At 35.7% G+C, this 57,671-nt stretch carries 56 protein-coding genes (1 of these 56 running past the window's edge); 30 read left to right on the forward strand and 26 right to left on the reverse strand.

Annotation, left to right across the window (positions count from 1 at the left end):
* The first annotated feature begins 190 nt into the window (after positions 1-190).
* The 14 genes from H6W52_RS07650 (at position 191) to H6W52_RS07715 (ending at position 8,902) form a co-directional block, all read left to right on the forward strand.
* A complete protein-coding gene (locus H6W52_RS07650; protein ID WP_076390755.1) occupies positions 191-496 on the forward strand; it encodes a hypothetical protein in 306 nt (101 codons plus the stop codon).
* A 50-nt stretch (positions 497-546) separates the two neighbouring features.
* Positions 547-1,104 (forward strand): hypothetical protein, encoded by a 558-nt coding sequence (locus tag H6W52_RS07655; protein WP_116097594.1) that lies wholly within the window; start codon positions 547-549, stop codon positions 1,102-1,104.
* A 211-nt stretch (positions 1,105-1,315) separates the two neighbouring features.
* Positions 1,316-1,894: a metallophosphoesterase gene (locus tag H6W52_RS07660; protein ID WP_228457550.1), complete on the forward strand. Its 579-nt coding sequence runs from the start codon at positions 1,316-1,318 to the stop codon at positions 1,892-1,894.
* Positions 1,895-1,897: 3 nt separating this feature from the next.
* Positions 1,898-2,161 (forward strand): hypothetical protein, encoded by a 264-nt coding sequence (locus H6W52_RS07665; RefSeq protein WP_116097596.1) that lies wholly within the window; start codon positions 1,898-1,900, stop codon positions 2,159-2,161.
* A gap of 22 nt (positions 2,162-2,183) precedes the next feature.
* Positions 2,184-2,531, forward strand: a complete 348-nt coding sequence (locus H6W52_RS07670; RefSeq protein ID WP_116097598.1) for a hypothetical protein — start codon at positions 2,184-2,186, stop codon at positions 2,529-2,531.
* 16 nt (positions 2,532-2,547) lie between these two features.
* Positions 2,548-2,907, forward strand: a complete 360-nt coding sequence (locus tag H6W52_RS07675) for a hypothetical protein (RefSeq protein ID WP_116097740.1) — start codon at positions 2,548-2,550, stop codon at positions 2,905-2,907.
* Between the two features lie 60 nt (positions 2,908-2,967).
* Positions 2,968-3,519, forward strand: a complete 552-nt coding sequence (locus H6W52_RS07680) for a bifunctional (p)ppGpp synthetase/guanosine-3',5'-bis(diphosphate) 3'-pyrophosphohydrolase (protein ID WP_087707385.1) — start codon at positions 2,968-2,970, stop codon at positions 3,517-3,519.
* A complete protein-coding gene (locus H6W52_RS07685; protein WP_116097600.1) occupies positions 3,516-3,923 on the forward strand; it encodes a hypothetical protein in 408 nt (135 codons plus the stop codon). The genes H6W52_RS07680 and H6W52_RS07685 overlap by 4 nt, the downstream gene beginning before the upstream one ends.
* A gap of 32 nt (positions 3,924-3,955) precedes the next feature.
* Positions 3,956-4,483: a hypothetical protein gene (locus H6W52_RS07690; protein WP_116097602.1), complete on the forward strand. Its 528-nt coding sequence runs from the start codon at positions 3,956-3,958 to the stop codon at positions 4,481-4,483.
* A 36-nt stretch (positions 4,484-4,519) separates the two neighbouring features.
* Positions 4,520-5,185 (forward strand): hypothetical protein, encoded by a 666-nt coding sequence (locus tag H6W52_RS07695; protein ID WP_116097604.1) that lies wholly within the window; start codon positions 4,520-4,522, stop codon positions 5,183-5,185.
* A 16-nt stretch (positions 5,186-5,201) separates the two neighbouring features.
* Positions 5,202-6,122, forward strand: a complete 921-nt coding sequence (locus H6W52_RS07700) for a DUF6892 domain-containing protein (RefSeq protein ID WP_116097606.1) — start codon at positions 5,202-5,204, stop codon at positions 6,120-6,122.
* Between the two features lie 247 nt (positions 6,123-6,369).
* Positions 6,370-7,047, forward strand: coding sequence for a hypothetical protein (locus H6W52_RS07705; RefSeq protein WP_116097608.1), 678 nt, complete (start codon positions 6,370-6,372; stop codon positions 7,045-7,047).
* Between the two features lie 7 nt (positions 7,048-7,054).
* Entirely contained in the window at positions 7,055-8,074 is a 1,020-nt protein-coding gene (locus H6W52_RS07710; protein ID WP_194304382.1) for an RNA ligase family protein, read from the forward strand.
* A 51-nt stretch (positions 8,075-8,125) separates the two neighbouring features.
* A complete protein-coding gene (locus H6W52_RS07715) occupies positions 8,126-8,902 on the forward strand; it encodes a hypothetical protein (protein WP_116097612.1) in 777 nt (258 codons plus the stop codon).
* Positions 8,903-9,179: 277 nt separating this feature from the next.
* Here the strand turns inward: H6W52_RS07715 and H6W52_RS07720 are convergent, their stop codons facing one another.
* The 3 genes from H6W52_RS07720 to H6W52_RS07730 all read right to left on the reverse strand — a co-directional run bounded on the left by H6W52_RS07720 (position 9,180) and on the right by H6W52_RS07730 (position 11,132).
* Positions 9,180-10,292 (reverse strand): hypothetical protein, encoded by a 1,113-nt coding sequence (locus H6W52_RS07720; protein WP_116097614.1) that lies wholly within the window; start codon positions 10,290-10,292, stop codon positions 9,180-9,182.
* A gap of 82 nt (positions 10,293-10,374) precedes the next feature.
* Complete coding sequence (locus H6W52_RS07725) at positions 10,375-10,731, reverse strand: helix-turn-helix domain-containing protein (protein WP_116097616.1); 357 nt, start codon at positions 10,729-10,731, stop codon at positions 10,375-10,377.
* Positions 10,695-11,132 (reverse strand): transposase, encoded by a 438-nt coding sequence (locus H6W52_RS07730; RefSeq protein WP_116097618.1) that lies wholly within the window; start codon positions 11,130-11,132, stop codon positions 10,695-10,697. Before H6W52_RS07730 ends, H6W52_RS07725 begins: the two co-directional genes overlap by 37 nt.
* A gap of 345 nt (positions 11,133-11,477) precedes the next feature.
* Between H6W52_RS07730 and H6W52_RS07735 the strand changes: the two genes are divergently transcribed.
* The 3 genes from H6W52_RS07735 (at position 11,478) to H6W52_RS07745 (ending at position 15,133) form a co-directional block, all read left to right on the forward strand.
* Positions 11,478-12,485 carry a helix-turn-helix domain-containing protein gene (locus tag H6W52_RS07735; RefSeq protein ID WP_116097620.1) on the forward strand — a complete coding sequence of 336 codons (1,008 nt, stop codon included), beginning with the start codon at positions 11,478-11,480 and terminating at the stop codon, positions 12,483-12,485.
* 150 nt (positions 12,486-12,635) lie between these two features.
* Complete coding sequence (locus H6W52_RS07740; RefSeq protein ID WP_116097622.1) at positions 12,636-13,637, forward strand: T9SS type A sorting domain-containing protein; 1,002 nt, start codon at positions 12,636-12,638, stop codon at positions 13,635-13,637.
* 434 nt (positions 13,638-14,071) lie between these two features.
* Complete coding sequence (locus H6W52_RS07745) at positions 14,072-15,133, forward strand: 3-oxoacyl-ACP synthase III family protein (RefSeq protein ID WP_087707410.1); 1,062 nt, start codon at positions 14,072-14,074, stop codon at positions 15,131-15,133.
* Positions 15,134-15,147: 14 nt separating this feature from the next.
* On the opposite strand, the gene H6W52_RS07750 is transcribed toward H6W52_RS07745, so the two are convergent.
* On the reverse strand, positions 15,148-16,095 hold the full coding sequence (locus H6W52_RS07750; protein WP_116097624.1) for a beta-1,6-N-acetylglucosaminyltransferase: 948 nt from the start codon (positions 16,093-16,095) through the stop codon (positions 15,148-15,150).
* A gap of 289 nt (positions 16,096-16,384) precedes the next feature.
* Between H6W52_RS07750 and H6W52_RS07755 the strand changes: the two genes are divergently transcribed.
* From H6W52_RS07755 to H6W52_RS07770, 4 genes are all read left to right on the forward strand, one after another.
* Complete coding sequence (locus H6W52_RS07755; RefSeq protein ID WP_116097626.1) at positions 16,385-16,579, forward strand: cold-shock protein; 195 nt, start codon at positions 16,385-16,387, stop codon at positions 16,577-16,579.
* A gap of 365 nt (positions 16,580-16,944) precedes the next feature.
* Positions 16,945-17,739, forward strand: a complete 795-nt coding sequence (locus H6W52_RS07760) for a DUF3575 domain-containing protein (protein WP_116097628.1) — start codon at positions 16,945-16,947, stop codon at positions 17,737-17,739.
* A 75-nt stretch (positions 17,740-17,814) separates the two neighbouring features.
* The gene (locus H6W52_RS07765) at positions 17,815-18,477 is read left to right on the forward strand and encodes a hypothetical protein (RefSeq protein WP_116097630.1); all 663 of its coding nucleotides are present in this window, start codon (positions 17,815-17,817) and stop codon (positions 18,475-18,477) included.
* Between the two features lie 51 nt (positions 18,478-18,528).
* The gene (locus tag H6W52_RS07770) at positions 18,529-19,707 is read left to right on the forward strand and encodes an MFS transporter (protein WP_228457549.1); all 1,179 of its coding nucleotides are present in this window, start codon (positions 18,529-18,531) and stop codon (positions 19,705-19,707) included.
* Positions 19,708-19,870: 163 nt separating this feature from the next.
* Here H6W52_RS07770 and H6W52_RS07775 read toward each other — a convergent pair whose 3' ends face one another.
* Positions 19,871-20,083 carry a hypothetical protein gene (locus H6W52_RS07775; protein WP_029295611.1) on the reverse strand — a complete coding sequence of 71 codons (213 nt, stop codon included), beginning with the start codon at positions 20,081-20,083 and terminating at the stop codon, positions 19,871-19,873.
* A 464-nt stretch (positions 20,084-20,547) separates the two neighbouring features.
* On the opposite strand from H6W52_RS07775, the gene H6W52_RS07780 reads away from it, so the two are divergent.
* On the forward strand, positions 20,548-21,420 hold the full coding sequence (locus tag H6W52_RS07780) for a CPBP family intramembrane glutamic endopeptidase (RefSeq protein ID WP_123891951.1): 873 nt from the start codon (positions 20,548-20,550) through the stop codon (positions 21,418-21,420).
* Positions 21,421-21,467: 47 nt separating this feature from the next.
* Here the strand turns inward: H6W52_RS07780 and H6W52_RS07785 are convergent, their stop codons facing one another.
* Positions 21,468-23,225, reverse strand: a complete 1,758-nt coding sequence (locus tag H6W52_RS07785) for an ABC transporter ATP-binding protein (RefSeq protein ID WP_116097636.1) — start codon at positions 23,223-23,225, stop codon at positions 21,468-21,470.
* Positions 23,226-23,365: 140 nt separating this feature from the next.
* Here H6W52_RS07785 and H6W52_RS07790 point away from each other — a divergent pair, with 140 nt between their 5' ends.
* Positions 23,366-23,566: a hypothetical protein gene (locus tag H6W52_RS07790; RefSeq protein ID WP_123891952.1), complete on the forward strand. Its 201-nt coding sequence runs from the start codon at positions 23,366-23,368 to the stop codon at positions 23,564-23,566.
* A gap of 329 nt (positions 23,567-23,895) precedes the next feature.
* Here H6W52_RS07790 and truA read toward each other — a convergent pair whose 3' ends face one another.
* Positions 23,896-24,630: a tRNA pseudouridine(38-40) synthase TruA gene (gene truA / locus H6W52_RS07795; RefSeq protein ID WP_116097638.1), complete on the reverse strand. Its 735-nt coding sequence runs from the start codon at positions 24,628-24,630 to the stop codon at positions 23,896-23,898.
* A 380-nt stretch (positions 24,631-25,010) separates the two neighbouring features.
* Here truA and lpxK point away from each other — a divergent pair, with 380 nt between their 5' ends.
* The 5 genes from lpxK (at position 25,011) to H6W52_RS07820 (ending at position 30,604) form a co-directional block, all read left to right on the forward strand.
* Positions 25,011-26,036, forward strand: coding sequence for a tetraacyldisaccharide 4'-kinase (gene lpxK, locus H6W52_RS07800; protein ID WP_087707434.1), 1,026 nt, complete (start codon positions 25,011-25,013; stop codon positions 26,034-26,036).
* Positions 26,020-26,832 carry a purine-nucleoside phosphorylase gene (locus H6W52_RS07805; protein ID WP_116097640.1) on the forward strand — a complete coding sequence of 271 codons (813 nt, stop codon included), beginning with the start codon at positions 26,020-26,022 and terminating at the stop codon, positions 26,830-26,832. The genes lpxK and H6W52_RS07805 overlap by 17 nt, the downstream gene beginning before the upstream one ends.
* Positions 26,833-27,223: 391 nt before the next feature.
* Positions 27,224-27,739, forward strand: coding sequence for a TlpA family protein disulfide reductase (locus H6W52_RS07810; RefSeq protein WP_116097642.1), 516 nt, complete (start codon positions 27,224-27,226; stop codon positions 27,737-27,739).
* A 250-nt stretch (positions 27,740-27,989) separates the two neighbouring features.
* Positions 27,990-29,084 (forward strand): DNA polymerase IV, encoded by a 1,095-nt coding sequence (gene dinB, locus H6W52_RS07815; protein ID WP_116097644.1) that lies wholly within the window; start codon positions 27,990-27,992, stop codon positions 29,082-29,084.
* 47 nt (positions 29,085-29,131) lie between these two features.
* On the forward strand, positions 29,132-30,604 hold the full coding sequence (locus tag H6W52_RS07820) for an alpha-amylase (RefSeq protein ID WP_116097646.1): 1,473 nt from the start codon (positions 29,132-29,134) through the stop codon (positions 30,602-30,604).
* A 171-nt stretch (positions 30,605-30,775) separates the two neighbouring features.
* Here H6W52_RS07820 and H6W52_RS07825 read toward each other — a convergent pair whose 3' ends face one another.
* Both H6W52_RS07825 and H6W52_RS07830 read right to left on the reverse strand, forming a co-directional pair.
* A complete protein-coding gene (locus H6W52_RS07825) occupies positions 30,776-32,104 on the reverse strand; it encodes a carboxylesterase family protein (protein ID WP_116097648.1) in 1,329 nt (442 codons plus the stop codon).
* A 129-nt stretch (positions 32,105-32,233) separates the two neighbouring features.
* Entirely contained in the window at positions 32,234-33,136 is a 903-nt protein-coding gene (locus H6W52_RS07830) for a helix-turn-helix domain-containing protein (protein WP_116097650.1), read from the reverse strand.
* 197 nt (positions 33,137-33,333) lie between these two features.
* Here H6W52_RS07830 and H6W52_RS07835 point away from each other — a divergent pair, with 197 nt between their 5' ends.
* Positions 33,334-34,389 carry an NAD(P)-dependent alcohol dehydrogenase gene (locus H6W52_RS07835; RefSeq protein ID WP_116097652.1) on the forward strand — a complete coding sequence of 352 codons (1,056 nt, stop codon included), beginning with the start codon at positions 33,334-33,336 and terminating at the stop codon, positions 34,387-34,389.
* Positions 34,390-34,507: 118 nt separating this feature from the next.
* Here H6W52_RS07835 and H6W52_RS07840 read toward each other — a convergent pair whose 3' ends face one another.
* Positions 34,508-34,891 (reverse strand): winged helix-turn-helix transcriptional regulator, encoded by a 384-nt coding sequence (locus H6W52_RS07840; RefSeq protein WP_116097654.1) that lies wholly within the window; start codon positions 34,889-34,891, stop codon positions 34,508-34,510.
* 102 nt (positions 34,892-34,993) lie between these two features.
* On the opposite strand from H6W52_RS07840, the gene H6W52_RS07845 reads away from it, so the two are divergent.
* Positions 34,994-35,878 carry an NAD(P)H-binding protein gene (locus H6W52_RS07845; RefSeq protein WP_185216631.1) on the forward strand — a complete coding sequence of 295 codons (885 nt, stop codon included), beginning with the start codon at positions 34,994-34,996 and terminating at the stop codon, positions 35,876-35,878.
* Positions 35,879-36,367: 489 nt separating this feature from the next.
* On the opposite strand, the gene H6W52_RS07850 is transcribed toward H6W52_RS07845, so the two are convergent.
* The 16 genes from H6W52_RS07850 to rplK all read right to left on the reverse strand — a co-directional run.
* On the reverse strand, positions 36,368-37,651 hold the full coding sequence (locus tag H6W52_RS07850) for an ectonucleotide pyrophosphatase/phosphodiesterase (protein WP_185216633.1): 1,284 nt from the start codon (positions 37,649-37,651) through the stop codon (positions 36,368-36,370).
* A 555-nt stretch (positions 37,652-38,206) separates the two neighbouring features.
* Positions 38,207-38,950 (reverse strand): T9SS type A sorting domain-containing protein, encoded by a 744-nt coding sequence (locus H6W52_RS07855; RefSeq protein WP_087707463.1) that lies wholly within the window; start codon positions 38,948-38,950, stop codon positions 38,207-38,209.
* A 3-nt stretch (positions 38,951-38,953) separates the two neighbouring features.
* Positions 38,954-39,481, reverse strand: a complete 528-nt coding sequence (locus tag H6W52_RS07860) for an ankyrin repeat domain-containing protein (protein WP_116097658.1) — start codon at positions 39,479-39,481, stop codon at positions 38,954-38,956.
* Complete coding sequence (locus H6W52_RS07865; RefSeq protein ID WP_116097660.1) at positions 39,478-40,023, reverse strand: YceI family protein; 546 nt, start codon at positions 40,021-40,023, stop codon at positions 39,478-39,480. The genes H6W52_RS07860 and H6W52_RS07865 overlap by 4 nt, the downstream gene beginning before the upstream one ends.
* An 8-nt stretch (positions 40,024-40,031) precedes the next feature.
* The gene (locus H6W52_RS07870; protein WP_087707472.1) at positions 40,032-40,370 is read right to left on the reverse strand and encodes a c-type cytochrome; all 339 of its coding nucleotides are present in this window, start codon (positions 40,368-40,370) and stop codon (positions 40,032-40,034) included.
* Between the two features lie 3 nt (positions 40,371-40,373).
* Entirely contained in the window at positions 40,374-41,219 is an 846-nt protein-coding gene (locus H6W52_RS07875; RefSeq protein ID WP_116097662.1) for a DUF5777 family beta-barrel protein, read from the reverse strand.
* 121 nt (positions 41,220-41,340) lie between these two features.
* Positions 41,341-41,991: a Crp/Fnr family transcriptional regulator gene (locus tag H6W52_RS07880; RefSeq protein WP_116097664.1), complete on the reverse strand. Its 651-nt coding sequence runs from the start codon at positions 41,989-41,991 to the stop codon at positions 41,341-41,343.
* A gap of 139 nt (positions 41,992-42,130) precedes the next feature.
* A complete protein-coding gene (locus H6W52_RS07885) occupies positions 42,131-42,436 on the reverse strand; it encodes a DUF3467 domain-containing protein (protein ID WP_029295596.1) in 306 nt (101 codons plus the stop codon).
* A gap of 85 nt (positions 42,437-42,521) precedes the next feature.
* On the reverse strand, positions 42,522-46,787 hold the full coding sequence (rpoC, locus tag H6W52_RS07890) for a DNA-directed RNA polymerase subunit beta' (RefSeq protein ID WP_116097666.1): 4,266 nt from the start codon (positions 46,785-46,787) through the stop codon (positions 42,522-42,524).
* Between the two features lie 84 nt (positions 46,788-46,871).
* Entirely contained in the window at positions 46,872-50,693 is a 3,822-nt protein-coding gene (gene rpoB / locus H6W52_RS07895; protein ID WP_116097668.1) for a DNA-directed RNA polymerase subunit beta, read from the reverse strand.
* Positions 50,694-51,621: 928 nt separating this feature from the next.
* Positions 51,622-54,207: a T9SS type A sorting domain-containing protein gene (locus H6W52_RS07900; RefSeq protein WP_116097670.1), complete on the reverse strand. Its 2,586-nt coding sequence runs from the start codon at positions 54,205-54,207 to the stop codon at positions 51,622-51,624.
* A 29-nt stretch (positions 54,208-54,236) separates the two neighbouring features.
* Positions 54,237-55,430 carry a hypothetical protein gene (locus tag H6W52_RS07905; protein ID WP_116097672.1) on the reverse strand — a complete coding sequence of 398 codons (1,194 nt, stop codon included), beginning with the start codon at positions 55,428-55,430 and terminating at the stop codon, positions 54,237-54,239.
* A gap of 499 nt (positions 55,431-55,929) precedes the next feature.
* Positions 55,930-56,295 (reverse strand): 50S ribosomal protein L7/L12, encoded by a 366-nt coding sequence (gene rplL, locus H6W52_RS07910; RefSeq protein WP_087707490.1) that lies wholly within the window; start codon positions 56,293-56,295, stop codon positions 55,930-55,932.
* Positions 56,296-56,340: 45 nt separating this feature from the next.
* Positions 56,341-56,928 carry a 50S ribosomal protein L10 gene (gene rplJ, locus H6W52_RS07915; RefSeq protein WP_116097674.1) on the reverse strand — a complete coding sequence of 196 codons (588 nt, stop codon included), beginning with the start codon at positions 56,926-56,928 and terminating at the stop codon, positions 56,341-56,343.
* A 17-nt stretch (positions 56,929-56,945) separates the two neighbouring features.
* Positions 56,946-57,638: a 50S ribosomal protein L1 gene (gene rplA / locus H6W52_RS07920; protein WP_029295585.1), complete on the reverse strand. Its 693-nt coding sequence runs from the start codon at positions 57,636-57,638 to the stop codon at positions 56,946-56,948.
* Positions 57,639-57,649: 11 nt separating this feature from the next.
* On the reverse strand, positions 57,650-57,671 hold the final stretch of the coding sequence (gene rplK, locus H6W52_RS07925; RefSeq protein ID WP_076390708.1) for a 50S ribosomal protein L11. 425 nt of this gene lie beyond the right edge of the window; the window shows 22 of its 447 coding nt (coding positions 426-447); the start codon falls outside the window, past its right edge — the gene reads right to left on this strand; it ends in the stop codon at positions 57,650-57,652.

Below are 57,671 nucleotides of genomic sequence, written 5' to 3' on the forward strand. Positions count from 1 at the left end.
GTTTATGCTGGAAAACTCTTTAAAGTTGCTTTTTCTAAAACTAAATAAACAATTATATATTTTAAAATAACAAATACATTATTAAAAACATAGCAAAAGTGTATACAACCTGGGAAAATGGGAAAATTACAAGCATTGTAGTAAAGCCTCATTACAGACAATAAAACAAATATTATTAAAAAAATAGAGTATGAAATTAGGAAGATTATTTGGAATTCTTGCTATTCTGGGCGGAGGTTATGTTACTTACATGGGATACGAAATGATGCAAACCACAGGATCTGTTTTTAAGTTTGTAATAGCAGCACCGGTTTTTGTTTTAATTGGAATTGCCATGTTATTTTTCCCCGGTGGGGACATTACAACAGCCGAAAGCAGGAATAAGACTAAAGATCCAAAAGCATGGATAAATGAAGCTCCGAAAAGTCACAAAATAGTCTGGCTGGTTGCAGGAGTTGTAGGATTTATCATTTCCATGAACCTCTTTAAAATTTAAACAATAAAATTTTTAACAAATTGTTGTTGAAATTCTACAAAACTTATACAATGAAAAAATTTAATTTACTTTTACTGATTTTCGGATTTTCGTTTACGCTGTTTCAGGCACAAACTTCTAAAAAAAGCATCAATGAAAGTCATTTCAAAACATCAGATCTTGTAGATCTTGACTTAAGCAGCAAAGGATATAATGTAATTACAAAAGCTCCAAAAGGAGCCAGAATACTTCAGGATGGAAAAGATATTGCTGTTTATGGAGGGAAATTTTTCAAAATGACTTTTTCTAAACAAGATTTTTCAAACCCATTTAATGAAGATGAAAAATACAGCAGTATTGAAGAGAAAGTAGCAGATATTAAAACATTAGCAAGCGATAAAGAAATGAATCCTGGCTTTGTAAAATTTGAAGCAGAAGATAAAAACGGCTTCCTGAACAGAAGTACAGTAGGCGGTCTATCATTTACTTATGGAGTAAAAGCCGGAGATAATGCCATTATGATCTCTGATGGTATTACTTATGATATATCACCCGATAAATTTACAAAGTATACCGATGAAGATATAAGAGTAATGTATGAAGCTGCAAAAGCAACGGTAGCAAAATAATTATAAAAGTTCTACAAAGAGTATTTTCATCAGCTCTTAGTTCTGTGAAAGTTCCAGAGTAAACAATACAGAATCCCGGACTTCAGATCCGGGATTTTTATTTCTGTATACTTAACGTTTTTCCTTTAATTGTTTTCGATATATTTGTTTTTCAGATTATTTCTAAAAGGCTAAAAGCTGATACCCGAAAATAAAATAACCAAACTCAAATATGAAAATTGCCATTTTCTCAGACATTCACGGTAAAATTCTGTTACCCTTCAAACTCGTTGATCTTTACCAAAAAGAAACAGGCAGCAAAATTGATTTCATCTTACAGTGCGGAGACTTGGGAGCCTATCCAAACATCGAAAACCTTGATAAAGCAACGATAAAACACGCACAATACAACAGAGACGAGCTCGGTTTTCATGATGATTTCACGAAAGAAAACCCCGAGATTCAATCATTTTTGAATGAGTTGAATATTAATATGATCTGCGTCCGCGGAAATCATGAAGACCACGATTTTTTAGACCGTCTGGAAAAAGAAAATCCGGATGAAAGTATTTTTCCTATCGATATCTATGAAAGAGTTTTCGTCTGCAAATCGGGTTTAGAACAAACATTGGAAACGGAAGATGAGGTTTTACATTTTGTAGGAATCGGCAGAATCGGAGACCGGAAAGGCAGAACAGAAAAACGATTTATTCAGGATTACGAAAGAAAGGAAATCAGAAAATTGTTAAAAACTAAAAATACTTTTAATGTCCTGATTACTCACGATAAAGATGACAGTCAAAGCGGTTAAGGTATGACGGAAATCAGAGAGGTTTTGGATAACGTGATTTTTCAATATCACTTTTATGGACATACAGGAGAACCTTTTATAGAAGAAACAGATTTCAACGGCATTACACAATCTATAAAAGTAAGAGAGCTGGAATTCAATGAAAACGGAATGTTGGAAAAAGGCTGCATGATTATTCTCACAAAAGAAAACGGTGAACTGAACATTGAAATTGTCGACGAGAATTTCACGAATAAAATGACAAAATTTAACTGGAAAACTCAGTAACCAGACTAAAATACTATACAAAATGGAAGAAAAGCTTACCCATCTTATCATCAACTGGATTGAGGTAGATCATCACATGATTTTGGTTGGAGCAACCGACAATATACACTGGAACCTGGAAAAAGAATTTGGAGGTTCCGGAGCAGATGCAAAATCTTCTGTCTGGGTAACTTTAGAGGAAAATGGGAAAGGCAGGAGTGTTTCTGAAGAAGCTCATTTTTTCTGTTTTCCCGGAGATCCTGCCCGATCTCTCGCAATGTCTCATGTATTCGATTTGTTTGAAACTGCGTGGAGCATTAAAAATGCAAATATGAATCTCGATGAAGCCAGAGAAAAGTTCTTCGGAAAAATTATTGAGAGAGTTGTTTAAAGAAAACCTTATTAAAATGAAAAACATACAACTAATTGATCTGGATAAACACAGTAATTCTAAATATGAAATAGCTGAAGATAAAATCTATAAAAATACAGAAGAGGACATCTATGTTTTTGCACTAAATTTTGATCTGGAAGAAGAGGAAGATTCTCAATATCCACTTGAAGATGTTTTGGATAAATTCTACCTGCACGTTTCTGATTTTATTGATGAAGATGCTTTTTACAGCTCAAAAAATATCAGTCTTGAATTAGCAGGAGAATTAGCAGATGTTCAGAACGCTATTCAATCAATTATCGGAAAGAGAGTTTATAATTCCGAATATATCGGAGAAGACGGAATTACTTATGTGAAACTGGTGATAGAGTAAAATTTAATTGGAAAAATCAGCTCTATCTAAATAACATCTACATACAAACAATCACAAAAAATGAACAACAATTTTACAATAGACGATTTACAGGACATATGGCAGAAAGTAAGCATTCTGCACAACGGACAAACGTACGGCGGACAAAACAAAAACCAAAAAATAGAGTACATCAACCACATCGGAAGCGTGGTATTTGAAATCATCAATGCTTCTAAAAATACTCCTGATTTTAATTTTGATCTAGCCATCAAATGTGCGTTTTTGCACGATACCATAGAAGATACAGATTACCCAATCGAAGATCTCGAAAAAGAATATGGTAAAGACGTGAAAGAAGGTGTTCTTGCCCTCACAAAAAATACAGAGCTTGAAAAGGAACACCAAATGAAGGATAGCTTACACCGAATAAAGCAACAGCCCAAAGAAATCTGGGCGGTTAAAATGGCAGACAGAATCTGTAATTTATATGCTCCACCCTATTTTTGGAAAGAAGCCAAAAAAGAAAAATACCTTGAAGAAGCAAAAATTATTTACGAGCATTTAAAAGATGGTAATGATTATTTAGCCAAAAGATTATCAGAAAAAATTGAAGCTTATAAAAACAAATGATCAAGATTGAAATACATACTCTCGCAGGACAATTTGATATTGAAATCAAGAAAAACGAAGATTTTTATATCCTTTTAGTTATTTTATCCAAATCGCAATATTTCCAAGAAGATGGCAGAGTTTGGAGTGGAAAAATTGAGGAAACTGAAAAGCTTTTTGAAATCGTAAATCTTATAAAAGAGTGTTACAGAAAACCTTCTGTACCCACAAGAATAACTATTCTTGACGGAAGATCAATAAAAATCAATCTGAAAGATGACGAATCGCAAATTGCATTGCGACTGGTAGATATCGATAAAAATACAAACGAATCTGAACTGATACAAAAAATTAAAGAACTCACAATTGAGATAACAGGCAATGATGCTATTCTACAGGATTATTTAGATATTTTTATGGATTAGCCTGCTTTTATTAAAAATACATTTTATTAAATATGACGTATAATGAATTTTACAATTGCATCAATCGCAACAACAATATAGAAAAAAGAGATTTAGAAACATATCTTCTAGCTTTACTGGAGCTTGTGGAACAGATAAGAAAACAACCTTTGACAGCCGATTTATTATCGAAACTTCTAATGAATGCATTTACTTCGGAGCCGAAAAAATTTGGTACTGAATGGTTAAAGATTATAAAAGCACCTGACGAAAAAACATTCATCAATCCAAAGACAAGTACTTCAACCAGTGGCGAATATGATTATACAATTGCCGTCATAAAGTTTCAGATTGCAGAGCTGCACAAAATGAAAGGAAAACAGTTGGAAGATGAATGGCGTTATTTTGGAATCGATTCTGAAACAGGCAACCGATGGTACAATTTTGATCCGGATTCTATTTTGGAATGTGGTATGAGATGTTACTTAGATCATGGCGATGACGAAAGTAATAATGAAGAGTTTGAAGTAAGTTGGCGAACTTTGGGCGACTTATTAGAAATGGGCAGAATTTACGAGTAATTAAATTGAACAAAAACATAATAACCATCAATATCTATGGGACTTTTCAGCAGAAAAAAAGCATTTAAAATAAGAGATGTAGAATTTTATTCCGACAGAGAATATCATTATTCCAAAGGACTAAAACCATACTTACATAAAGAGATCAAGATCGTAAAACAGGATCTTTCCTTAGAAAATTTGGGACATATCTTACAATATCTTGTAGAATTCATTCAGGATGAAAAACCCGATATTAAAAGTGGAGATAAAGTCACCTGTTTCACCTGGAACATTATGTTTCAGGAAGTTTCTTCAGGCTTTTTTGAGATTTTTGAACTTATTCCTGAAAAACTTGGATTCGAGCCGGGACTGATTCGTACTCTTTTTGTACTTAACCAACAGCTTTTAGTATGTGACCAGCTAAAAGCAGAACCGGATTTCCCGGATATTAATCAGATCGTTTTAGCAGATCCTTTAACCAAAACAGGATTGCCCATCCATTTATTTCGCTGGAAAAGGGAATATCCGGATTCAGGATGGATGGTGATAACGGATGATTTTGATGAAGAAGCAAACGAATTTGAAGAAATGGCACTTGGACAGTTCATGATGTCAAGACCTGAAATTGTGAAGTTTATGGCACTTCCGGCAGGATTCAAAATTATTTGGGATGGTAATGATGCAAAAATAGCATTTGATAATTACCTTGTAGAAAATTAGTCACTCAACACCTTATATGAAGAACGAAAGCAACCAACAATCATTTATTATACATGTTAAAGAAGACGGAATTGAAATTAATGATCAATATCTTCATTTTCCTTTAAATTTTTCAGACCTCAAAAATCAATTTGGAGATCATTATGAATTCTGGAAAGAAACAGATACTAATTTCATTTATATTTGGCATGAACTGGGAATCAAAGTTTTTGCACCTAAAAATGAAGACGACACATTGACTTTGGTTGTCAAAACTGCAGATATTGATAAAGATTTCTTACCCAAAAATAAGTTTAATGGAGATTTGAAAATCAACAATCAAAATTATATCTATTTTTTCGCCATTACAGAAGTCGACCAAAGTTTTAAAGACATGGAAATGGATAACGTGAAATTTTCATCATGGCTTTCAGAGGATGAATTCAAAACCATTGAAGAAGTTTCAATATGGCAAAAAGTTAAAAAGAAAAGAACAATAATAAACTCCGATAAATATAAGGCAGATAAAATATCTGGAGAAAAAATTGAATTTACAGATTTGAATTTTAAGCTTGCCATTATTGAAGAATTAATGTATATCAAAGAACTCATACAACCGAAATTTGATATTTTTGAGTTTGCAGATTCTTACGAAGAAAGAGAAATAGATGTCGAAAAAGAAGGTTACGAACCTATTCCTGAAGCGATTGAATATTTTAAAAACTTAGAAATCGACAGGAAATTGGCAACCGAGATAACAGAAATTTACCAAGACGGCGGAAATGATATTTATATAAACATTACACCTTACTGGGATGGCGAAGATGACTCTTTTAATATTGAAATTTATGATGATATTAAACATTTTCCTAACTTAAAGAAAATGACACTTTTCAGTAATGATTCCAAAGTGTATGAAGATCTTAAATTAAAAGGAATTGATGCTGTACCTTTATAAAATTATTTGTGAAATTGAAGTTTTTAAGTTCAATAGAAACATTTTATAATTGTCCATAATTTGTCATAATTGGAAAAATCTTTGAGTTCTTTGCTGAGTGAAACGCCCTTGCGAACTTAAAAACAGTTAGTATATAAAGAATCTTTGAGAGTTCTTTGCGTTAAAAAGCAATATGATTAATAGCGGATAATCAAAAAACATATAAATAAACAATTAGACACAAATTAAAAATAAAATTTCTTTAAAAATGGGAAATTTATATAATGTTGAACAGCTAAAGCCAAAAGTAATTACGGGCGGTGCTATTTTACAGGTAAAAAAAGAAAAAGAGGAAGAATTTTTAGAAAAATATTCCAATGAATTTACATATATAGGTGAATGGGGAATTTTTAACAATACTTTTGCGGTAATTTCTAGTGACGGAATAGTAGAAAGATGTGCGATATATCATGAAGATAAAATAATCGATTTTAAAACACCTGGAATATATATACAGATACAGGGTCAGAGTAAATCTGGTCTCGGTGGTCATATTTATCTAGATTTTATGACCAATTTATCTTTTTATTTAGAGGATGCTTTATTTTGTGTGTATTATATTGATAATGTTGATCAATACGAAATTAAAGAAGGTGTATTAAATTATCAGGATAAAGGAAAATTTGATTATTTTGAAGACTATCTTCTTTCTAATTATGCCTCTTCACCGGAAATTATTGCCGATTATTATGCAGAAGAAGTTTATGAATTTCAACTCCGCTATGAAGAGCGGACAAGAATGGAAGATGACCCAAAAGAAGGATATGATCCTGAAGATTACGAAGAACTTCTGGAAAAGTTGAATCACTATAAAGATTTTCTGCCAAGAGATAAAGCAGAAGAATGTGTATCTTGGTTAAAGCAACAAATAGCAAGCTATCAATAAAAAAACAATGAGTGAATTTTCGGGGTACGAAAAAATGCCCAACAACTTAAAAAAATTAGGTCTTAGCGAAAGCGATTTTTCCAAGATGGAAAAACTGAAATGGGTGGTTACAGAAAAAGTACACGGCGCTAATTTCAGCTTTGTTTATGAAAACGGCAGTCTTAAATTTGCCAAAAGAAAAGAATACCTCAACTGGAGTGACGATTTTTTCGGCTTTCAGCTCGTGGTCAGTAAACTGGAAAATAATATTCTCCGTCTTTTTGAAAAACTGAGCAGCGACATTGCCGCCGAAAAATACATCATCTACGGAGAGCTTTTCGGAGGAAAATATCCTCATCCTGAAGTAGAACCCGTAAAAGATGTACATGCGATCCAGACCGGAGTTTACTACAATCCCGATATTGAATTCTGCGCTTTTGATATTGCTATCGAAACCTGTGGTTCAGATTCTAAATATTATCTGGATTACGAAAGTTCGGTTGCATACTTCAATGAATTTGAAATATTTCATGCAAAACCTTTACTGATCGGAAAATTCAATGAAGCAACAAACTTCAACATCAGGATCAATTCTGCTGTTCCCAAAGAATTTAATCTTCCCGAACTGAACGATAATTTAATTGAAGGCGTCGTGATAAAGCCTTTTAATCAATTGGATAACAATGATTTTCAAAGACCTATCATCAAATTGAAGAACCCCGAATTCGATGAAGAGGAAAAATTTCATGAAGCTGAAAAATGGTCTTTCATTCCAAACGTTTCTTCCAAAACAGAGGAACTCTCCTTTATTGTAGACGAACTGAGAAACTACGTTACCCAAAACAGGCTGAAAAGTGCCGTTTCTAAAATCGGAACTTTAGATTTAAACAATCAATCCAGAGTTTCCGAAATTAAAAAGGAATTTCTGGAAGATGTGATCACCGATTTCAATGAAAACAATGACGGTCTTTTAAATGATCTGTCTTCCGATGATCAAGCGTGGATTGCGGAGAGAATTAATTCTGAGATTAATAAAATGATTTTGTAGAATATTTTTGATTTTTACCATTCAACTAAAAAAACAAGTCACAGTCTTACAATGAGAAATATAATCTTTTTAATTATACTTTTGGGATGGTTTGCCTGTACAAATAAAAAAGAAAACAACGGAAAAATAACAGCTAAAGAGAATTTTCAAAAAACACTTTCTTTTGAAGATAAAATTGAGAATTTTAAAATCAATAAATCAGGCGACTCTATATTATCAAACGATATTCAATACATTAACGACTCAATTCTTAAAAGAAAATTCAAATTGGATATTTCTCAATATAATTCTAAAGATATTCAAAAAAAATGTCTGCCGAATATAATTTTGAAAAACTCTTTTTATGAATCTCCTGTTGAAGGAGATGTCAGTTTCACCAAAAATTTTAAAAATCTGGGCGATCTGGATGGCGATAAAAAAAATGACTCCGTTTTCATTTTGCCCAGTCTGAACTTGTGCGAAGAAGGACAATCTTATTATTTTACCAATAATAAAATTCCAAGGATAAAAACTGAATCAAACTGTTGTCATACAGAGAGTATTTTCAGCATTGGAGATATAGACGAAGATGGCGGAAACGAAATTGCAGAATATTATTCATCATGCGCCAGTAATTTTAAGTCAATCCGAATCTGGACTTTGAAAAACAGCCAGTGGAAATCTGTCGGGGTATTTACTTTTTACTATAACAACGGTAAATTTAAAGCCTTTGAGGATTTTCATAAACTATATAAAAAAATTTCTAAAAATAAATTTCAGTTTCTCGAAATCTCAGACAAAAAAGGAGATGGAAGTTTAGTAATGAAATGGCACACGATAAAGATGTAACAGAAACCTGAATCATTAGTTTTAAATAAAATTAGATGTAATTAATTTTACTCAAAATGCATCGTAGTTTCAGACGACAGTAAAGCGAAAGAAAAATTAATTGCCATTTGGAAGGAAATTGGTTTCGGATACAAAATATTATCAGACAATGAATTATTGCTGTTTCGTTTAAAATCTCCCACTCAGTATTAAATATAAAATACAGTTTGTGATAACTGCTAATATAAAAAGATGGCTGTCATTACAACAGCCTCTTTCATTATAATAAACATCTGTGTTATACAACAACAACCTGCAGACAAATCCAGCGTATACCGTCGCTTATTATCTTCCACTGAGAATAATTTTGTCCGGTTCCTATTTCATAATTCATTAAAGAACTTCTTGAATTGAAACTGTTGGCATCCGATAATGCAGAATGCATGGCATAATTGGTATAAACATTTTCTGCTGTTGTCACTCCTACTTTGTCGCTGTCATTAATAAAGTGTAAAACTCTTCCGGGACACGTTGTAGGATCGGGAAGCTGCAGATTTGCTGTACTGTTAATATAGGGACTTACAGTACTTACATTCGCAGAAGCATTTCCGCCTGTAGAAGCTGTGCTGTATCTTAAAATCAAAATATAATCGTCTGGTTGTATAACGTAAGGAGTTGTAGGAGAATATGTTCCTGTAATAATTTTAAAACCTTCCACCACTCCGGAAGATGAATTTCGGATATTATACCATTTGCTGGTAGGAGCATCATAAAAATAAAGCCCCACAGAAGTAACGTTAGACACTTTGTTTATGGCAGATCCGTCCAGAGTTGTTACAAAAACAAGAGTCCCGTTCTGATTGTTTCCGTAAGACGCATCTTTCGCAGAAAGCTGTGCTCTCGTTAATCTCGGAGGCGTAAATCCGTCAGGAACCCCGGAAGAAGCAGCCTGTCCTTCAATCTGTACTGTAACTTTCGGGTCATTTGTTCCTATCCCTACTCTCCCTTCATCAGTTGCAACAAAATCTGTATTGCTGCTTCTTGCAGAACCGTCAGATTTGGCACCAAGTTTTATCATCGTTCCTGCAGCATCATTTGTCCATGCATCGTTAGTAGCATCCAGAGCTGTCCATGCAGTTCCGTTCCAATAGTGAAATCCCTTTAAAAAACCACCTGCATCAGCAGTAAGATAAACCAATTGACCGTTTACAGATCCGTTTACCGAGAGCGAGATAACTCTGGGTACTAAAATTCCGTCTCCCGATGTAACAGCTCCCGGAGAAGATCCCGAATGGTTTTTTGCACGGATATCAAGACTTGATTCCGGAGAAGCCGTGTTGATACCAACTTGACCATATAAAGCTGAGGTAAACAGGGAAGCTATAAAAAAAGCTGTAAATAATTTTTTCATTTTGTTTATTATTAAATATTGTTTTTTGAAATTAATTGAGAATAAATCTGTAAGAATACGATCGAAAATTTTAACTGTAAATTCAGATTTCCGGAAACATTTTTTTCCACTTTGCTAAAGAATTTCTGCTTATTTTAAAATGATTTGAAATCTCGGTATTACTCATTTTATTCATTTTCTGATAGTTCAGAATCTGCAAAATAGATTCACTATCATATGCCCGGAATTTTCCGTTCTCTTTATCATTCTGAAGATCATTAGCATCAAAAATTATTTTTTCGATTTCAAAAATATCCATCACCGTGAGCCTTGGTTTATTAAGTACCGCTTCACATTTTCCTTTTTTATGAAGGTATTTCATTTCAATCATATCGGTATAAATCTTACGGTAATCCGGAGCATTTATTCTGAATTCCGACTGTTGTATTTTGCTATCCATTTGTAAAGTGTTGTCTTAGGAATTTTATATTCTTCTATAATCTCAGCTCTTGTTTTCTGTTCTTTATTTAAAAGTTCCAGAACAAAATCTATGATTTCTTTTGTATAGACATTCTTTCTGTAAGAAGGCAGTTTCTGGTTTTCCTGAATCTCGCTGCTGCTTTTCTCAGAAGGAGAAAAAAGTATAATGTGTTGCACATAGATTCTGAAAAAATCGTATTTAAGAAGCTTACTCCATCTTAAGAGAATTTCAGTATCAATACTTGGTTTTTCATACATGGAAAAAATTTCTTCCTCACTGCATTTTAAAAATTTCTCTATTCGATAGGAATCGATTCCTTTTTCATTTACCTTCTTATGGATAAGTTTTCCTATGTGGATATTTTTTACGTTGAAAGACATAATTCATAATTTTTTACCTCATATTTATGTTATCAGCAATTGCTTTTTTCAAAAAAAGAATTCCGTATCCCAACTTGTTACAATTCCTATCACAATTTTGGATACTCTAATTGCGTTCTGACATTACAAATATAGATTCTCAAATAAACTGATTTTTGAAAATTTTAAGGTTTTAAGATTTGGCTTAAAAAACACATAAAACTATGATAAACAATATCTTAAATAAGCTAATTTAGAAATTAACTTATGATAAACATGGTATCTTATAAATTATTATCTTAGTACTGAAATTTTCAGACTTTGTAAAGAGTAAAAAACGAATATTTTCACAAACACAATTAACTCATGAAAACTAATTTTTCTCAGATCATAAAACCGGAAAGTAATTCCGAAGAACATCTAATTAAAATGTTCTTTTTTCATTACAATTTAATGTTGATGATTATTTTGTTTATCCATACGCTTCTTTTTTATTTTGAAGGAAATAAAAATATTGCAGCTTTCTTTTTTCCGGTTGTCTTATTTTTAGGTATAGTAGCCACTGTTAACTACCGGTTGGAATACAATATTCTGAAATCTCTTCTTGATTATTATCTCATTGTAAAAATTATCCTGCTCTTTATATTGCTTTTTATATTCTGGAAAACGGCTCCCGAAAACATCTTATTCTTTGCTCTTCTTCCTTTGGGAGTATACAATCTCTATCATTTCAAAACGCTGTTATGGGCGGCATCTGTTATCATCCTGCTTATTGTTATGATGATAACTCTTCCGCTATCCTACTTTCCGGATATGGTAGCATATAAAAATATTCATGCAGGTAAAGTAAAAGTATTATTTACCTTTGTACCGATATCCCTGTTTCTGATATTTTATAATATGAAGATTTCGGAAAAAAGACATCAGTACAAAAATTCGAAAATCACCTTCGAAAACGAAGACACAGCGTCTGAAAAAAACACCATAAAAGAAACGAATGGAGAAAATCTTCAGATGTATTCCGAAATTTATCAACGCATTAAAGAATATCTGGAAACTGAAACTCCATGGAAAAATCCGGATTTTGGCATTCAGGATCTTGCCCATCAATTTGGGATCAATACAACGTATCTCTCCAAAGCAATCAGCCTGAATACTGATACCAATTTTAAAAACCTCATCAATACCTACCGGATTAATTATATCAAGGATGAAATGAAAATAAATTATCCGAAGTATACTTTAATGCACATCTATGTTTCAGCAGGATTCAAGCATCAGTCTACATTCAACAGAGCTTTTAAGCAGATAGAAAACAAAACCCCTTCAGAATATATGAGATCAATTGGGATTGATACTTATACATTTTCTTAGTGATCTTATTTTTAAAAATCTTACTTTTTAACCGGATTCAAAAACATCTAAAAAGTAGCATAAATAGAAAAAATAACAATCAGTAAAATTTTAAAATAAAAAATACTTTCTGAACGTAACTTTTTGATTATCTTTAAGAAAAAATCGAAAATGAAAAAAATTTTACTATTGATGCTGTCATTGTATGGAGTATGCAATGCGCAGACTACCGTTACCAAAGCTTTTAATGATCCTGTTTCCGGAGACAATCCCAATTATCTTCTTGCCACCGGAACGCCCAACAATTCCGGAACAGGAGCAAACATTACGTTTAACAATTCTTCGTTGGTATTAAGCGGTTCCGCACCCGGAAACTACTCTACTCCTTCTGCTTCTGAAATTTCAACATTTCCCGGATCCACTCTCAAGCTCACCGGAAGTTCCAACACCGTATACTACAAACAGTCGGCTTCCAAACTTGAAATTACAGGCCTTGTAACCACCGATGCAACGCTTAATTTATCATCCAACAACGGTACATTCATCTCCTATCCTGCCGCTTACGGATACAGCGAGACAGATCAGGCACAGGGAACATTCACCTCCACTTCTGCAAACGGCCTTTGCAAAGGAACAATAACCCTTACCGCCGATGCGTGGGGAAATCTGCTTTTGGCATCTTCTACATTTACCAATGTTTTAAGGGTAAAATCTGTACAGAATTTCAACCTTTATCTTCCTAACGACACCTCTTTCTTATTTCCGATAGGAACTATTGTAAATACTTCTTACTCCTATTATGGAAGTTCATATAAATTTCCGCTCCTCACTACCAATGAAACTGTGGTAAACATTCCGGTAGCGGGAATTAATAACCAGACAACGAATTCGGCACAGGCTTTAAACACAACAGTTTTAGCAGCCGGAGATTGGTCTGCCCAAAAGCAGAGATTGGAAATTTATCCGAATCCCGTTTACGATTTTATCAATATTAAAGGAAATATCCAAAATTACACTCAGGCAAAAATTTACAGTCTGGATGGTAAACTCGTTAAAACATCAGATCTGGGATCCGGAAAAATACAGGTTTCTGATCTTCCGCCGGCATCTTATTTCATTGAGGTTTCAGGCAAAGAAAATAAACCGGAGACGACAAAATTTATCAAAAAATAAAGAGTTTTCCTGTTAAATAAAATTCAGCCCGATTTTTTCGGGCTGAATTATTTTATTATCAATCCGTTATACAGTAAGCTTTTAGATGATTAAGCTTTACAATTAATCTGTTCTGAGATTTGAATTATCAAAAAAAACTTATCTGTACATTACACGGTTCGCAAAAAATAGTATGATGCAACTCATATAAATTTATAAATAAAGCACATTTAATATAGTATTTTTCATTTTTAATCTGCTACCTTTAGAGTTAGAAATCCGTCTAGAAAATAATAATATTACCGCTTTTAAATAAAAAGTTTTTATTGAGCTGTATTCATTAGAAAAAAACCATCTGTGCTAACAGTAAAATTAATTGTTTTATTCATTTACAATGATAAGAAAGATAAAAAGTATGAAATATTTTGTTTATAGATCCAAAATAAAGTTTTCACATGACTGGTAAAATTATTGGAATCGGCAACTGCATTCCTTCTGAAACAATTGATAATTTATTTTTTAACGATCATATTTTTCTTGATGATCAGGGAATTATCCTGAAAGACGACAATGCCTCGCTTACCGAAAAATTAAAGAAAATTACAGGTATTGAGGAGAGAAGATATGCATCAAGAGATCAGGTAACTTCTGACCTTGGCTTAATTGCTGCAAAAGCAGCCATAGAAGATTCCGGAATAGATCCTGAAACATTAGACTACATTATTTTTGCCCATAATTTTGGCGATGTCCGCTTTGGAACCGTACAATCGGACATGGTTCCAAGTCTTGCCGCACGAGTAAAACATCTTCTGAAAATTGAGAATAACTTTTGTGTTGCGTATGACGTGTTATTCGGATGTCCCGGATGGATTGAAGGAGTTATTCAGGCAAATGCTTTCATTAAAGCCGGTATTGCCAAAAGATGCCTGGTTATAGGAGCAGAAACATTATCAAGAGTTGTTGATATCCACGACAGAGACAGCATGATCTATGCGGACGGAGCAGGAGCAGTTGTGCTCGAATATAACGATCAGGACAATTCCGGTATACAGTCTCATCTTTCGGCGTCTTATACACTTAAGGAAAAAGACTATTTATTCTTTGGTAAATCTTACAACAATGAAGCCTGTCAGGACACAAAATATATAAAAATGGAAGGCAGAAAAATCTATGAATTTGCACTTGTGCATGTTCCGGATGCCATGAAAAAATGTCTTGACGAAAGCAAATACAGCATCGATCAGGTAAATAAAATCATCATCCATCAGGCGAATGAAAAAATGGACGAAGCCATTGTGGAAAGATTTTACAAATTATACGGATTAAAAATGCCCGAAAACATCATGCCTATGGTAATACAGAAACTTGGAAACAGCAGCGTGGCAACCATCCCATCTTTGCTTACGATGATCCTAAAAGGAGAGCTTGAAAATCACGAAATCCAGAAAGGAGATATTGTTTTGTTTGCCTCTGTAGGCGCAGGAATGAACATTAATGCCTTTGTTTATCAATTTTAGATAGAAGAAAATTATTAATTATTCTGACGGTCATGCTTTTTTAATTCTCTTTCAATTTCATTTACTTCTGTGAGTGGAAGAAGATAACTTTCTTCAATATAATCGAGAAGATTCTGGTGAGTCTGCTTATTCATTTTCCTGATGAATAGGTGATTTCCGGACTTTAGAGATTCTATAAAATGATCGGCGTGAAGATCTTTGCCGAAAAAAGGATGATCGATAACGGCTCTTTTGTCATCATTCACAATAATATCCGTAAAATCTGTATTCATTAAGACCGTCTGAAAGAATGATTCAGCCGGAAGAAGCGTATGAAGATAATAATCCTCAAAATCCATAACCTTTTTGTTATTGGTTAAGAAAACGCAGGTTTCTCTTGTAAACATAAACCATTTTCCTCCAATGTAAGGTACAACACCCTTCATAAATTCTCTTCTGTAAACATAAGAAGAAATTTTGTGGGTAAGTTCAGTAAAATGATTCTGTATTCTTTTTAGCGTATCCGGTCTGTAAAACTTCTGGTCGTAATAGAAAATATAGTTCCTGCCTTTATTAACAGTAAGAAACTGGCGGATAATCTGTTGCGATTTTAAAGGAGAATCTTCACCGCTTAGATTAATGAAATAATCCCACTCTATACTTGCATTAAGAAGATATTCCATTGCATTCAGTTCTGTCTGGATCATGCTGAAACCGCCGGAAACGATGTTTACACTTTCCAAAATATAAACATTGGGAAACCGCACGAGATAATTCTGTATTTCTTCCGTTAAATCTGCTTTTGCTTTCCGGTCTATGTGGATAAGATAGAACTGATCTCTTGTATAAATCTTTTCAAACATCTCTTTAAAGACCTCTGGTTTATGATGAAGCATAATAAAATAGGCAATTCTTACCTGCTTTAAAGATCCGGAAGGAGATTTCTGTGGATTTGCCAGAATTGCATCTGAATATTTTTGCATAAGAATTAGATTAAAATCATCGGCATTATGCAAACAATTCTGTTGGGCGTGAAAGGTATGAATAAAATTTTGATAATCAACCTATTAAATTAAACAGTATTCATTTATTTTATCCTATCTTTGCAAAAGCATCAATAAAACAGGTTTCTGCCTTCGTTATTCTGTAATAGTTTAAGATCACAATTTTTCTTTCAGTTTACTTTTTCAGCCACCCGATTATCAGAGCGATTTCAAGTAGAATCTGTGAAGTCGACAGATTTATAATACCATAATTTTAATACCCATTACCATGCAACAAGGCACAGTAAAATTTTTTAACGAAGCAAAAGGCTTCGGATTTATTTCTCCTGCAGACGGAGGAAAAGACATTTTTGTACATTCTTCAGGATTAAGCACAAGAGAAATTCGTGAAAACGATAAAGTGAGTTTTGAAGTACAAAAAAGCGAGAAAGGATTAAACGCTGTTAACGTTAAGTTAGTTTAATTCTCCACATACTCTACAAAAAAATTTTTGAAACATAATCTTTATAGATAATCTGTAAGTTCGTATAATGTTTGACTATATTAAGTAGAAATTACTTTTTATTTTTTTATGTTCATCTGCCTCTTGCTTCCGCAAGAGGTTTTTATTTGTATAATAATCTCAGATTAAAGCACATTAAAAAACAGCATTACTTTATTAAAGAAATTACAATCATATTATTGATGATTTCTTTTAAATTTAAAAAAGCATTTCAAAATAAGACAAACTATTAACATAATTTTAATTTTTCACGCAAAAGTGTATTTTTTATTTTTTTTTGCCCGTTTTTTGCTCTCTGAAAATTATCACCTACTAAATATAAGATCATGAAAAAATACTTCTTCCTTCTTTCCTCTTTTATCTTTTCAGGATTTTCTGCACAGGAAACTATAGCTCCTGAAACTCCGGCTAAAAAGGATGTCATTAAAATGACAGTTCCCGAAACCTCAGATAAAATGAACATTATCAAGACGAATGTTACCGCATATGTTTTCAGAAACATCAATCTATCATACGAAAGAGCTTTTAATAAATGGTTTTCTTTAAATATGGGATTCGGAACCATGCCTGAAGGGAAAGTTCCGTTCATCAATTCTTTTCTGAGTGATGAAGACGAAAAAAGATTTCAGAATCTCGAAGTAAAATCGTTCAACTTTACCATCGAACCGCGATTTTATCTCGGAGCCGGTTACGGAAAAGGATTTTACGTAGCCCCTTATTACAGATATTCCAAAATTACTTCCAACACATTCGATTTTTATTATGATTATACCTTCAGCGGAACGACCTATCAGATTCCTCTGAAAGGAAACGGAAGCGCACACGGAAACAGTGGCGGTATAATGGTGGGCGTTCAGTTTTTCCTTACGCCAAGCAAAAATTTAGTTCTGGATTTCTGGATCGCAGGAGCGCATTACGGAAAAGGACAGGGCGATTTTACCATGACGAGTGATGTGATCCTGACTCCCGATATGCAGGCGCAGCTAAAAAAAGAAATTGAAGATCTGGATATTCCTTATGTAAATTACACCGTAGAAACCAATGCAAACGGCGCTAAAGTAAATGTAGACGGACCATGGCTTGGCTTCAGAAGCGGATTGTCTCTGGGATATCGATTTTAAAAATTTTTACTGCCTACTTAAAACCGTTCTTTCGGAGAGCGGTTTTATTTTTATATTGGTCTGAAATAAACACATATGTATTCATCTCACGTTTCTGTTCACTATGCTATTCAGTTTGTTTTAGGATACAGATATTTTATTAAATATGATAAATTATCTGAAAGTTCTTTAAACTGTAGTGAAACGGAAGATTTTTACAGACAGTTCAAACAAAAAAGGGCATTAAACTTAGCATTGATTCCAGAAAATAAAATAGAAGAAAATTTTATTGTCAGAAAATTTTCCCGCTTCCATCATAAACCATTAATTGAGGTCATCTATTCCGGATATTCGGAATACTTTTATATTTCGCACGAAAGAATTGTCCCGATAAAAAATTACAGAAAACAGTTTATCCTGAAAACAAAAGATCGTCTATACGAGAAAATTTACAACATCATTAAATATTATTATGAGAGTTCTTTAATAGAAATTAATGATCCCATGTATCAGCATTTTTATGCAAGTGCATTCTCTCATCTTACCGGCAAAACTGTGGATGATATACCTGAAATTTATCGACTGATGGATGAAAAAAACTATCATCTGATGATGGCAATGTTTAGCATCAAAGGTGTTGGAAATATGGAAATGCATAATGGATTGCAGGGAATGGAGTTTTTACCCGAAGACGAAAATTTAAGGACATATATACTTCATGAATTGGGAAGTCAATTCCTTTATACGATTTTCAGATAAATTAAATCTAAAATACTTTTCACAATTAAAGAAAAGAAATATCTTTCCTGCATGAATTCATCACAAATTACCACCACCCAAAGAATCAAAGCAATTGTAGGCGGATCGATCGGAAATCTGGTAGAATGGTACGACTGGTATGCTTATGCTGCTTTTGCCATTTATTTTTCAAATTCTTTTTTTCCTAATTCGGATATGACGGCGCAGCTTTTAAACACAGCCGGAATTTTCGCCGTAGGTTTTCTGATGCGTCCTGTCGGAGGATGGCTTTTCGGAAGTATTGCAGACAGAGTCGGAAGAAAAAAAGCAATGACGCTTTCCGTTTTGCTGATGTCTTTCGGATCTTTACTCATTGCTTTAACGCCCACTTATAAAACCATTGGTGTCTTGGCTCCTCTTCTGTTATTAATCGCAAGGTTATTGCAGGGACTGAGTGTGGGCGGAGAATACGGTGTTTCGGCAACCTACCTCAGCGAAATGGCAACTTCAGACCGGAGAGGATTTTATTCCAGCTTTCAGTATGTGACTTTAATTGGCGGACAGTTAATTGCTTTGGGAATTCAGCTCATTTTGCAGAAATTGCTTTTAACGGAAACCCAACTCGAAGATTGGGGATGGAGAATTCCTTTTGTAATTGGAGCCTTACTTTCTGTTATCGCTTTATATTTAAGAGCCAATCTTCATGAAACTGAAGCTTTTGAAAACAAAAAAGACCTGGGTGAGAAGAAAAAAGGGACTTTAAAAGAACTGCTTAAACATCCAAAAGCATTAATTACCGTTGTAGGATTAACATTGGGCGGAACGTTAGCTTTCTACACCTACACAACCTATATGCAGAAATTTCTGGTAAATACCGTTCATCTTACCAAAGAAGAATCCACACTGGTTTCTTTTATCTCTCTCTTTATTTTTGCTTGCTTACAGCCTGTTTTCGGGGCTTTGTCGGATAAGATTGGAAGAAGACCTTTATTATTGGCATTCGGAATTCTGGGAACTGTTTTTACCTACCCTCTTCTGAATGCTTTAAGCCACACTACATCAATGTGGAGTGCATTTTTCCTGATTATGTCGTCTTTAATTATCGTGAGCGGCTATACTTCCATTAATGCGGTTGTAAAAGCTGAACTTTTCCCGTCCGAAGTAAGAGCTTTGGGAGTCGGGTTACCTTATGCTTTAACGGTTGCCGTTTTCGGAGGAACGGCAGAGTATATTGCACTTTGGTTTAAATAGGCAAATGTGGAACATTATTTCTACTGGTACATTACAGCCTGTATTTTCTTTTCCTTCGTGGTATATATCAGAATGAAGGATACCAGAAAAACCTCTACACTGGATAAGGATTAATTGATGATAAAAAAAACGCGGCTCAGGTTCCCTGAGCCGCGTTTTTTATCTAATGATAAGCCTGCTTAAATTTCTCTAAAATATTGTCCAGATTATGCCTCTGAACATAAACGCTCTTCACATCTTCATACCTTGGCGATTTATAAAAAACTTCGTGGAAATCCATACTGCCGTTCCCTACTTTCACCACTTTCTGTACTTCGATATTCAACTTTCTTAATTCGTCTTTAAAAACCTGAAATTCATCTTGTATATTCTTCATCTATATTTTTGGATTTAATTAAAATTACCTCTTTACATCAAACACCCTACCAAAATAAAGGGGTTGTGTTTAAATTCTGAATAAAGTTAACAAAATATTCCTTACAAACATAAGATTTAAACATTATTTTATCACTTTTTTTACTAAAATCAAATTTATTTTAAAATATAGATATAGATTCAGCAGATTTAACGTTTAAATAAATAATTTGAAAAATTCCACAGATTGTGCTTAAAATCGCTTTTTCAGAACTATTTTTATCCCTGTTTAATTTTTTTCCATACAGAGAAACCTGAATTCAAGAACTTCCGATTGTGCTTCAATTCAGTAAAATCTTCAAGATGAAAAAATCCTGATTTTATTATCCAAAAACTTCTGAAAAAAATATGAATGTTGATAAATTTCACAAAAAATGAACTTTCATTAACGTTAAAATTTTAATTTCGTGCTTTAAAAATTACTTCGTGAATTATTTACAAAGATTGAAACGTGATATCAAAGATCTTTTACAGTTTATAAAAAAGCCAGATGACGTTCAGATTGAATTTTCTTCAAAAATAAAATTTTACTTCATCTTCAATCTTCTGATTATTGAGATTATTTTCTTTTTGGTTTTAGTGCTTCCTTTAAACTATCTCACGGAAAAATTTATCACTCTAAAACCATCCGATGCTTTTGAAAATTTAACATGGTTTCAGGCGGTCTTTTTAATGGTAATTTTTGCTCCGCTTTCAGAAGAATTTATTTTCAGATATGCTCTCCGTTACAAAAAACTTTTTTCACACCTTATCAACAGGGAAAAATGGAATAGAATTTTTCCGTTTCTGGTTTATATTTCTTCAATCATTTTCGGATTGGTGCATCTGGATAATTATGTGAATGATTCGTGGACTTTTTATGCATTGTCTCCCTTCATTGTGGCTTCTCAATTGTCGGGTGGACTTATTTTAAGCTACATTCGTGTAAGACTGAATATTTTTTACAGTATGCTTTATCATGCGTTATGGAATCTTCTGTTCGGAATTTCTATTCCTTGCATCATGTTGCTTTTTACGTCTCCTTTTGCTGAAAAAACACAGGATTACGATATAAGAATTGAGCAGAAAGCTTTTATAAATGACAACGAACCTGTATTATCTGAAACGAAAATAGTTGATGACAGAATATACAGCATTGAAACCAGACAATATTCACTTCAGAGTTTATTGGATCATCTTTACAGAAAAGATCAGTTTACTACAGACGAAGGCTTGATGAATATTCATTTCAAATCCGAAAAAGGAATTTCCAAGGATGAATTTTTGAAAATTTTACAGAAAGAATACGAAATCAAATAAAAAAGGTTAAAACCAATCGATTTTAACCTTCTTGTATCTACAACAAATTACTTCTTAGTTTCTTCTTCCAGTTCCACTTCATGTCTCAACTGAGCTTTATAAAGCGTGGAGTAATATCCGTTTTTGTCCAGAAGTTCAAGATGTTTACCTTCTTCAACAATTTTTCCATGCTCCATCACAATAATTTTATCGGCTTTTTCAATGGTAGAAAGTCGGTGTGCAATAATGATCGACGTTCTGTTTTTCGTGATCTTTTCCGTGGCTCTCTGAATTAATTTTTCACTTTCGTGGTCGATGGAAGACGTGGCTTCATCTAAAATCAGAATCTTCGGATCAGACAGATAGGCTCTTAAGAAAGACAGCAATTGTCTCTGTCCCAGAGAAATGGACGAACCTCTCTCGCTTACCACATAATCATATCCTCCCGGAAGCTGTTCAATAAATTCATCAACTTCAATTTCTTTTGCCCCTGCTTTTATTTTATCCAGCGTAATGCTTTCATCCCCAAACGAAAGATTTTCAAAAATACTTCCGTGGAACAGGAAAACATCCTGCAGAACGACTCCGATGTGGCTTCTTAAATTATAAAGCTCATAATCTTTCAGATCCACATCATCAATTAAAATATTTCCGGAATTGATATCATACAATCTTGTAATTAAACTGATGATCGTAGATTTTCCGGCTCCGGTTGCGCCAACGATTGCAACAGTTTCACCCGGATTTACTTTAAAATCGATTCCCTTTAATACTTCCTGCTTTTCATCGTACGCAAAATGTACATTTTTAAACTCTATTTTTCCGTCAAAATGATCTTTCCTTACTTTTCCGTTGTTCGGCATCGCATTGTCTTCATCCATTAATCCTAAAACCCTTTCTGCACCTACAATTCCTCGCTGAATATTGTTGAAACGATCGGCAATCTGTCGTAAAGGACGGATCAGCATCGAAATATACTGGATAAACGCAATCACAACTCCCGCACTGATCGTAATATATCCTCCGTAAAAAAGGATAAACCCGATAAAAAGAGACGAAATTAATTCCACCACAGGAAAAAACAGCGAGAAGATAAAAACCGTTCTCAGCAGCGCACTTTTTAAAGTAATATTGATATCATCAAACTTTTTAAATTCAGCTTCCTGCCTGTTGAAAACCTGAATGATCGGCATTCCCGCCAGTCTTTCCTGAACGAAAGAATTTTGGTTAGAAGTCCAGTTTCTTTCATCTCCGAATGCTTTTTTCAGCCTTTTCTGGAAAAATCTTGTAATGACGACCATTAAAGGTAAAATCGCCAATGTAATATAACTGAGATGAACATTGGTACTGAACATCATTACCAGTACAAAAATAATTCTCAGTACATCTCCGAAAACCATCAAAAAACCATCCGTATACACCGTTGCAATGGTTTCTACATCGCCAACCGCTCTCGTCACCAACTGCCCGATCGGAGTTTTATCGAAGAAAGACGTTTTAAAATAAATCAGCTTATTATACAACCTCTCTCTGATATCTCGGATTACATTCTGCGAAATGAAATTGGAGAAATAAACCAGAAAAAAGTTTAAAATGGTCTCTGTAAAAACCAGACCGATCAAAAGATAAATATGCTTTAGCATCAGCGCTTTATCTTTCAGTTTGGTAATATCATTATCCACCACTTCCATGGTAAGATAAGGACGGTAAGTAGAAACTATTGCCAGAAAAATGGAAATCACTAAAGTAAGGATGAACCAAGAACGGAACTTCATTCCGATAAAGAACAGCCTCTTAACAATTCCCCAGGTATCTTGTTTTTTCATTGTACGAATTGAAGAAAAGAATTATATAAAATTCTATGCAAAAATAAGACTTTCAAATTTGTCAGCCTTTACAACTTCATTAATTCCTGATGAAAAATTCAGATTGATGTTATTTATGGTATAGATGAAAAACAATAAAAATGCTCAATTTAAAACTAAGCAAAGAAAAAAACACGGATCACCGGAGATCTCCGGCGGCAAGATTTTACAGGTTCTTATCGTCGGAAGTTCCGACGGGGCAAACCCATATTCAGGGAAGCAAATGTGAATGTCCGACAGGGCAAACCAACTCTTGGGCGTACAAAAATGAACTTCCGATAGGGCAAACCAATATTCAGTGAAACAAATGTGAATTTCCGACAGGGCAAACCAACTCTTGGGCGTACAAAAATGAACTTCCGACAGCGCAAACCAATATTCAGGGAAGCAAATGTGAATGTCCGACGAGGCAAACTACCAATGACGGCTGAAAATCATACTCCTCAAGTCCCGCGAAATGTTGTAATGCAAAGGCAAGTTTTTCGATTTCGTTCATGATTTTCGTTTTTTTGTTTTCTTTTAAACACAAATTACACTAATATTTTTTCACAAATGACTCAAATCTAATAAAGAAAATCGAAAATTATTTGTGGATATTCGTGGAATTATTTGTGGAATTTGTGTTTAAATATTACTCAAAATCATATCCCACATCCACCAAGTACAACCCATGCGCCGGTGCAGAAGTTCCCGCAGAGTTTCGGTGTTTGTCTTCAATAACTTTTCTTACGTCTTCAGGCTGCAATTTCCCCGAACCTACCTCAACCATTGTTCCCACAATAGCTCTCACCATATTTCTCAGAAAGCGGTTCGCCGAAACCGTAAACTTCAGTTCACTTCCATTCTGTTCCCATTCTGCTTTGTACATTTTGCAGAAGTTGGTTTTATTGTCGGTGTGTAATTTTGCAAAGCTTGTAAAATCCTCATATTCAAATAAAATTTTACAGGCTTCATTCATTTTTTCGACATCCAAAGATTTTCTCCAGTGCTGCCACGCCAATTCTTCCGTAAATGGATTTTTTTCAAGCGAAATATAATATTCATACGTTCGGTAAGTAGCATCAAAACGTGCATGAAAATCATCTTTTACAGGAAAAATTCTTTTAATGGAAATATCCGCCGGAAGAAAACTGTTCAGCCTTCTCACCAGTTCCTGATCCAGAATTTTCTCCGTATCGAAATGGGCAAAAATTTTCTTCGCATGAACACCTGTGTCGGTTCTCCCCGCTCCCGTTGTCTTAATCTCTTCTCTTAAAATCGTGGAAAGTGCTTTCTCCAGTTCTTCCTGCACAGAAATAGCATTCGGCTGAATCTGGTAACCGAAATAATTCTTGCCGTTGTAGGAAAATTCTATAAAATATCTCAAGGTAATAAAATAAATATCTGTTGTTTATTTGTACATATAACTTAATTTGAATCAATATCAATTTGTATTTCTTCCATAAACGAAGTGGCTTTGTTTAACTTAAAAAAAGATTTGTTTTAATAAAACTTTGTTTAACCTTGCGAGAACTTAGACGCAAAGACTACAAAGATTTTTATTTATCTACAATTCCCAACCATTTTAAAGATAAACAAAGGCATTTCACTTATTACAGAAAGACAAGTTAAAATGCACAGCAGATTATAACTCTACAAAAATACTTTAATTTGATGATAATCAATAACAGATTTTTTAAATAAATATCGAAAAGTAGCTCCCATATTCATCCAAATCCCTGCGAAATTTCCTATTTTTGCAAACGTATGAAAAGATGGTACCTCTATCCTTTTTCCCTCGGTTATCACATGGTAACGGGTATCCGAAACACAATGTATGATCTGGGAATTTTTAAATCTGTGAAATTCAAAACGCCGATAATCTGTGTCGGAAACCTTTCTGTGGGCGGAAGCGGAAAATCGCCGATGGTGATGTATCTTGCTCATTTCCTGTCTAAGCATTACAGAACCGGTGTGCTTTCCAGAGGATACGGAAGACTTACGAAAGGATATGCTGTTACGAATTATGAAAGCAACTACAAAACTGTGGGCGATGAAGCCATGCAGTTGTTTGAACGCTTTAAAAACCGTTTCGTAATTGCAGTTTCCGAAGAAAGAGTTCCCGGAGCCAAAAAAGTAATCAGCGATATGGATCTTGATGTTCTGGTTCTGGACGATGCAATGCAGCACAGAGCGATAAAAGCTGGATTCAACATCATGATGACCGATTTTAATGATCCTTATTTTAAAGATCATCTTTTGCCGGCGGGAGATTTAAGAGAATCCAGAGCCGGATCCAAAAGAGCGGATATCATCATGGTGAGCAAATGTCCCGATGAACTTACCGAGGAAACCAAACAGTATTACATTTCCAGAATAAGACCGGACCGTACGCAGAAAGTATTCTTTTCATCCATCGGATACGACGAAAATGTATACGGAAGAGAAAAAATGCTTCCCGACAACAACCTGAATTATTATGATATTCTTTTAATTACAGGAATTGCCAATCCGAAACCTCTCCTCACCCATCTTGCAAAATTTTCGCAAAGGGTAAAACACTTAAAATTCAGAGATCATCATAATTTCACGGAAGCAGACATCAAAAATATTGTCGCGGAATATAAAAAATTAGGGGAATATAAATTGATCTTAACCACTGAAAAAGACTATGTGCGCCTGAAAAGTTTTGATTATCTTAGAGATATTGTGTACTACTGGCCGATCAATGTAATTATTGATAAAAAGGAAGAATTCAATCAAATCATCTTAGATTATGTTAGAAAAAATTAAGCAGACCGCAGATTTCGTTAAAAATATCATTAAAGAAACTCCCGATTTTGCCATTGTTTTAGGCTCCGGCTTAGGCAGACTGCAGGATGAAGTGGAAGCTATTCATACATTAGAATACACTGAAATCCCCAACTTTCCGCAGACTACCGTTGCAGGACACGGCGGAAAACTGATCTACGGAATTCTGGAAGGAAAAAAAGTTCTGATGATGAGCGGTCGTTTTCATTACTACGAAGGGCATTCAATAGAAACGGTGGTCTTTCCGATCCGTGTTTTTTATCTGTTGGGAATTAAAAATCTCATTCTTTCCAATGCTTCAGGCGGAATTAATCCAGACTATAAGATCGGAGATATTGCAATCATCCGGGATCACATCAATATGATGCCTGAACATCCGCTTCGCGGCAGAAACATCGATTCTTTCGGCCCCCGATTTGTGGATATGAGCGAACCGTACAGCAGAAAAATGATCTCCGTTGCACAAAATACTGCTTCTGAACAGAATATTACCGTCCACGAAAGTGTTTATGTAGCTTTACAGGGACCCACTTTCGAAACTCCCGCAGAATACGGAATGATTAAAGCCATTGGCGGAGATCTTGTAGGAATGAGTACCGTTCCGGAAGTGATCGTTGCTAAACATATGGGAATGGATGTTTTTGGTATTTCCGTTGTGACCGATTTAGGCGGTCCCGATATTGCCCACTCCGTTTCTCACGAAGAAGTTCTGAACGCAGCCAATACAGCCATGCCGAATGTAATTGCAGTTGTAAAAGGCTTGGTGAAAGATTATTAGTAAACCTAAGATTATTAACAATAAACTTGTTTAAACTAATTTCAGAATTAACCGCAAAAGGGACAAAAGATAATGTTAAAGCGAATTTTCAGAATAATTAAAGCGCTCAAAAGAATAAAAATCAAAGATTTTTAAAAATTATTGTTTTCTTTTTCATTTATAATAATCAACTTTAAATAAAAAATTTAGTAGATCTTTTGTGACTTTTGCGGTTAAATAAAGTTTAAACAGACTTAATATTTGTCGATGTTTTCAGAACGATAAAATTTGTGAATTTTTTAATTGTAAATTCAATAGAAATCTTCAATCCCATCAATTTTCATTAAGTCATCAAAAAATCAGTACAGATTGGACGGCATTGTCTAGATTTGCATACATAATTTTTTTGAACATGAAAAAACTGTTGTTACTATTAATGATGGGAATTTTCGGATTAGGCTGTTCTCAACAGGCGCCGAAAGTTCTGAAAAAGGGTTTCTCCAAAGAAGCTTTGGCGCAGAAACTGGAAGATGAAGACGGAAAAACGGTTACCATTCAGCAGATTCTCGATCAGCATAAAGGTAAAGTTCTGGTTATTGATTTTTGGGCAGGATGGTGCAGAGACTGTTTAAATGCACTTCCGAAAGCCAGAGAACTGGAAGAAAAAAATAAAAACATAGATTTTGTATTTCTTTCGTTAGACCGTTCCAAAGAAGGCTTTGAAAGAAGTCTGGAAAAATTTGAGATGAAAGACAAAGAAAACTACTGGTTCTCATCCGGCTGGAAAAACGATTTCAATAATTATGTTGATCTGAACTGGATTCCACGTTATATGGTGATTGATCAGAAATCTGCCATTGCAAAATACTACGCTATTACTCCTGAAGATCCGGAAATACAGGCAACAATTGATAAACTTTTGAAGTAAATCTTATTTTTACCGCAAAGCAAAACAAAGCTTTAATTTTTATATTGTCTATTATTTTAAGTTATACAAAGACGCTTCACTTAAATAAAGTAAGACAAGATTTATTCAATTGTATTTCGAAAATAAGTGAAACGGCTTTGTTTTATCTTAAAAATATTTCATTTCTATAAATCTTTGTCTATCCTTGCGATTAGATAAATTCAGGACAAAAGAAAATAATTAAAAATACAGGAATCCATATCTTTGCGGTATGGATTCTTCTTTTCCCATGCGCAAAATAATTCACGTCGATATGGATGCATTCTATGCTTCTGTGGAGCAGCACGACAATCCTGAATTGAAAGGAAAAGCAATTGCAGTCGGAGGCGGACATCGTGGTGTGGTTTCGGCGGCAAGTTACGAAGCCAGAAAATTCGGAGTCCGGTCTGCAATGCCCAGCAAAACGGCAAAAGAAAAATGTCCGCACCTTATTTTTGTTCCTCCGCGTTTTGCGCGTTACAAGGAAATATCAAAAAAGATCCGTGAAATATTTTACGAATATACCGATCTGGTGGAACCGCTTTCTTTGGATGAAGCCTATCTCGACGTTACAGAAAATAAAAAAGGAATGGAATCTGCCAATCAGATCGCCAAAGAGATCCGTCAGAAAATTTTTGCCGAAACCGGACTTACTGCTTCCGCCGGAATTTCTGTGAATAAATTTTTAGCCAAAGTTGCTTCAGATATCAACAAACCGAACGGACAGAAAACCATTCATCCCGACAAAATCGAAGGTTTTCTGGAAGAACTTCCGGTAGAAAAATTTTATGGAGTCGGAAAAGTAACGGCTAATAAAATGTTCAGCTTAGGCATTTACAAAGGGAAAGATTTAAAGAAAAGATCCATTGAAGATTTAATAAGGCTGTTCGGAAAATCCGGAGCTTATTATTACAATGTGGTTCGCGGAATTCATCATTCGGAAGTAAAACCGCACCGCATCCAGAAAAGTGTAGCGGTAGAAAGAACTTTTTTTGAAGATCTTTTTGATGAACAGCAGGTCAATGAAAAACTGGAAAGCCTGAGTGAAGAGCTTCACACACGTTTACAGAAAAATAATATTCTCGGAAGATCTTTAACTTTAAAAATTAAATACAAAGATTTCTCACTCTACACAAGAAGTATCACCAAAGAAGAATATTTTTCCTCTGCCGAACAATATCTGAAAACCGGAAAAAAACTTTGGGAATTAAGACCATTCGATAAACCGGTGAGACTGTTGGGATTATCCCTCTCCCACCTCAACACTGAAGAAAAAAAACAGGTTTCCGTTCAACTAAAAATTCCGTTTAAAGAATTCGAAGACTGATAATCCGGATTTTTTCACTAAATTGTAGTAACCAAATTTTACAATTTATGAATGAAACGATGATTCAGTATTTCCACTGGTATACAGAAGGAGACAGCAAGCTGTGGAAAGAAGCAGAACAAAACGCAAAATATTTAGCCGAACTCGGCATTACCTCAGTCTGGTTTCCGCCCGCTTACAAAGGCGCAACAGGAGGTCACTCTATTGGCTACGACGCTTACGACCTCTATGATCTCGGAGAATTTGATCAGAAAGGAACGATTCCCACCAAATACGGCACGAAAGAAGATTACCTGAAGGCGATAAAGGCGCTTAAAGAAAACAATATTAAAGTAATTGTAGATATTGTACTTGGACATAAAGGCGGCGGAGATGAACTGGAAACCTTTAAAGCATTAAAAGTAGATGAAGAAAACAGAGAAAAAATAATCTCGGATGAAATAGAAATACAGTCTTATACCAAATTTACCTTTCCCGGAAGAAATAAAAAATATTCTGAATTTGAATGGAATTTCACCTGTTTCAGCGGCGTGGATTATGCAGAAGGAATGGATTCGCAGATTTTTAAAATTAAAAACGAATACGGAACCGACTGGGAAGAAATGATCGACGATGAGAAAGGAAATTACGATTATCTGATGTACAATGATGTGGAACACAGAAATCCGTTCGTACGCGAAGAACTGAACAACTGGGCAAAATGGTACTTTGATGAAACCGATTTCGACGGCGTGAGACTGGATGCCTTAAAGCATATTTCATTTGATTTTTATAAAGAATGGCTCACTCTTCTCCGTTCCAATACCGGAAAAAATATTTTTGCGGTCGGCGAATACTGGGCTCCCGGATATCTGAATCTCTTGCAGAAATACATCGATGTTACCGAAGGATGCATGAGCCTGTTCGACAGTTCGTTACAGAATAATTTTCACACCGCTTCCAACGAAGGAAATTCTTACGATTTGCGGAGAATCTTTGACGAAAGCCTTACTCAGGCAGATCCGCTTCACTCGGTAAGTCTTGTGGATAATCATGACACGCAGCCTTTACAGGATCTTGAAGCTCCAGTTGAAGAATGGTTCAAACCTTTGGCGTATGCATTGATTCTGCTGAGAAAAGACGGTTATCCGTGTGTGTTTTATCCGGATCTCTACGGAGCGCATTATGTGGATAAAGATAAGGAAGGCAATGATCAGGAAATATTTTTAAATAAAGTGGATGGCATTGAAGAACTTCTGAAAGCCAGAAAAAACAATGCTTACGGCGAACAGAGAGATTATTTTGAGGATGCCAATTGTCTTGGATGGGTTCGTGAAGGTGATGAGGAACATTCTGGATGTGCGGTAGTTTTAAGCAATAAAGATGCTTACGAAAAGCCTATGGAAATAGGAGAAAGATACATCGGACAAACGTTTTATGATGCATTGGGAAGATTTGAAGATAAAATTACCATCGATGAAAACGGTTGGGGAAATTTCCCGGTTCCGGCGGGAAATGTGAGTGTCTGGCTTGCTGAATAATTTGAACCCGAAGATCACAAAAGGCTTTCACAAATGACATGAATGCTTTTGCAAATAGCACAATTTTAAATGAAGCTATCTAAAATTTATTTGAATTATTCGTGAAAATATTTGTGACACTTGTGTTTAAAAAATGTAGAAAATTCGTGGTATTCGTGTTTAAAAATAAAACTAAACTTTTCGGAGTTCAAGAATTTCCGGTCGTTCTGAATGATCGGAAATTTTTCCTGTCCTTGCAAATTCCGCCCACAATGCGCGAAGCTTTTTTCCGTTTTCCTGAATGTGTTTCCACGGAACATCTTTTAAAAGTTCTGCCGATTTCCATGCTTCCTGATTTTCGAAAATCAAAGGAAGATCTACACAGTGGGAAGCTCCGATATAATTATTTTTCAGAACAGAATTAATTTTAAACTGATAAATATTTCCACCACCCGAAGCATAATTTTCAGCAAAAATCTTTGCCGGTTTTTCGTAAATGGATTCTGTTGTTTTACGAACGATTTTGTTGAGAATCTTTTCGTGGAGATAGGTGTAAAATCCTTCCTGAGCCGTTTTTACATAAAAAGCAGTTTCGTCATGACTGGAACCGATTAATACATCATATTTTTTCGCATTCTCTTTCCATTTCGGCAGACTTTCTTCTTCCGTGCACAAAGGGGCAAAACCATATTGCGTACAGAAAGGCATCGCCGTTTTTAAACCATATTTTCTGAATGAGGGTAAAAATTTCACGTATTCATCCACCATTTTCAGGGGATCTTTTTCATCTTTCAGAAAATCGGTCTTCCTGAAAAATTCTAAAGACATTTTACTTCTTTTCATCCTGAAACCAAGCGGTGCGCTTTGGATAATGGCTCTTTTAAACAATCCATCAATTCCTTCGGAAATCATCAGATGTGCAATCGCATCGCCTCCGGAAGACTGCCCGAAAAGGGTAATATTTTCCGGATTTCCGCCAAAACTATGAATATTTTTCTGAATCCATTTCAGAGATTCAATCATATCAAATAAACCTAAATTGGCAGGTCTTACTTCATTTCCTCCCAAAAATCCGAAAAGTCCGAGACGATATGTAATGGAAACAACGATAAGATTCTGCTCTTTTACCCAAACCGAAGGATCGGAAGTGGGCAGATCTCCGCAGCCAATTTCATAAGAACCTCCGTGAATCCAGACTACCACCGGAAGTTTTTCATTTGCCTCAAAATTTTCCGGACGGGTAATTGTTAAAAACTGAGGAGATTCATCGGGTTCGAAATGATCGACATTTGTTTTCTGGATTAATCTTTCAAGTAACGGACTGATGTGTTGAGGACAGACCGGTGTTTTATCCGGAATTTCGTGACTCTGTATTTCTTCTACAGGAACGGGCTTTTTATATCTTTCTGATCTCGCGTAACGGATGCTTTTCGCTTTGATCACTCCGTTTATTTTTATTGCAGATATTTTACCGATAGAAGTATGAAAAGTATGAATTCCTGTATTTTGTTGTGCCGTCATGATGAAACAATATTGGTCTGCTTTTTAAAGGTAGTGATTTCTTACTTTAACTTCACCTCAATATCTCTTTTTTGCGCTAATTTAACCAACAGATTTGCTCGTTGTACTCGTAGAAATTTATTTTTTAAACTAATTCAGCATTTTGTATTCACTCGGAGAAACACCGACTTTACTTTTAAAAAGTCTGGTAAAATGCTGCGGATATTTAAAGCCTAAATTATAAGAAATTTCACTGATGGACTTTGCAGAATCGAAAATCTGGTCTTTTGCCACATCAATCAGTTTATTGTGGATGAATTCCTGAGCGGAAACACCCAGTTCTTTTTTAATTAAATCTCCAAAATAATTCGCTGAAAGATTAAGCTGTTCTGCAAAATAATGAACCATCGGAAAACCTATATTCTTAGGCTTTTCAGAAGTAAGATAATCATTCAGAAGAGTTTCAAATTTTCCGATGACTCCCTGATTGATGTGATCTCTGGTGATAAACTGACGGTCGTAAAACCGCATACAGTAATTCAGGAACAGTTCGATGTTATTTACAATTAAAGATTTACTGTGTTTATCAATCGGCTGTTCCAATTCATGCTTTATATTTTTAAAACATTCGAGAATAATTTCTCTTTCTTTTTCTGAAAGATGCAGTGCTTCATGAACTTCATAGGAGAAAAAATTATAGTCTTTGATATTTTTTCCGAGGTTGGTTCCTTTTAATAAATCAGGATGAAAAATAAGAGCAAAACCGGCTGGCTGAATGTAGGTACCTGCATTAGAAATTCCGTATGTCTGTCCCGGAGCAATAAAAACCAATGTTCCTTCCTGATAATCGTAGCTGTGTTTTCCGTACTGCATATCGCCGCACATCACATCTTTTAAAAAGATCGTGTAAAAACCAAACTGTCTCAAATGCTGACAAATAGGATCAGATTTGGAAAAATCGATTACACTTACCAAAGGATGTAACGTCTCGTGATTCAGCATTTTATTGTATTCTGAAACCGTATTGTAGATTTCAACCTCCTGATTTTTCATGAAGTAAATTTTAATTGCCATTCAAAATTACCACTTTTAAAGAGACATTTTATTTCGTCTGTAAAATTGGTACATCTTTCCGTAATTTATATAAGATGATTTGTTCTAAAAGGTTCGAATTTTGCAACTAAGAAAATAACGAATTCCCTATTCTGAATCAAAGAATAAACTAATCAAAATAATTAATACTAAACAAAATGAGTACATTCACAGTAAAAGCTTACGGAGCAGAATCCAAGACTGCCGATTTACAGGAATTAAATATTGCAAGAAGAGAAGTAACAGCAAAAGACGTAGAAATTGAAATTCTATACTGTGGTGTTTGCCACTCCGATCTTCACACCGCAAGAAACGACTGGGGCGGATCGATGTATCCTGTAGTTCCGGGACATGAAATTGTAGGAAGAGTGACTAATGTAGGAAATGAAGTTTCAAAATTTAAAGTTGGAGATCTTGCGGCGGTCGGCTGTATGGTAGATTCTTGCGGCGAGTGCGAAAGCTGCAAACACGATCTTGAGCAATATTGCCAGAATGGTTTCACAGGAACTTACAACGGACCGGATAAACATTTGGGAGGTCATACTTTCGGCGGATATTCTCAGAAAGTAGTTGTAGATGAACATTTCGTATTAAGTGTTCCTGAAAATTTAGATTTAGCGGCTGTTGCTCCTCTTCTTTGTGCAGGAATTACAACATGGTCTCCATTAAGACACTGGAATGTAGGTCCTGATTCTAAAGTTGCTGTTGTAGGTTTGGGAGGTTTGGGACACATGGCGATTAAACTGGCAAAAGGTTTGGGCGCTGAAGTAACATTATTCTCGCGAACTCCGGGAAAAACGGAAGATGCTAAAAAACTGGGAGCAGATCATGTGGTGATTTCTACGGAGCTGGATCAGATGGATGCTGTAAAAGGGAAGTTTGATGTGATTATTGATACTGTTCCTTATGAACACGACATTAATCCTTACATGCAGACTGTTGCTTTAAACGGAACTCTGGTTATGGTAGGATTTGTAGGGGAATTCGAAAATGAAGCTCCAAGTACAAGACCGCTTATTTTCCAGCGTCGTTCGGTTGCCGGATCTTTAATCGGAGGAATTGCCGAAACTCAGGAACTTCTGGATTTCTGCGGAAAACATAATATTGTATCGGATATTGAATTAATCAAAATGCAGGATATTAATGAAGCGTATGACAGAATGCTGAAAAGCGACGTGAAATACCGTTTCGTGATTGATATGCAATCTTTGTAATTCTTTGTATATTGTTAACTAAGGCTCTCTTCAGAGGGCTTTTTTGTTGACGGTTGGTGGTTTATGGTTTATGGAAATTAAGCTTTCTGATGGTTAAATTTTTCTGATGGTTAAATTTTTACAATGCTACCTTTCTTAAATGGTCATATTTTCCCTCCATGTGTTTAAATGCCCATTCTGCCATGGAACTGATAACCGGAATTAAACCTTTTCCTGCCTCACTCAATTCGTAAGTAACATGGGGTGGAACAACCGGTTTTGCGGTTCTGATGATCAGTCCGTCATTTTCCAGTTGCTTTAAATGCTGAATCAGCATCTTTTCGGTTACCGCAGGAATGGCGCGTTTCAGTTCGCTGTACCTTTTGTCTCCGTTAGAAAGATGATATAAAATTATCGGTTTCCAGAATCCTCCGATTTTTTCCATGACATACGTTACGGGACAGGAATCCAGTGCGTATTTTTTATTCTGCTGAATGGTTGATGTTTCTTTTATGGCTGTCATAATGAATACATACTTTAGGGTAAGTACTTGTATAAAAGTAAGTACAAATATACCTTTGTATCAGGAAATAAAAAAATAATTATCAACAAAAAAATAAAAATTATGAAAATCATCATCACCGGTTCATTGGGAAATGTAGCGAAACCTCTTGCAGAGCAATTAATTGCAGAAGGACATGATATCACCATAATCAGCAGCAGCGAATCTAAAAAAAATGAAATTGAAAATCTGGGAGCTAAAGCGGCTATCGGTTCTATTACAGACCTGAACTTTTTGGTTGACACTTTTAAAGGAAATGATGCCGCGTTTCTGATGACTCCACCCAATATGGGATTTGAAAATCTTGTTGAAAACACAAAAAATGCAGGAAAGAATTATGCTGAAGCCGTTCAACAAACCGGAGTTAAAAGAATCGTAATGCTGAGCAGCATCGGAGCAGAATCTCCTGTGGAAAACGGACCGATAAAAGGTCTTCATGCTATTGAGAAATTCTACAATGAGCTGGAAAATACGTCAGTCACTTTTTTAAGAGCAGGATATTTCTACATCAATTTCTTTAATGATATTCCTCTGATTAAAAACGCAGGAATTCTTGGAGCAAATTATCCTAACCATACAGAAGTTCCATTAGTTCATCCAAAAGATATTGCAAAAGCTGCTGCTGAAGAACTTGTAAAAAGTTCTGAAGGTAAAAATATAAGATACATTGTGAGCGACGTTCGCAAAGCGCAGGATTTTGCAAATATTTTCGGAAATGCCATCGGAAAACCGGAACTTCCTTGGATAGAATTTAAAGATGAAGATTCTTTACACGGAATGCTTCAGGCAGGAGTTCCGCAGGAAATGGCAGAATTGTATACAGAAATGGGAAGAGGAATCCGTACCGGAATTGTTCAGAAGGATTTTATTGAACATGGTTCTATTGTTGATGGCAAAATTAAATTGGAGGAGTTTGCGAAAGAGTTTGCGGATAAATTTAATGCTTAATGTTATTTTACAACTTTTTCTTTATTGATTGTCCGTTTATTAACCTAAAGCTTCGACAGGCTCAGCTTGACATCGCTAGAAATCAAGCGTTTAGTATTAGAGGTATCACACTGAGCTTGTCGAAGTGTCTGTTATAAATAATTGATTTTCATATCAGTGCATAGTAATAGGTTGTTTAACGGATATTCAAATTTTCTTTTGTCCTGAAACAAAAGAAACAAAAATTCAAGACTCGGAAACTTCCGCTAAAATTAAAATTTAATCCTAAAATTCCCAAAACTTGCGCGAATTAAAGATTTGCCTTTTGATTTAATATTTGTCTCGCGTATCAAACAGTGGGAATTTCTTAATGGACTAAATTTAAATTTTCTTAACGCTCCATTTTCCTATGTCATTTAATCATTACATTCAAAAGTTTCGGCGAGCCTTTGGCTCGCCGAAACTTTTATCAATGGATTATTTAAATTTAATCTTTACCTCAACCTTGATTTATTCCTTTTCTTTCAAAATCGCCTTCAAAACCTTCAATTTCCCGTCAATAGGCTGATCGATTTTCAATCCTAAAATATCTGCAACCAAAGGATTAACGTTGATGTTCTGAAATTCGTCGATCACCAAATTATTTTTGAATTCCGGTCCCCAAGCAAAGAATGTAGCTTTCATTTCAGGAACTATCTGCGGATTATAGCCATGTTTTCCAACCGATGATTTTTTTCCTTTTTCCAAGAAAATTTTAGGAGCATTGGGAATTAATAAAATCTGTCCGATTCTTTTATACCGGTCATCTTTTGTTGAAAAATGAAGATATTTGGGGAGTTTTTTATCCAGATAGACTTCATAATCTTCTGTCTTATTGGTTTTTAATTCCTTATAAACCCTTTTAACCTCATCAGAATTTTTAACGTATACCCTCAATAAAGTCTGCGAATTGTAAAAATCAAATCTTTCTTTATTAAAAAGTATTGCGGGAATTTCCAACGGACTTCCTCCATCCACTTTTATCATTCCGTGATCAGAAACAAAGACAAAGTTTACATTTTGTAATCCTAAATCATGAATTTTCTGAGCCAGTTCGCCAATAGCTCCATCTACCAGATGAACCGCATCTTCCGTTTCTCTGGAATCCGGACCGAAATGATGTCCGCTTGCATCAACTTCAGGAAAATACAATGAAATGAAATGTGGTCTTTTTTCCATTGGCAGCTTTAGCCATTCGATGACTTTGTCCACTTTTTCAGATGGTGAGAATTTTTCGTTATAATGGTAATAATAGGTTGGTCTGTTTCCTCCTGCATTGCTTGCAGAACCTACCCACATTAACGAAGCGGAAAGCATTCCCTGTTTTTCAGCGAGTCCCCAAAGCGGCGTTCCGCCGTACCATTTTCCGTCTTCGGCATTTTTTTTATCGCTCATGGCGTAACTTTCCTTCTTTTGATAATCGTAGAAATAATTATCGATGAGTCCGTGATGAGAAGGATACAATCCGGTAATCAATGTCCAGTGATTGGGAAATGTAATGCTTGGATAACTAGGAATCATCGCTTTTGCCTGAACTCCTTCATTGGAATATTTCAACAGATTTTCTGCGTTGTATTTTTTAGCATAATCATAACGGAATCCATCGGTAGAAATCATGATGACATAAGGTTTTGTCTGAGCTTCAGCCGTATTGTAACGATCAGGAACTACAACTTCTTCTGTATCAACATTATCTTTTTGGGCAAAAACTGTCAGTGAAAAAATTAACAGTAAGAATTGAAGGCTTTTCTTCATGATTTATATTTTCTGCAAAATTAGGGTCTAGAATCCTGAAAGAAAAGATTCTTTGGTTAAAAAAACATTAAAAGCATTTTTTAGAATGAGTGTAAATTAAGAATGAGTCTGTTTAAACTTTTTATTTAACCACAAAAGTCACAAAAGATGACTAAACTTTTATTTAAAGTTGATCATTATCAATGAAAAAGTTCACAATAGTTTTTAAAAATCTTTGATTTTTATTCTTTTGAGCGCTTTGATTATTAATGAAATTCGCTTTAACATTGTCTTTTGTGCCTTTTGTGGTTAATTTTGAAATTACTTTAAACAACTTTAATATTTATATTTAAATAAAATACAAAATATTGGAATTTTTGCTGGATCTTTTGGGAAATTTTATTCGGTGGGTATTTATTTACCGCTGCAATTCTGAGAGCATGAACAAGAAATACAGCTCCCACCCAAAATCCGAAGGATTAAAAAATACTTTAGCAGGAATTATATTCATTGTTTGTGCCACAATTATCATTTTATATTTTTCATAAAAAAAGACCACCTTTCAGTGGTCTCCGTTTATTCTTTGATTAACTGTTCAAAAGATGTTGAACCATCTTTCAACGTAATTTCCAGATAATAATTTCCAGATTTCAAGTCGGAAATATTCACTTCTTTTCCATCAGCTTTTATGGTTTTTACCTTTCTTCCGGTAGATTCGAAAACATCAATATTTTTTATTTTATCGGCATCTTTGAAATTAATGGTTTCTTTTGCAGGATTTGGATAAAGAACTACTTTTTTGCTTTGTGCAGCGACTTCTCCGGTTGCTAAAACAGCTCCCATCGTAAGAGAAGCGTAGCCTCTGTTTGAAGAATGGTAAGATATTCCCGTTCCTCCTGCAGTTCTTGCATAGAAAATATTAATGGTTCCCGCAGAATTAGGAATGGCAAAGTCTCCGGTTCCTCCGGCAAGAGATCTTGTAGCCACTACTGTTCTTGTACTTCCCGAAACGGTGTTTGAAACCTGAGTCCAATCCTGCGTAGCATCTGCAGAAGGTGAGGAAAATCCTACGAATGTATAATCTCTGTTTGAAGATGAATTGTAAATAAATCCATCTGATCCGTTTGCCATTCCGCTTGATCCGAAACCGATTCCGAGCATAGAATTGCTGTCTCCGGTTAAAGTAAGCGTAGCGGTAGTTGCATTCGTGTCTAATTTCACCGTCATTGCAGCAGCCGATAAATTAACTGTACCCGACGAAAACTGCGCTCCTACAGAAATTGCAAGAGCCATTGATAATGTGAGTAAAACTTTTTTCATATTTTAATTTTTAAGTAGGTTAATTATTTCTTTATTGTTTGTCTGTAAAGCATACTCAAAAGGAGTCATTCCCTGTGCATCCTTTATGGTTTTGTCGGCTTTGTATTTCAGCAGTAATTCCGTCAGTTCTTTATTTCCGAATTTTACTGCCCAGAATAAAGGAGTCGATCCTGTAGCATCCGCAATATTCGGATCTGCCTTTTTCTCTAAAATATAGGTTACCAGATCTTTGTTATATTTTACGGAAAGTCCCGACAAAGCTGTTCCTTCACGGCTTTTATAATTAATGTCCTTTACATTGTCCATCAAAAATTTGGCAACGTCTACATTCCCTCTGTAGCAAGCCAGAATTAAAGGAGAAAAACCGCTTTCATTAGCTTGGTTAATGATGTCCGGATTCTGTTTCATCATATCCTTCACTTCAGCAACTGTACCGCTTCTTGCCACATCAAAAATAGATTTTGCTTTTTCCTGAGCAGTTGCCAAAGTAAAACTGAGAAACATTCCTAACAATAAAATTAATTTTCTCATTGTTTTGTAAGAACATAGTTGTATTGAACATTCACGTTTTCAGCAATCTTTTTAGATACCATTTTCGGAATGGTTACTTTATGATCGGCTGTTTTTGCTACAAATCCTCCAGACATATAAATTTTCCCGTCTTTGGCATAAATGGTTGCCGCAGAATTGTACGCCTTATCTACTCCATGAAAATTTAATTTTCCCTGAACGGTATATTTTTGTGGCGTTGCGGATAATTTGGATTTATCAAAATTCAGAATTTTTCCGGTGAAGGTTGCCTTTGGATATTTCGCCGTTTCGGCATAGCTTTCATTGAAGTGTTCTTCCATTAATTTTGTTTTGAAATGGAAGTTTTTCACGACAGAAACTGATGCAAAATCTCCTGTATCGGCATTGATTACCGCGACGTTATTGTCGTCCTGTGCAAAAACATCTTCAAATAGAGGTACAGATGCTTCAAACGTTACTTTTCCTGTTTTAGCCATATATTTTTGGGCAAAAGCAAGATTGGTGAATAATAACGCTGTTATAAATAAAAATAGTTTTTTCATATTAATTTCTAGTTTTCGAGAAGCCCGTCGGCTTTCCATTTCGTGATGATCGTAATTTGTGAGGGCGATAAACTTCCGCCTTGAGGCATTTTTAAAGGATCTCCGTTAGCGCGGCTTATTCTGTCTATAACGTTATCAATATTTGCTTTCACCTGAGAGTAGTTTGCCAGCGCCTGAACTCCCGGTGAATGACAACTCACGCAATTGGCATCCATAATGGGCTTTACGTCTTTATTGTAAGTTACCACTTCTGCAATCGGAGTATTATCCGAAATTTCCTCATACGTTCTGCTTTCACAAGCCGTTAATACTAATGCTGATGAAACGATGTATATCAATTTTTTCATACTCTAAAATACTCTGTAAAGATTAAACCCAAAGAAAATCTGCCCTTTATCCCATTTTCCGGCGGCATTGGTTAGATAACCAATATCCGAATTCAGTTGGGAATTGGTGAATAAAAGCTGGAACACGTGTCCCCCGGTTTCTATATCCATCCCTAAAGAAAGCGGATTTTTGTAGAAACTGTGATTGTCGAAATTCACAAAATATTCTGCATTAATAGAAACTCTTTTGGAGATTTTATAACGCCCTCCCAAACCTGCCAAAAACTGGTTTTTGTCTTCAATAGTAGGTTCGTAAAGATTTTTGTGAACGTATGACGGTGTTAACTGAAGAGAAAATTTATCGCTGAATCTTCTGGAAATTAAAGCCTGTGTAAGGTAAGAAAGTCTGTCCCCAAACTGAAGATGCGGATAATTATCTTTACTGAGATCTGTATTTACAGCCAGAACATTGTAGCCTACAACGTCTACGGGAAAGTTTTCGCTCTGTTTTACGAGCTTGTATTTTACTCCGCCTTCGAAAGTTTTAAGGTTGGTTTCTCTGGAAAGGCTTACTGAGATCCCTTCTGTAATGCCATAAATGACGCCGAGTTTTGTGGAAGCATCATCCAGCCCGAAGAAGTCTTTAAAACCTTTGCTTACATCACCGAAACGGTGTGCCACAACAATATACCATTCATTCTTTGCGGGAAGTTTGGTAGATTGCCCGGTTACAATTTGTAAAGCTTTAAAAGCGGGTTGGGAAACATCGGTGTTTTTCGTCTGAACGGTATCAATATCTTTCAGCAGGTCTTCCTGTGCAAAGGAAAAAACTGAAGCAAACATTGACAAAAATAAGAGAGTTTTTGTCATACACATTTATTTAAATTAGTACAACAAACTTATCGACTTATCGAGTTAAAATTGTGTGATAAAAGTCACCGACTGTATTGTTTTTATCAATGAAAATGTTAAAATAATTAAATATCATTTATTAGCCTTGACTAACATTTTCATTTACAGGTATTTTTATGCCTTCTTTGGTCTGAATAATTTCGCCTTCGTTTTCTATTTTTTTAAGAACACGGCTTACTACTTCTCTTGAAGTTCCCAAACTGTTTGCAATTTCTCTGTGGGTAAGTTTGATGGGATTGTTTCCGGTTGCTGAAATCTGTTGTTTTATATAGTTTAAAACTCTTTTATCCAACTTATGAAAAACGGCATCATTTACCATATTCATCACATCAATAAATCTTTTGTCGTATTCTGAATAGAAAAGCCTGTTGATTTCCGGAAACTTAATGAGCCATTCATGGACAACGGATACAGGGAACAGCAATACTTCGGAATCTTCTTCCGTAACGGCGTAAATGCGGCTTGTGCAATCTGTAAAGATTGAGGAGAATGTCATGAGACAACTGTCATTAGAACGGATATAATAATAAATCAGTTCGCGACCGTCATTCAGGCTGAAAACCCTTATGGAACCTTTAATAAGGAACGGAACAAATTTATTTTTCTGTCCTTCTCTTACGATCTCGGTTTTCGCTTTAATTTCTGTAACGATGGCGTGTTTATCCAGCTCTTTTAAAAAATCATTTCCTAAAAAGCCAAATTTGTTAATAATAAACTGATTATTGATCATATTCTTTATATCCTTTCTAAAAACAAATTTAAAAAAATATCAATATAAGAATGAAGAGAATGCGAAACTATTCATCATTTAAAAGAAAAAAGCTGCTCCACTTTTGTGAAACAGCTTTCTTTATTTTTGAGAGTAAATCTTAAGCGTTTACGTTGTTTCCTCCTAATACGAAAGGCTCAACTTCTTTGATTTCTCCGAATTGCTGCTCGTAGTTAGCAATGTTTTGCTGAAGAGCAGAAAGTACTCTTTTAGCGTGAAGCGGAGCAAGGATAACTCTTGATCTTACTTTAGCTTGTTGTACTCCCGGCATTAATTGGATGAAATCTACTACAAACTCAGATGGAGAGTGGTTTACTAAAGCTAAGTTAGCATAGATCCCCGCTGCTACCATTTCGTTTAATTCGATGTTGATGTTTCCGTCTTGTGGATTTTGATTGTTGTCCATTGTTATAAAATATTTTTTATTCGAAATTTTGAGGTTGTGAAAATATAAAAATAAATTCAAACCTCAAATTTCCGAATCATTATTTTTAGTTAAGATCTTCGAATTCTTTTTTAGAACCTACGATCACATTTTGGTATTCTTTAAGACCTGTACCTGCAGGAATTCTGTGTCCTACAATTACATTTTCTTTAAGGCCGTTAAGATCATCTACTTTACCAGCAACTGCTGCTTCGTTAAGAACCTTAGTTGTTTCCTGGAACGATGCTGCAGACATAAACGATTTCGTCTGAAGAGCTGCTCTTGTAATACCCTGTAATACAGGTGTAGCTGTAGCCGGTAAAGCTTCTCTTACTTCAACTAAAGCCTGATCTTCACGCTTCAGTTTAGAGTTTTCGTCTCTTAATTCTCTTGCTGTAATCATCTGACCCGGCTGGAATACTTTAGAATCTCCGGCATCTACTACGACTTTCAGACCGAATACTCTGTTGTTTTCTTCCAAGAAGTCATACTTGTGTTCAAGAGCACCTTCAAGGAACTGAGTATCACCTCCATCAACGATAGATACTTTTGTCATCATCTGTCTTACGATGATTTCGAAGTGCTTGTCGTCGATTTTTACCCCTTGTAAACGGTAAACTTCCTGAATTTCGTTTACTAAATATTCCTGAACCGCAGTTGGACCTTTGATTCTTAAGATATCGTCCGGAGTAATGGAACCGTCAGAAAGTGGCGAACCAGCTCTTACGAAGTCATTCTCCTGTACCAAAATCTGGTTGGATAATTTAACCAAATAAATTTTTCTTTCTCCAGTTTTAGCTTCAACGATCAATTCTCGGTTACCTCTCTTGATTTTTCCGTAAGAAACTACCCCATCGATTTCTGTAACCACCGCCGGGTTTGAAGGGTTTCTTGCTTCGAATAATTCGGTAACTCTCGGAAGACCTCCGGTGATATCCCCTGCTTTTGCAGATTTTCTCGGGATTTTGATTAAGACTTTACCAGCCTTAATTTTTTCACCATCGTTTACCATTAAGTGGGCTCCTACCGGTAAGTTGTATGCTTTCTGCTCAACTCCTTTAGAATCTACCACCTTCAATGTAGGTACGGCTTTCTTATTTCTGGATTCAGAGATTACTTTCTCTTCAAATCCTGTCTGTTCGTCAATCTCCAGTTGGAATGAAACCCCTTGGATGATGTCTTCATATTCTACCTTACCGGCAGTTTCTGCAATGATAACCGCGTTATACGGATCCCACTTACAGATTACATCGCCTTTCTTCACTTTATCACCTGGTTTTACAGATAATATGGAACCGTAAGGTACGTTAGCTACCATTAACGGAGTTCTGGACTCGTTATCAGCAACTAATCTGAATTCTGTTGAACGGGAAACTACAACTTCAGCAGTGTTACCGTTTTCATCTTCAGAAGTAATTGTTCTTACCTCATCCATTTCAACGATACCGTCTCTTCTTGCAACGATTGATGGGTTTTCTGATACGTTTCCTGCAGTACCCCCTTGGTGGAAGGTTCTCAACGTAAGCTGAGTTCCCGGTTCCCCGATGGATTGTGCTGCAATTACACCTACCGCTTCACCCATATGGATCATCTTCCCTGTCGCTAAGTTTCTACCGTAGCATTTTGCACAGATACCTTTTTTAGCTTCACAAGTAAGTGGTGAACGAACTTCAACTGCTTCTAATCCTGCTTCTTCGATTCTCTTCGCTAACGCCTCACTGATTACCTGATCTGCTTCAGCAATTAATTCATCACTTTCAGGATCATAAATATTATGTAAAGAAACTCTACCTAAGATTCTTTCAGAGATTCTTTCAACGATCTCATCATTTTTCTTAAGTGCGGTAACTTCTGTTCCTCTTAAAGTTCCACAGTCGTCTTCTGTAACGATAACGTCCTGTGCAACGTCTACCAATCTTCTCGTTAAGTAACCTGCATCGGCAGTCTTAAGAGCGGTATCCGCAAGACCTTTACGGGCACCGTGGGTAGAGATAAAGTATTCTAGGATGGAAAGACCTTCTTTAAAGTTAGCAAGAATCGGGTTTTCGATGATCTCCGCTCCGGTAGAACCAGCTTTTTGCGGTTTTGCCATCAAACCTCTCATCCCTGATAACTGACGGATCTGTTCTTTAGAACCCCTCGCTCCGGAATCAAGCATCATGTATACAGAGTTGAAACCTCCCTGATCGGTTTTCATTCTTCCCATGATCATCTCGGTAAGGTTGGCGTTGGTTGTAGTCCAAACGTCGATTACCTGGTTATAACGTTCTGTATCTGTAATAAGACCCATGTTATAGTTGGCTCTAATTTCATCTACTGTTCCGATAGAATCTGCAATCATCTGCTTTTTCTCAACAGGAACCACGATGTCTCCTAATGAGAAAGAAAGACCTCCTTTGAATGCGTTTGAATATCCTAAATCTTTCATTGCATCCAGGAATTTCACTGTTGTAGGGAAATCTGTATCTGCAAGAATTTTACCGATAACGTTTCTCAATGATTTCTTCGTTAAAAGCTCATTGATATATCCTACCTGCTTTGGTACAATCTGGTTGAATAAGATTCTACCTACCGTAGTTTCAATTAATCTTGTTACGATTTGACCTTCTTCTTTTACCGGAAGTCTACATCTTACTTTAGCATTTAAAGATACTCTTCCTTCCGCATAAGCGATTTCTGCTTCTTCAGGAGAATAGAATGCCAAACCTTCACCTTTTACTTTCATATCTTCTGTAGAACTCAATTCTTTGGTCATGAAATAAAGACCAAGAACCATGTCCTGAGAAGGTACCGTAATTGGAGAACCGTTTGCCGGGTTCAAAATGTTTTGAGAACCTAACATCAATAACTGAGCTTCAAGGATTGCTTCTGGTCCTAGTGGCAAGTGTACCGCCATCTGGTCACCATCGAAATCGGCGTTGAATGCTGTTGTTACCAACGGGTGAAGCTGAATTGCCTTACCTTCGATCATCTTAGGCTGAAATGCCTGAATACCCAATCTGTGAAGCGTAGGTGCTCTGTTCAGTAGAACAGGGTGACCTTTCATCACGTTTTCAAGGATATCATACACTACCGGCTCTTTTCTGTCGATGATTCTCTTAGCAGATTTTACTGTTTTTACAATTCCTCTTTCAATCAGTTTTCTGATGATGAACGGTTTGTACAATTCCGCAGCCATATCTTTAGGAATACCACACTCGTGAAGCTGTAAGTTTGGACCTACAACAATTACGGAACGCGCTGAGTAATCTACCCTTTTTCCTAATAAGTTCTGACGGAAACGACCCTGCTTCCCTTTCAATGAATCTGAAAGTGATTTCAACGGTCTGTTTGATTCAGATTTTACTGCTGAAGATTTTCTTGTATTATCGAATAGTGAATCTACAGATTCCTGAAGCATACGCTTCTCGTTTCTTAAGATTACTTCAGGAGCTTTGATCTCCAATAATCTCTTCAAACGGTTGTTTCTGATGATTACTCTTCTGTAAAGGTCATTTAAATCGGAAGTTGCGAAACGTCCTCCATCCAACGGAACCAATGGTCTTAGTTCTGGTGGAATAACAGGAAGTACACGCATGATCATCCACTCCGGTCTGTTGATCATTCTTGTATTAGCACCTCTCAATGCTTCTACAACGTTCAATCTTTTCAGAGCTTCCGTTCTTCTTTGTTTTGAACCTTCGTTGTGTGCTTTGTGTCTCAGGTCGAAAGACAATGCATCAAGGTCGATTCTTTTTAGTAATTCTTCAACCGCTTCCGCACCCATCTTAGCAATGAATTTGTTCGGATCAGAATCATCAAGATACTGGTTCTCGATCGGAAGAGTTTCCATGATGTCAAGGTATTCCTCTTCAGTTAAGAATTCCATATTTTCGAAATCAGAACCGTCTAATTTTTTAGCAATACCCTGCTGGATCACTACATATCTTTCATAGTAGATGATCATATCCAATTTCTTGGAAGGAATCCCTAAAAGGTAACCGATTTTGTTCGGTAAAGAACGGAAATACCAGATGTGCGCAATTGGAACTACCAGGTTGATATGCCCGATTCTCTCTCTACGTACTTTTTTCTCCGTAACTTCTACTCCACAACGGTCACAAACGATCCCTTTGTAACGAATTCTCTTGTATTTACCACAAGCACATTCGTAATCCTTTACAGGACCGAAGATTTTTTCACAGAACAAACCGTCTCTTTCAGGCTTATGCGTTCTGTAGTTAATAGTTTCCGGCTTAAGAACCTCCCCTCTCGATTCCTGAAGAATAGATTCGGGTGAAGCTAAACCGATGGTTATTTTATTAAATCTACTTGATTTATTTTTATTTGACATTTGTTAGATTTTAAATTTTAGATTTTAGATTTTAGATTAATTTCCGAATGTTTCCATTCAGTATTTATAATTTAAAATTTAAAATTATTCCTCTAGTCTTACGTCTAATCCAAGACCTTGTAGCTCGTGAAGTAGTACATTGAATGATTCCGGAATACCTGGTTCAGGCATTGATTCACCTTTTGCAATAGCTTCGTAAGTTTTCGCTCTACCAATAACGTCATCCGACTTCACGGTAAGGATCTCTCTCAGGATATTGGATGCTCCGAATGCTTCAAGAGCCCAAACCTCCATCTCTCCGAATCTCTGACCTCCGAACTGAGCTTTACCTCCTAACGGCTGCTGAGTAATCAATGAGTAAGGGCCGATAGAACGTGCGTGCATTTTATCATCAACCATGTGACCTAGTTTCAACATATAGATTACCCCCACTGTTGCAGCCTGAGTAAATCTTTCTCCGGTACCACCATCGTAAAGGTGAGTGTGACCGAATTTAGGAAGACCTGCTTTCTCAGTGTATTCAGTAATCTGGTCTAAGCTAGCTCCGTCGAAGATTGGCGTCGCGAACTTCAATCCTAATTTCTGACCAGCCCATCCAAGAACTGTTTCATAGATCTGACCGATGTTCATACGCGAAGGTACTCCAAGTGGATTCAGTACGATATCTACCGGTGTTCCGTCTTCAAGGAATGGCATATCTTCTTCACGAACGATTCTCGAAACGATACCTTTGTTACCGTGACGACCCGCCATTTTATCTCCTACATTCAGTTTACGTTTCTTAGCGATGTACACTTTAGCCAACTTCATGATCCCTGCAGGTAGTTCGTCTCCGATTGAAATTGCAAATTTCTCACGGTTTTTAACCCCTTGAATGTCGTTGTACTTGATTTTGTAGTTGTGAATTAACTGTTTGATTAATTCATTTTTATCGTTATCAACTGTCCAGTCTGAACCGCTAACGTTTACATAATCTTCAACTGAAGTCAACAATTTGTGAGTGAACTTCACCCCTTTACCGATGATTTCTTCATCAAGGTCGTTTTTCACACCCTGAGAAGTTTTACCGCTTACAAGCGTGTTTAATTTTTCAATTAAAGTGTTTCTCAAGTCATCAAACTTAGCCTTGTAAGTGTTTTCAATTTCTTCAAGCTTAAGTTTTTCTTCAGTTCTTTTCTTTTTATCTTTAATGTTTCTTGAGAACAATTTCTTGTCAATAACAACACCTCTTAATGAAGAATCTGCTTTCAATGAAGCATCTTTTACATCACCGGCTTTGTCACCGAAGATCGCTCTCAAAAGTTTTTCTTCAGGAGTCGGGTCAGATTCACCTTTTGGAGTAATTTTACCAATCATGATGTCTCCAGGCTTCACTTCAGCACCGATTCTGATCATCCCGTTCTCGTCAAGATCTTTGGTAGCTTCTTCAGAAACGTTCGGAATATCTGCTGTCAATTCTTCCATACCTAATTTGGTATCACGAACCTCAAGAGAATATTCATCTACGTGAATTGAAGTAAACCAGTCTTCACGAACTACTTTTTCGTTAATTACGATCGCATCCTCGAAGTTGTATCCTTTCCAAGGCATGAACGCAACCACTAAGTTTCTACCAAGAGCCAATTCTCCTTTTTCAGTAGCATAACCGTCGCAAAGTACCTGTCCTTTTTCCACTACATCACCTACTCTTACGTTTGGTCTTAGGGTAATGGTAGTACTTTGGTTAGTTTTTCTGAACTTAGTTAAGTTATATGTTTTAGTAGCAGACTCGAATTGTACTAAATCTTCGTCTTCGCTTCTTTCATATTTAATAACGATTCTGTCGGCATCTACATACTCTACAGTACCTGTACCTTCAGCGTTAATTAAGATTCTTGAATCTCTTGCAACCTGCTGCTCAAGCCCTGTACCTACAATCGGAGCCTGTGGCTTCAATAGAGGAACTGCCTGACGCATCATGTTCGATCCCATCAACGCACGGTTCGCATCATCATGCTCCAAGAAAGGAATTAATGAAGCAGAAATACCAGAGATCTGGTTTGGTGCTACGTCGATAAGGTCTACCTGAGATGGCTCAACTACCGGATAGTCACCATCTAATCTTGCAATAATTCTGTCTGTTTCGAATTCACCGTTGTCGCTTAGTTCAACGTTTGCCTGAGCAATTACTTTAGATTCTTCGTCTTCTGCATTTAAGTAGATAGGATTTGCATTAAGCTCGATTTTACCATTTTCTACTTTTCTGTACGGAGTTTCGATGAAACCTAATCTGTTGATTTTCGCATAAATACCTAAAGATGAAATCAAACCGATGTTTGGTCCTTCCGGAGTTTCAATCGGACAAATTCTTCCGTAGTGTGTATGGTGAACGTCTCGAACCTCGAAACCTGCTCTTTCTCTTGATAAACCTCCAGGTCCCAATGCAGAAAGTCTACGCTTGTGCGTGATTTCTGATAGTGGGTTGGTCTGATCCATGAACTGAGAAAGCTGGTTGGTACCAAAGAACGAGTTGATTACTGATGTTAAAGTTTTCGCGTTAACAAGATCAAGCGGAGTAAAGATTTCGTTATCTCTAACGTTCATTCTTTCCTTGATTGTTCTTGCAATTCTTGAAAGACCTACCCCGAACTGTCCTGCTAATTGCTCACCAACAGTTTTAATTCTTCTGTTTGATAAGTGGTCGATATCATCCACCTCCGCTTTAGAGTTTACCAATTCGATCAAGTGTCTTACGATCGCAATGATATCTTCTTTTGTAAGAACCTCAGTTGTTGTAGGAATGTTAAGACCTAATTTTTTGTTTAGTCTGTAACGTCCTACTTCACCTAATGAATATCTTTGCTCTGAGAAGAATAATTTTTCAATAATTCCTCTTGCTGTTTCCTCATCTGGCGGATCTGCGTTTCTTAACTGACGATAGATGTACTCTACTGCCTCTTTTTCAGAGTTTGTAGGGTCTTTCTGTAATGTATTCTGGATGATAGAGAACTCGTTGCTGTTTTCTTTGTGAATCAGGATTGATTTCACACCTGCATCAAGAATAAGATCCAAATGTTCTTTTTCAAGAATCGTTTCTCTGTCTAAGATGATTTCGTTTCTTTCGATAGAAACAACCTCACCTGTATCTTCGTCTACGAAATCCTCGAACCAAGTGTTCAATACTCTCGCAGCCAATGTTCTTCCTTCTACTTTTTTAAGGGCAGCTTTAGAAACTTTCACTTCTTCAGCAAGGTCGAAGATCTGAAGGATATCCTTATCAGACTCATAACCGATCGCTCTTAATAAAGTGGTTAATGGTAATTTTTTCTTACGGTCGATATACGCGTACATTACGCTGTTGATATCTGTCGTAAATTCCATCCAAGATCCTTTGAAAGGGATAATTCTTGAATAATAAAGTTTAGTTCCGTTTGCGTGGTAAGTCTGTCCGAAGAATACCCCCGGAGATCTGTGTAACTGAGTTACGATTACACGCTCTGCTCCATTGATAATAAATGAACCAGACGGCGTCATGTAAGGAACCGGACCTAAGTATACATCCTGAACCACAGTCTGGAAATCCTCGTGTTCAGGGTCTGTACAATACAATTTAAGTCTTGCTTTAAGAGGAACGGAATACGTTAAACCTCTTTCCACACACTCATCGATTGAATAACGTGGAGAATCTACCAGATAATCCAAAAATTCCAATACGAATTGGTTTCTTGAATCGGTAATCGGGAAATTTTCCTGGAATGTTTTGTACAATCCTTCGTCTCTCCTGTCTTCAGGAAGCGTATCAAGCTGAAAAAACTCACTGAAAGACTCGATCTGGATATCCAGAAAGTCCGGAGTGATGATTTTTCCTTTCGCTGAAGAGAAATTTACTCTCTGATTTCCCCTAGTTGTAGGTGTTGTTTTACTCATAAAACTTTTAAGAAAGGTTAAAAAATATTTTGATTCATTAAAAAATATCAGAAAGAAGAGTTTGAGAGCAGAAATTGTAAAAGACCTTATAATATTGGCGCTATTAAGAGACAGTCTTTTATTTTTTCCTTTTGATTCTCAGAATCTTATTCCTAACTGCAACACTGGTATATCTTTTCACAGCGTAATGCAAAATATTTTTATTACTTTTGAGGCAGATACCGCCGTAATATCTATACACACGAAATCTCTTTCATGGAAATGAAAGAGGTGATATTCAATATTTTATAGATTTACAAACAATTATTCGCGCCAAAAGAGACTGCAAATCTACAACATTTTATTTTCATATACAAATAAAACAACTTCATTCTGAAGATGTTAATTGTTTTTATGATTTTCCTATTGCCTTATCGTTGTGGTTTTAAAATTTCGATTTCATTATTAATTATACTGTTCTTTAAAGCAGGAGATCGCTAAGATTCTTTTTAAATATCAACTGTTTTCTAATCTGTATACCTTATTCATTCAGCAAAAACTCAAACTTTTTTAATGATGAAAAATTTTGGGACAGTAATATTTTATTTCTATACATTTTTTACACAAAAAGGTCATCCAAAAATATGGATGACCTACCCTTAATAAAAAAAACTCAATCTTAAAATCATTATAATAACCTAAGATTTAGCTGTATTTTGATGTACGACCGATTTTATCGAAATAGATTAGCAGATGATCAATATTCGAAAAAGCCGTCATAATATATATTTACTGCAAGAAACTAAGAATAATTACTATTTGTTTACGGTAATTACTTTTTTTATAAAGTTAATTAAAAAAAATCAATAAAACATTTAATTTCAGATATTTAAAAACATAAGTCATTCTTGCGAATGACTTATGTGTAGAAACGCTTTATTTATTGAAATTACCTCACGATGACTTTGTATGATTTTACAGTCGTTTTTGTTTCTACTTTTATAATGTACATTCCTGCCGGTAAAGAAGAAGTAGCAATTTCGGTATTTCCTGAAAATTTACCTGAGCGGATTAATTGTCCCTGAGCTGAAAACAATGTATATGTACCTTCTTCATCAGATTTTACATTTAAATCTTCACCTGCTTTTACAGGATTAGGATAAATTTTAACATCATTTGCTACTGTCTTTACTTCTCCCACAGAAGCTTTAGCTGCAATTGCACTGTTTTTCGCAAATGAAGAATATGGTGAAAGAGGGGAATTCGGAGAACCTTTCGCAATAAGATCCGTATCTACAACCGCCTGAATTCCATCTGCATCTGCATCGTTTATTCTCGAAATAAATCCTTCACCAAGATCATCCAGATTATCTTTTCCGATGGTATAAAGATCGAAGTCAATATTATTGGATTTCAAATCCACAAAATCCGGTTTATCGTCTCCATCCGTATTTTTTAAAGGGTATTTCATAACGCCTGAATCCGGAGATGTTTCCAGAATATCTGCAATTCCGTTATTTCCTACCGCAACGCCGCTGTCGATAATCCCATTGTGATCTGCATCGATCTGATCAATAACTGAAGTTGGAATTCCAGATTCAAATAAATCTAAAATGCCGTCGTTATCAGAATCAAGATCAAGATAACTTGAAATTCCGTCTCCCAGTTCTGCAATAACCAGTTTGTTTCCGTCTACATCATCATCTTCAAATTTTCCGTTTCCATTAAGGTCTTCCCATGCATCCGGAATGCCGTCGTTATCAGAATCATTATCACAAGCATCTGCAACACCATCTCCATCGCTGTCTAGCGCAGAAGATTTATCATTTACCACAGAACATCCTTCAGCACAATCCGGAATTCCGTTTCCGTTGTTATCAATACTGTCGTTTCCGTTCGGACATTTATCGTTACAGTTCGGAACACCATCCTGATCGTCATCAAGCTGAACAAATGCATTATAAATGTAGTATTGCTGCGCCAAAGTGATTCCTATTCCGGGATTGATTTCAATTTTCATTCTGTCGAACGCTTTTGTTGCTGTAAAACCAACATAAAACTGATTGGAAGCCGAAGTAATAAACTGTCCGCTGAATAAACCTCCCGAAGTTCTGGATTCTGTAACCGTTGTTCCTTTATAAAAAGTAATGGTAATATAATCTAGAGCATTTATAGTTAACAAATTAGCACTTTTCGTTAAGGTAAATCCGCCGAAAGTTCCGGCAGGATATTCTCCTGTATTGCTTTTAACGGTTAACCTAACTGTTGGAATTAATAAATTGATTGGAGAAAAATTTACTGTTGCAAAATTTGTTGTGTTGGTATCTACAACATTTCCCGTGTTGGTAATATTGGTTAATCCGAAAATCGTTCCGGAAGCACCTGTCCATGAAGCACCCTGTACAATATCTCCTAATCTTGAAGTTCCCGAAGTCTGAATATACTCATTACAGTCGCAATCCTGAGGTTCTTCGAAGGCATAAAATACTTTTAAAGCTCCGAAATTCACACCTACTGTCTGCGTAATTTTTAATCTTACTTCATTAAAAGGCTTGGTTGTATTGAGGGAAATTTTTTGTTTGTTGGAACCGAATCTTAACACTTTGATATTAATCAGCCCTCCTCCATCAAATAAGTTTTTAGAATCCTGTAACTGCCCGAATAAATAGGTTTCAATTGTTATATTTTTCAAAAATTCAGCACTTAGCAATTTACCCTGATCGTCCGGTTCAATAACAAACCCTGTTTTATTTCCTGCGGGATAAACCTGATTCTTATCTAAAACACCTACAGAGTATGATCCCAACAAGCCTGCCGGTAAAACAACAGAACCGTAAGAACTTTTATCTCCGTCGCCAATCTTTTGCCTGTCGACCACGAAAGAAAGAGGTGCTAAAAAGCTGCTGCTTCCTGAAACATTTCCATCTACACCGCTTCCTGCAATAATATCATCACAGATGCCATTATTATCTACAGGAACTTTATTGGGATCAAAAGCAAATGCATAATAAATATTCAGGGCACTGAATATAGAAAGGGTGTTAACCTGATACAGTCTTACTTCGTTAAAATCTTTAGTTGTTTTAAAGTGAAGGAAAATTCTTGTTTTGGTTCCTCCAAATGCAGGAACAGACAGTAAAGTTGCACTATTTGAAGATTCCTGAAGAACTCCTGCTTTATAAGTACTGATTCTTAAGTTGCTTAAAAGACTTGCCGTAAAAACGCTGGTTCCTAAATCTACATTAAAACCAGTAATATATCCTGCAGGATAATTGGTGTTTGTATTTTTAACAGAAACTCCGTTTCCGCTTACCAAGGTGGTAAAGCTTCCCATACTTACGCTGTTATCCAAATTGGCATCAATAAGGGGATTTGTGCTTCCGCTGTAACAAGCCAGGCATATTCCGTTTGCGTTAAGTGGTTTTGCTTCCACTCCCATTCCTCGAATCGGTGTGTAACCCTGTCCGAAAATCTTTACAGACAGCAGAAACAGCATGAGAAATGCTGTAATTTTCGTAAATAATTTTTTTGTCATTTTTATAGATTTTAAAGTTTGTGTATTTTTTAGAATTGTTGCCACGCATATACTCCTGCGGAAATTCTGCATCCGTAAAAGTTTCCTGTATTTCCGGATTTACCGTAAACAATAGTTCCTTCATTACTTGCGTTACAGTCTGAAGTTACAGGTACACCGGTGGCTTTAATTAAAATCCCTTTACTGATTTCAAGATCCGGAATATTAGTTCCGTTGGGAGTCATATTTACACCAACGTCCGTAATTGCTGTTCCAATTACACCCTGTCCGGAAAATGCATGTGAGGTATTGGCATAAACAGTCTGATTGGCAATGGTTGCACTTGCATTGGTTCCGAAAGCTATTGCGCCGGCTGCTCCGCTTGCAACATTGGCATTTCCAAATGCATAATTATTGCTCGTTACGTTATTTCCTGTTCCAAAAGCAAAACCACCGGAATTCACATTGGAGTTTCCAACATTGATTCCGCTGACGTTAGATCCGGAAGTTCCGTTATTATTTCCCAAAACAATGGTATTGGCTCCTGTGGCAAAATTGTTGTTCCCTATTGTTTTTGCTCCGCTTAAAGAACTGTTTGCTGCTCCTATTGCCACACCCGGAAAGTTGGCAGCCTGCGCAGCAACGGTATTTTCTCTTCCTAAAGCGATGTTGGACGAGGTATTGTTTGATAATGTATTGTTTGAACCCCAAGAAAGTGATGCATAAGGAGCTGAAGTATTGGCATTTCCACCTCTAAGATTACCATTAACATCCAAAATTGCTTTTACGGTATTGTTTGTTGTAAATACTAAATTCTGACTGTCGGTAGTTCCTAAAAAGTTTCCGGAAGAAACAGCAGTCCCTAAAGTTGACGCAGAAGCCGTAGTTCCTGAATTTCCGGTTGTTTTCCAATCTGAAGACTGTGACTGAAGAAACTGAATCCAAACTGAGCCATCAAAATAATAATATCCTGTGCTTGTAACATTGGCGGTCTGACCTGAAGGTGCTGTATCAGGAATTGTTACATAAACAATTGCACCAGTCTGAGCTGTAGAATAGTTTTTTCCCTTAAGTTGATCTCCTGTAATTCGCGGTGCAATAATTCCATCAAGTTTATTTGGATTTGAGGGCGCTCCCACAACATCGAGAGTTGCTTGTCCCAAATTAGTATTAATGCCTACTTGTGCGTTTAGCATGCAACTGAAAATTGTCAACACGGATAATCCGAATAATTTGTTTTTCATTATATGATATTTGTAGTTTTTGAAAGATTACATGAAAAGTTATTTCATGCCTGCTGTAAAGATAATTTTACAATGTGTGATAAAATTAGCAGTGATGTAATTTTATAAGTAAAAATTTTTAGATGATATCTGTTGATAAAGAGAGGAATTTAACAGCTTTGCTGTATTAAAATACTTCAACAAGATCATGTAAAGAATAAGCGGCACATTAATGTCCGACAGAAAATAATTTATATCCAAGGCTGTGTGTTTTACGGATACAAATATAGTATATTTTCAATTAAATTATAAATTTTTATTAAAAAATTTAGCAATATAAATAATTTAACACATAATAAACAAAATAAAAAAGCAAAAATTAAAAATAATTTAAAAATAAAAAATTACAATTGCTTTTTTTTAGTTCATAAATATTTATAGATATTAAAATGAATTTTTTTACCCAATAAAAAAAGCCTGAACATTTTGTTCAGGCTTCTATTTTTAATGTAAACTAGAATTATTTCAATTCTACTTCAGCACCAGCTTCTTCTAATTGCTTCTTAAGAGCTTCAGCTTCGTCTTTAGATACACCTTGCTTCAATGGAGCAGGAGCACCGTCTACGATATCTTTAGCTTCTTTAAGACCAGCACCAGTTAAATCTTTTACTAATTTAACGATCGCTAATTTAGAAGCACCTGCAGACTTAAGAATTACGTCGAATTCAGTCTTTTCTTCAGCAGCTTCACCAGCAGGACCAGCCATTACTACTGCAGCAGCAGCAGGCTCAATTCCGTACTCATCCTTAAGGATAGCAGCTAATTCGTTTACGTCTTTTACTGTTAAGTTTACTAGCGTTTCAGCTAAATTTTTTAAATCTGACATTGTTGTAATGTTTTTGTTGATTATTGATTATTTTTTGAGTGTAAATTATTCAGCAGCTGGAGCTTCTCCTTCAGCAGCCGGAGTTTCCGGAGTTTCAGTAGCAGGAGCTTCTTCTACTGCAGGTGCGGCTTCTTCAGCTTTAGCTTCTACTGTCTCAGGTTTGTTTTGAAGAGCAGAAACAACTCTCTGGATTGGAGACTGAAGTAATCCGATGATTTCACCGATCATTTCTTCTCTAGACTTGATGTTAGCTAACATCTCTAGGTTATTGTCACCTACATAGAAAGTTTCCTGAACGAAAGCAGACTTTAACGCCGGCTTTTCTTCTTTCTTTCTGAAATCTCTGATTAATTTTGCTGGAGCACTTGCGGTCTCAGCAATCATAATTGCAGAATTTCCTTTAAAAGACTGGAACATCTCAGAGTAATCTACTCCTTCAATCTGCTCCATTGCTTTTTGCAAAAGTGTATTTTTAACAACTTTTACTTTGATATTTTGCTTGAAAGCCTGTCTTCTAAAGTCAGAAGATTTTCCAGCGTTCAAACCTTCTAGATCTGCTACGTAAACTACTTTTGCATCCTGAAGCAAATCTTTGATCTCTTGTATTGCTACAACTTTTTGGTCTTTTGTCATTGTCTTAGGATTTATAATTAGTTAACAGATTTAGTATCGATTGCAATACCAGGACTCATTGTAGAAGAAAGATAGATAGACTTCACATAAGTTCCTTTAGCAGCAGTTGGCTTCATTTTGATCAAAGTAGAGATCAATTCCTGAGCATTTTCCTTGATTTTAGCAGCATCGAAAGATACTTTACCAATACCAGCGTGGATAATACCGTATTTATCAACTTTGAAATCAATTTTACCAGCTTTCACTTCAGTTACTGCTTTACCAATTTCCATAGTTACAGTACCTGATTTAGGGTTTGGCATTAAACCTCTTGGTCCTAATACTCTACCTAATGGTCCTAATTTACCCATTACAGCCGGCATCGTAACGATAACGTCAACGTCTGTCCAACCTTCTTTGATTTTTTGTAAATATTCATCAAGACCTACATAATCAGCACCCGCTTCTTTAGCTTCTGCTTCTTTATCTGGAGTTACTAAAGCCAAAACTTTAACATCTTTACCAGTTCCGTGAGGAAGAGATACAACACCTCTTACCATTTGGTTTGCTTTTCTTGGATCTACCCCTAATCTTACAGCGATATCTACAGAAGCATCAAACTTTGCAGTATTTACTTCTTTTACAAGAGCTGCACCTTCTTCAAGGTTATAGATTCTTCCTTTTTCTACTTTGCTTAAAGCTTCCTTTTGCTTCTTTGTTAATTTTGCCATTTCTTTAAGTTTTAAGCGTTAAAAGTTGGTTTA

The sequence above is a fragment of the Chryseobacterium sp. C2(2020) genome (genome assembly GCF_014218915.1).
GTDB lineage: Bacteria > Bacteroidota > Bacteroidia > Flavobacteriales > Weeksellaceae > Chryseobacterium > Chryseobacterium mucoviscidosis.

Coding starts and splice junctions, on each gene's coding strand:
- H6W52_RS07785 (WP_116097636.1), bottom strand. CDS start 23,225: ATGAAAAAACAAGATACCTGGGGAATTGTTAAGAGGCTGTTCTTTATC.
- H6W52_RS07855 (WP_087707463.1), bottom strand. CDS start 38,950: ATGAAAAAAGTTTTACTCACATTATCAATGGCTCTTGCAATTTCTGTA.
- H6W52_RS07715 (WP_116097612.1), top strand. CDS start 8,126: ATGAGAAATATAATCTTTTTAATTATACTTTTGGGATGGTTTGCCTGT.
- H6W52_RS07790 (WP_123891952.1), top strand. CDS start 23,366: ATGCTCAATTTAAAACTAAGCAAAGAAAAAAACACGGATCACCGGAGA.
- H6W52_RS07750 (WP_116097624.1), bottom strand. CDS start 16,095: ATGCAAAAATATTCAGATGCAATTCTGGCAAATCCACAGAAATCTCCT.
- H6W52_RS07720 (WP_116097614.1), bottom strand. CDS start 10,292: ATGAAAAAATTATTTACAGCTTTTTTTATAGCTTCCCTGTTTACCTCA.
- H6W52_RS07880 (WP_116097664.1), bottom strand. CDS start 41,991: ATGATCAATAATCAGTTTATTATTAACAAATTTGGCTTTTTAGGAAAT.
- H6W52_RS07825 (WP_116097648.1), bottom strand. CDS start 32,104: ATGACGGCACAACAAAATACAGGAATTCATACTTTTCATACTTCTATC.
- H6W52_RS07660 (WP_228457550.1), top strand. CDS start 1,316: ATGAAAATTGCCATTTTCTCAGACATTCACGGTAAAATTCTGTTACCC.
- H6W52_RS07655 (WP_116097594.1), top strand. CDS start 547: ATGAAAAAATTTAATTTACTTTTACTGATTTTCGGATTTTCGTTTACG.
- lpxK (WP_087707434.1), top strand. CDS start 25,011: ATGAAAAGATGGTACCTCTATCCTTTTTCCCTCGGTTATCACATGGTA.
- H6W52_RS07870 (WP_087707472.1), bottom strand. CDS start 40,370: ATGAAAAAATTGATATACATCGTTTCATCAGCATTAGTATTAACGGCT.
- H6W52_RS07700 (WP_116097606.1), top strand. CDS start 5,202: ATGAAGAACGAAAGCAACCAACAATCATTTATTATACATGTTAAAGAA.
- rplJ (WP_116097674.1), bottom strand. CDS start 56,928: ATGACAAAAGACCAAAAAGTTGTAGCAATACAAGAGATCAAAGATTTG.
- rplL (WP_087707490.1), bottom strand. CDS start 56,295: ATGTCAGATTTAAAAAATTTAGCTGAAACGCTAGTAAACTTAACAGTA.
- H6W52_RS07830 (WP_116097650.1), bottom strand. CDS start 33,136: ATGAAAAATCAGGAGGTTGAAATCTACAATACGGTTTCAGAATACAAT.
- H6W52_RS07820 (WP_116097646.1), top strand. CDS start 29,132: ATGAATGAAACGATGATTCAGTATTTCCACTGGTATACAGAAGGAGAC.
- rpoB (WP_116097668.1), bottom strand. CDS start 50,693: ATGAGTAAAACAACACCTACAACTAGGGGAAATCAGAGAGTAAATTTC.
- H6W52_RS07840 (WP_116097654.1), bottom strand. CDS start 34,891: ATGACAGCCATAAAAGAAACATCAACCATTCAGCAGAATAAAAAATAC.
- H6W52_RS07755 (WP_116097626.1), top strand. CDS start 16,385: ATGCAACAAGGCACAGTAAAATTTTTTAACGAAGCAAAAGGCTTCGGA.
- H6W52_RS07725 (WP_116097616.1), bottom strand. CDS start 10,731: ATGGATAGCAAAATACAACAGTCGGAATTCAGAATAAATGCTCCGGAT.
- H6W52_RS07850 (WP_185216633.1), bottom strand. CDS start 37,651: ATGAAGAAAAGCCTTCAATTCTTACTGTTAATTTTTTCACTGACAGTT.
- H6W52_RS07775 (WP_029295611.1), bottom strand. CDS start 20,083: ATGAAGAATATACAAGATGAATTTCAGGTTTTTAAAGACGAATTAAGA.
- H6W52_RS07705 (WP_116097608.1), top strand. CDS start 6,370: ATGGGAAATTTATATAATGTTGAACAGCTAAAGCCAAAAGTAATTACG.
- H6W52_RS07860 (WP_116097658.1), bottom strand. CDS start 39,481: ATGAGAAAATTAATTTTATTGTTAGGAATGTTTCTCAGTTTTACTTTG.
- H6W52_RS07810 (WP_116097642.1), top strand. CDS start 27,224: ATGAAAAAACTGTTGTTACTATTAATGATGGGAATTTTCGGATTAGGC.
- H6W52_RS07765 (WP_116097630.1), top strand. CDS start 17,815: ATGTATTCATCTCACGTTTCTGTTCACTATGCTATTCAGTTTGTTTTA.
- H6W52_RS07770 (WP_228457549.1), top strand. CDS start 18,529: ATGAATTCATCACAAATTACCACCACCCAAAGAATCAAAGCAATTGTA.
- H6W52_RS07845 (WP_185216631.1), top strand. CDS start 34,994: ATGAAAATCATCATCACCGGTTCATTGGGAAATGTAGCGAAACCTCTT.
- H6W52_RS07760 (WP_116097628.1), top strand. CDS start 16,945: ATGAAAAAATACTTCTTCCTTCTTTCCTCTTTTATCTTTTCAGGATTT.
- H6W52_RS07905 (WP_116097672.1), bottom strand. CDS start 55,430: ATGAAAAACAAATTATTCGGATTATCCGTGTTGACAATTTTCAGTTGC.
- H6W52_RS07740 (WP_116097622.1), top strand. CDS start 12,636: ATGAAAAAAATTTTACTATTGATGCTGTCATTGTATGGAGTATGCAAT.
- H6W52_RS07865 (WP_116097660.1), bottom strand. CDS start 40,023: ATGAAAAAACTATTTTTATTTATAACAGCGTTATTATTCACCAATCTT.
- H6W52_RS07805 (WP_116097640.1), top strand. CDS start 26,020: ATGTTAGAAAAAATTAAGCAGACCGCAGATTTCGTTAAAAATATCATT.
- H6W52_RS07730 (WP_116097618.1), bottom strand. CDS start 11,132: ATGTCTTTCAACGTAAAAAATATCCACATAGGAAAACTTATCCATAAG.
- rplA (WP_029295585.1), bottom strand. CDS start 57,638: ATGGCAAAATTAACAAAGAAGCAAAAGGAAGCTTTAAGCAAAGTAGAA.
- H6W52_RS07710 (WP_194304382.1), top strand. CDS start 7,055: ATGAGTGAATTTTCGGGGTACGAAAAAATGCCCAACAACTTAAAAAAA.
- H6W52_RS07695 (WP_116097604.1), top strand. CDS start 4,520: ATGGGACTTTTCAGCAGAAAAAAAGCATTTAAAATAAGAGATGTAGAA.
- H6W52_RS07900 (WP_116097670.1), bottom strand. CDS start 54,207: ATGACAAAAAAATTATTTACGAAAATTACAGCATTTCTCATGCTGTTT.
- H6W52_RS07650 (WP_076390755.1), top strand. CDS start 191: ATGAAATTAGGAAGATTATTTGGAATTCTTGCTATTCTGGGCGGAGGT.
- H6W52_RS07665 (WP_116097596.1), top strand. CDS start 1,898: ATGACGGAAATCAGAGAGGTTTTGGATAACGTGATTTTTCAATATCAC.
- H6W52_RS07835 (WP_116097652.1), top strand. CDS start 33,334: ATGAGTACATTCACAGTAAAAGCTTACGGAGCAGAATCCAAGACTGCC.
- H6W52_RS07680 (WP_087707385.1), top strand. CDS start 2,968: ATGAACAACAATTTTACAATAGACGATTTACAGGACATATGGCAGAAA.
- H6W52_RS07675 (WP_116097740.1), top strand. CDS start 2,548: ATGAAAAACATACAACTAATTGATCTGGATAAACACAGTAATTCTAAA.
- H6W52_RS07690 (WP_116097602.1), top strand. CDS start 3,956: ATGACGTATAATGAATTTTACAATTGCATCAATCGCAACAACAATATA.
- H6W52_RS07885 (WP_029295596.1), bottom strand. CDS start 42,436: ATGGACAACAATCAAAATCCACAAGACGGAAACATCAACATCGAATTA.
- dinB (WP_116097644.1), top strand. CDS start 27,990: ATGGATTCTTCTTTTCCCATGCGCAAAATAATTCACGTCGATATGGAT.
- H6W52_RS07735 (WP_116097620.1), top strand. CDS start 11,478: ATGAAAACTAATTTTTCTCAGATCATAAAACCGGAAAGTAATTCCGAA.
- H6W52_RS07685 (WP_116097600.1), top strand. CDS start 3,516: ATGATCAAGATTGAAATACATACTCTCGCAGGACAATTTGATATTGAA.
- H6W52_RS07670 (WP_116097598.1), top strand. CDS start 2,184: ATGGAAGAAAAGCTTACCCATCTTATCATCAACTGGATTGAGGTAGAT.
- H6W52_RS07745 (WP_087707410.1), top strand. CDS start 14,072: ATGACTGGTAAAATTATTGGAATCGGCAACTGCATTCCTTCTGAAACA.
- rpoC (WP_116097666.1), bottom strand. CDS start 46,787: ATGTCAAATAAAAATAAATCAAGTAGATTTAATAAAATAACCATCGGT.
- H6W52_RS07875 (WP_116097662.1), bottom strand. CDS start 41,219: ATGACAAAAACTCTCTTATTTTTGTCAATGTTTGCTTCAGTTTTTTCC.